Source organism: Staphylococcus sp. HMSC067F07 (assembly GCF_001837405.1).
In the GTDB taxonomy this organism is placed as follows: Bacteria; Bacillota; Bacilli; order Staphylococcales; family Staphylococcaceae; genus Staphylococcus; species Staphylococcus capitis.
Window position 1 is genome coordinate 1 of record NZ_KV832208.1, and the last position, 48,745, is coordinate 48,745.

45 protein-coding genes and 3 pseudogenes are annotated in these 48,745 nt (G+C 31.8%); 33 read left to right on the top strand and 15 right to left on the bottom strand.

Features of this window, described 5'->3' with window-relative positions; translation table 11 throughout:
- Positions 1–26 precede the first annotated feature (26 nt).
- Together HMPREF2706_RS00070 and HMPREF2706_RS00075 are read right to left on the bottom strand one after the other, a co-directional pair.
- Positions 27–1,133, bottom strand: a pseudogene (locus tag HMPREF2706_RS00070) (cation:proton antiporter); the annotation flags it as partial.
- A 248-nt stretch (positions 1,134–1,381) separates the two neighbouring features.
- Complete coding sequence (locus HMPREF2706_RS00075; protein ID WP_070862073.1) at positions 1,382–2,785, bottom strand: amino acid permease; 1,404 nt, start codon at positions 2,783–2,785, stop codon at positions 1,382–1,384.
- 336 nt (positions 2,786–3,121) lie between these two features.
- On the opposite strand from HMPREF2706_RS00075, the gene HMPREF2706_RS00080 reads away from it, so the two are divergent.
- Positions 3,122–3,931: a metallophosphoesterase gene (locus tag HMPREF2706_RS00080; RefSeq protein ID WP_070862075.1), complete on the top strand. Its 810-nt coding sequence runs from the start codon at positions 3,122–3,124 to the stop codon at positions 3,929–3,931.
- Positions 3,932–3,995: 64 nt separating this feature from the next.
- Here HMPREF2706_RS00080 and HMPREF2706_RS00085 read toward each other — a convergent pair whose 3' ends face one another.
- A complete protein-coding gene (locus HMPREF2706_RS00085) occupies positions 3,996–4,607 on the bottom strand; it encodes a C39 family peptidase (protein ID WP_037550332.1) in 612 nt (203 codons plus the stop codon).
- Positions 4,608–4,764: 157 nt separating this feature from the next.
- Here HMPREF2706_RS00085 and HMPREF2706_RS00090 point away from each other — a divergent pair, with 157 nt between their 5' ends.
- Entirely contained in the window at positions 4,765–5,232 is a 468-nt protein-coding gene (locus HMPREF2706_RS00090) for a GyrI-like domain-containing protein (RefSeq protein WP_037579301.1), read from the top strand.
- A 46-nt stretch (positions 5,233–5,278) separates the two neighbouring features.
- Here the strand turns inward: HMPREF2706_RS00090 and HMPREF2706_RS00095 are convergent, their stop codons facing one another.
- The 3 genes from HMPREF2706_RS00095 to HMPREF2706_RS00105 form a co-directional block, all read right to left on the bottom strand.
- Positions 5,279–6,487: a putative multidrug effflux MFS transporter TcaB gene (locus HMPREF2706_RS00095; RefSeq protein WP_049428424.1), complete on the bottom strand. Its 1,209-nt coding sequence runs from the start codon at positions 6,485–6,487 to the stop codon at positions 5,279–5,281.
- Between the two features lie 143 nt (positions 6,488–6,630).
- Positions 6,631–7,329 (bottom strand): hypothetical protein, encoded by a 699-nt coding sequence (locus tag HMPREF2706_RS00100; RefSeq protein ID WP_030063335.1) that lies wholly within the window; start codon positions 7,327–7,329, stop codon positions 6,631–6,633.
- Positions 7,330–7,362: 33 nt separating this feature from the next.
- Positions 7,363–8,520 carry a glycerate kinase gene (locus HMPREF2706_RS00105; protein WP_070862077.1) on the bottom strand — a complete coding sequence of 386 codons (1,158 nt, stop codon included), beginning with the start codon at positions 8,518–8,520 and terminating at the stop codon, positions 7,363–7,365.
- A gap of 179 nt (positions 8,521–8,699) precedes the next feature.
- Between HMPREF2706_RS00105 and HMPREF2706_RS00110 the strand changes: the two genes are divergently transcribed.
- The 3 genes from HMPREF2706_RS00110 to HMPREF2706_RS00120 all read left to right on the top strand — a co-directional run bounded on the left by HMPREF2706_RS00110 (position 8,700) and on the right by HMPREF2706_RS00120 (position 11,710).
- Positions 8,700–10,187 carry a DUF6056 family protein gene (locus tag HMPREF2706_RS00110; protein WP_049428419.1) on the top strand — a complete coding sequence of 496 codons (1,488 nt, stop codon included), beginning with the start codon at positions 8,700–8,702 and terminating at the stop codon, positions 10,185–10,187.
- A 16-nt stretch (positions 10,188–10,203) separates the two neighbouring features.
- Positions 10,204–10,584 carry a GtrA family protein gene (locus HMPREF2706_RS00115; protein ID WP_023351191.1) on the top strand — a complete coding sequence of 127 codons (381 nt, stop codon included), beginning with the start codon at positions 10,204–10,206 and terminating at the stop codon, positions 10,582–10,584.
- Positions 10,585–10,816: 232 nt separating this feature from the next.
- The gene (locus tag HMPREF2706_RS00120; protein WP_070862079.1) at positions 10,817–11,710 is read left to right on the top strand and encodes a cation diffusion facilitator family transporter; all 894 of its coding nucleotides are present in this window, start codon (positions 10,817–10,819) and stop codon (positions 11,708–11,710) included.
- A 201-nt stretch (positions 11,711–11,911) separates the two neighbouring features.
- Here the strand turns inward: HMPREF2706_RS00120 and HMPREF2706_RS00125 are convergent, their stop codons facing one another.
- Entirely contained in the window at positions 11,912–12,322 is a 411-nt protein-coding gene (locus tag HMPREF2706_RS00125) for an aggregation-promoting factor C-terminal-like domain-containing protein (RefSeq protein WP_002432800.1), read from the bottom strand.
- Positions 12,323–12,729: 407 nt separating this feature from the next.
- Between HMPREF2706_RS00125 and HMPREF2706_RS00130 the strand changes: the two genes are divergently transcribed.
- Entirely contained in the window at positions 12,730–13,416 is a 687-nt protein-coding gene (locus HMPREF2706_RS00130; RefSeq protein ID WP_002432310.1) for a 2,3-diphosphoglycerate-dependent phosphoglycerate mutase, read from the top strand.
- Positions 13,417–13,601: 185 nt separating this feature from the next.
- Here the strand turns inward: HMPREF2706_RS00130 and HMPREF2706_RS11970 are convergent, their stop codons facing one another.
- A complete protein-coding gene (locus HMPREF2706_RS11970; RefSeq protein ID WP_000762708.1) occupies positions 13,602–13,706 on the bottom strand; it encodes a putative metal homeostasis protein in 105 nt (34 codons plus the stop codon).
- Positions 13,707–13,900: 194 nt separating this feature from the next.
- Between HMPREF2706_RS11970 and HMPREF2706_RS00135 the strand changes: the two genes are divergently transcribed.
- The 5 genes from HMPREF2706_RS00135 (at position 13,901) to HMPREF2706_RS00155 (ending at position 18,135) form a co-directional block, all read left to right on the top strand.
- Positions 13,901–15,343, top strand: coding sequence for an MDR family MFS transporter (locus HMPREF2706_RS00135; RefSeq protein ID WP_002432632.1), 1,443 nt, complete (start codon positions 13,901–13,903; stop codon positions 15,341–15,343).
- A 129-nt stretch (positions 15,344–15,472) separates the two neighbouring features.
- On the top strand, positions 15,473–16,264 hold the full coding sequence (locus tag HMPREF2706_RS00140; RefSeq protein ID WP_023351194.1) for a transporter substrate-binding domain-containing protein: 792 nt from the start codon (positions 15,473–15,475) through the stop codon (positions 16,262–16,264).
- A complete protein-coding gene (locus HMPREF2706_RS00145) occupies positions 16,245–16,964 on the top strand; it encodes an amino acid ABC transporter permease (RefSeq protein WP_002432695.1) in 720 nt (239 codons plus the stop codon). Before HMPREF2706_RS00140 ends, HMPREF2706_RS00145 begins: the two co-directional genes overlap by 20 nt.
- A complete protein-coding gene (locus tag HMPREF2706_RS00150) occupies positions 16,961–17,686 on the top strand; it encodes an amino acid ABC transporter ATP-binding protein (protein ID WP_023351196.1) in 726 nt (241 codons plus the stop codon). Before HMPREF2706_RS00145 ends, HMPREF2706_RS00150 begins: the two co-directional genes overlap by 4 nt.
- A 104-nt stretch (positions 17,687–17,790) precedes the next feature.
- Positions 17,791–18,135: an ASCH domain-containing protein gene (locus HMPREF2706_RS00155; RefSeq protein ID WP_049428412.1), complete on the top strand. Its 345-nt coding sequence runs from the start codon at positions 17,791–17,793 to the stop codon at positions 18,133–18,135.
- Between the two features lie 49 nt (positions 18,136–18,184).
- On the opposite strand, the gene HMPREF2706_RS00160 is transcribed toward HMPREF2706_RS00155, so the two are convergent.
- Positions 18,185–19,435, bottom strand: a complete 1,251-nt coding sequence (locus HMPREF2706_RS00160) for an aminoacyltransferase (RefSeq protein WP_070597707.1) — start codon at positions 19,433–19,435, stop codon at positions 18,185–18,187.
- A 327-nt stretch (positions 19,436–19,762) separates the two neighbouring features.
- Here HMPREF2706_RS00160 and HMPREF2706_RS00165 point away from each other — a divergent pair, with 327 nt between their 5' ends.
- The 7 genes and pseudogenes from HMPREF2706_RS00165 to HMPREF2706_RS00190 all read left to right on the top strand — a co-directional run bounded on the left by HMPREF2706_RS00165 (position 19,763) and on the right by HMPREF2706_RS00190 (position 24,514).
- Entirely contained in the window at positions 19,763–20,122 is a 360-nt protein-coding gene (locus HMPREF2706_RS00165) for a DUF4467 domain-containing protein (protein WP_002432307.1), read from the top strand.
- 28 nt (positions 20,123–20,150) lie between these two features.
- Positions 20,151–20,738 carry a DsbA family protein gene (locus tag HMPREF2706_RS00170; RefSeq protein ID WP_049428410.1) on the top strand — a complete coding sequence of 196 codons (588 nt, stop codon included), beginning with the start codon at positions 20,151–20,153 and terminating at the stop codon, positions 20,736–20,738.
- 259 nt (positions 20,739–20,997) lie between these two features.
- Positions 20,998–21,948 (top strand): annotated as a pseudogene (locus HMPREF2706_RS00175) (metal ABC transporter solute-binding protein, Zn/Mn family); the annotation flags it as partial.
- A gap of 161 nt (positions 21,949–22,109) precedes the next feature.
- On the top strand, positions 22,110–22,577 hold the full coding sequence (locus tag HMPREF2706_RS00180) for an SRPBCC family protein (RefSeq protein ID WP_047796655.1): 468 nt from the start codon (positions 22,110–22,112) through the stop codon (positions 22,575–22,577).
- Positions 22,578–22,661: 84 nt separating this feature from the next.
- Complete coding sequence (locus tag HMPREF2706_RS12170) at positions 22,662–22,838, top strand: hypothetical protein (protein ID WP_030063344.1); 177 nt, start codon at positions 22,662–22,664, stop codon at positions 22,836–22,838.
- Between the two features lie 146 nt (positions 22,839–22,984).
- Positions 22,985–23,806 carry a formate/nitrite transporter family protein gene (locus HMPREF2706_RS00185; protein ID WP_023351202.1) on the top strand — a complete coding sequence of 274 codons (822 nt, stop codon included), beginning with the start codon at positions 22,985–22,987 and terminating at the stop codon, positions 23,804–23,806.
- Between the two features lie 171 nt (positions 23,807–23,977).
- Positions 23,978–24,514, top strand: coding sequence for a GNAT family N-acetyltransferase (locus tag HMPREF2706_RS00190; protein WP_064212209.1), 537 nt, complete (start codon positions 23,978–23,980; stop codon positions 24,512–24,514).
- A 112-nt stretch (positions 24,515–24,626) separates the two neighbouring features.
- On the opposite strand, the gene nikA is transcribed toward HMPREF2706_RS00190, so the two are convergent.
- Positions 24,627–26,102 (bottom strand): nickel ABC transporter substrate-binding protein, encoded by a 1,476-nt coding sequence (nikA, locus tag HMPREF2706_RS00195; RefSeq protein ID WP_049428403.1) that lies wholly within the window; start codon positions 26,100–26,102, stop codon positions 24,627–24,629.
- A gap of 343 nt (positions 26,103–26,445) precedes the next feature.
- Between nikA and HMPREF2706_RS00200 the strand changes: the two genes are divergently transcribed.
- From HMPREF2706_RS00200 to HMPREF2706_RS00255, 12 genes are all read left to right on the top strand, one after another.
- On the top strand, positions 26,446–27,165 hold the full coding sequence (locus HMPREF2706_RS00200) for a sirohydrochlorin chelatase (protein WP_002432663.1): 720 nt from the start codon (positions 26,446–26,448) through the stop codon (positions 27,163–27,165).
- Between the two features lie 96 nt (positions 27,166–27,261).
- The gene (gene nirB / locus HMPREF2706_RS00205; RefSeq protein WP_049428401.1) at positions 27,262–29,667 is read left to right on the top strand and encodes a nitrite reductase large subunit NirB; all 2,406 of its coding nucleotides are present in this window, start codon (positions 27,262–27,264) and stop codon (positions 29,665–29,667) included.
- A gap of 3 nt (positions 29,668–29,670) precedes the next feature.
- Positions 29,671–29,985 (top strand): nitrite reductase small subunit NirD, encoded by a 315-nt coding sequence (nirD, locus tag HMPREF2706_RS00210; RefSeq protein WP_002432729.1) that lies wholly within the window; start codon positions 29,671–29,673, stop codon positions 29,983–29,985.
- Positions 29,976–30,914: a uroporphyrinogen-III C-methyltransferase gene (gene cobA / locus HMPREF2706_RS00215; protein WP_049428399.1), complete on the top strand. Its 939-nt coding sequence runs from the start codon at positions 29,976–29,978 to the stop codon at positions 30,912–30,914. The genes nirD and cobA overlap by 10 nt, the downstream gene beginning before the upstream one ends.
- Before the next feature lie 215 nt (positions 30,915–31,129).
- Positions 31,130–34,813: a nitrate reductase subunit alpha gene (locus HMPREF2706_RS00220; protein WP_070862086.1), complete on the top strand. Its 3,684-nt coding sequence runs from the start codon at positions 31,130–31,132 to the stop codon at positions 34,811–34,813.
- Positions 34,803–36,356, top strand: coding sequence for a nitrate reductase subunit beta (gene narH, locus HMPREF2706_RS00225; protein WP_002432673.1), 1,554 nt, complete (start codon positions 34,803–34,805; stop codon positions 36,354–36,356). Before HMPREF2706_RS00220 ends, narH begins: the two co-directional genes overlap by 11 nt.
- Positions 36,334–36,924 carry a nitrate reductase molybdenum cofactor assembly chaperone gene (gene narJ, locus HMPREF2706_RS00230; RefSeq protein ID WP_176746155.1) on the top strand — a complete coding sequence of 197 codons (591 nt, stop codon included), beginning with the start codon at positions 36,334–36,336 and terminating at the stop codon, positions 36,922–36,924. The genes narH and narJ overlap by 23 nt, the downstream gene beginning before the upstream one ends.
- Entirely contained in the window at positions 36,917–37,594 is a 678-nt protein-coding gene (gene narI, locus HMPREF2706_RS00235; protein WP_023351211.1) for a respiratory nitrate reductase subunit gamma, read from the top strand. Before narJ ends, narI begins: the two co-directional genes overlap by 8 nt.
- A gap of 19 nt (positions 37,595–37,613) precedes the next feature.
- Complete coding sequence (nreA, locus tag HMPREF2706_RS00240) at positions 37,614–38,066, top strand: nitrate respiration regulation accessory nitrate sensor NreA (RefSeq protein ID WP_002432590.1); 453 nt, start codon at positions 37,614–37,616, stop codon at positions 38,064–38,066.
- 9 nt (positions 38,067–38,075) lie between these two features.
- Positions 38,076–39,110, top strand: a complete 1,035-nt coding sequence (locus HMPREF2706_RS00245) for a sensor histidine kinase (RefSeq protein ID WP_030062322.1) — start codon at positions 38,076–38,078, stop codon at positions 39,108–39,110.
- Between the two features lie 18 nt (positions 39,111–39,128).
- Positions 39,129–39,785, top strand: coding sequence for a nitrate respiration regulation response regulator NreC (nreC, locus tag HMPREF2706_RS00250; protein ID WP_002432902.1), 657 nt, complete (start codon positions 39,129–39,131; stop codon positions 39,783–39,785).
- Between the two features lie 320 nt (positions 39,786–40,105).
- The gene (locus HMPREF2706_RS00255) at positions 40,106–41,278 is read left to right on the top strand and encodes a nitrate/nitrite transporter (RefSeq protein ID WP_023351214.1); all 1,173 of its coding nucleotides are present in this window, start codon (positions 40,106–40,108) and stop codon (positions 41,276–41,278) included.
- Positions 41,279–41,379: 101 nt separating this feature from the next.
- Here HMPREF2706_RS00255 and HMPREF2706_RS00260 read toward each other — a convergent pair whose 3' ends face one another.
- Positions 41,380–41,796, bottom strand: coding sequence for an Hsp20/alpha crystallin family protein (locus tag HMPREF2706_RS00260; RefSeq protein ID WP_049428396.1), 417 nt, complete (start codon positions 41,794–41,796; stop codon positions 41,380–41,382).
- Positions 41,797–42,086: 290 nt separating this feature from the next.
- Positions 42,087–42,533 (bottom strand): annotated as a pseudogene (locus HMPREF2706_RS00265) (MarR family winged helix-turn-helix transcriptional regulator).
- Between the two features lie 165 nt (positions 42,534–42,698).
- On the opposite strand from HMPREF2706_RS00265, the gene HMPREF2706_RS00270 reads away from it, so the two are divergent.
- The 3 genes from HMPREF2706_RS00270 to HMPREF2706_RS00280 all read left to right on the top strand — a co-directional run bounded on the left by HMPREF2706_RS00270 (position 42,699) and on the right by HMPREF2706_RS00280 (position 45,264).
- Complete coding sequence (locus HMPREF2706_RS00270; RefSeq protein ID WP_002453908.1) at positions 42,699–43,328, top strand: nitroreductase family protein; 630 nt, start codon at positions 42,699–42,701, stop codon at positions 43,326–43,328.
- A gap of 109 nt (positions 43,329–43,437) precedes the next feature.
- Entirely contained in the window at positions 43,438–43,803 is a 366-nt protein-coding gene (locus tag HMPREF2706_RS00275; protein ID WP_049428394.1) for a DUF3139 domain-containing protein, read from the top strand.
- A gap of 180 nt (positions 43,804–43,983) precedes the next feature.
- The gene (locus HMPREF2706_RS00280) at positions 43,984–45,264 is read left to right on the top strand and encodes a cation:dicarboxylate symporter family transporter (protein ID WP_002432290.1); all 1,281 of its coding nucleotides are present in this window, start codon (positions 43,984–43,986) and stop codon (positions 45,262–45,264) included.
- A 170-nt stretch (positions 45,265–45,434) separates the two neighbouring features.
- Here HMPREF2706_RS00280 and HMPREF2706_RS00285 read toward each other — a convergent pair whose 3' ends face one another.
- The 3 genes from HMPREF2706_RS00285 to rsp all read right to left on the bottom strand — a co-directional run bounded on the left by HMPREF2706_RS00285 (position 45,435) and on the right by rsp (position 48,725).
- Entirely contained in the window at positions 45,435–45,785 is a 351-nt protein-coding gene (locus HMPREF2706_RS00285; RefSeq protein ID WP_002432288.1) for a DUF4889 domain-containing protein, read from the bottom strand.
- 343 nt (positions 45,786–46,128) lie between these two features.
- Positions 46,129–46,551 (bottom strand): pyridoxamine 5'-phosphate oxidase family protein, encoded by a 423-nt coding sequence (locus tag HMPREF2706_RS00290; protein ID WP_002432565.1) that lies wholly within the window; start codon positions 46,549–46,551, stop codon positions 46,129–46,131.
- Positions 46,552–46,619: 68 nt separating this feature from the next.
- Positions 46,620–48,725, bottom strand: coding sequence for an AraC family transcriptional regulator Rsp (rsp, locus tag HMPREF2706_RS00295; RefSeq protein WP_070862090.1), 2,106 nt, complete (start codon positions 48,723–48,725; stop codon positions 46,620–46,622).
- Positions 48,726–48,745: the final 20 nt, after the last annotated feature.

Genomic DNA, 48,745 nt, shown 5'->3' on the forward strand with positions numbered 1-48,745 from the left:
ATACTATAAATTCAACTTTGCAACAGAACCGTCATTATAAAAGCATAGTGTGCTCGATTGGGAGGTGTTTCTTCTTCATCTGAGTTATCCATGTAATATTGAATATTTTTCGGGAAATAAAAGTCTTTATACCATACAAATACCCAAATAAAACGAAATACATAAATAGCAAGCGCAATGAGTAGGGTAATCATAATTAAGAATTTAATATTTTCAGGTTCATCTTTAACAATTTCCATAACAACCTCAGGTACGATGAATCCAAGTACAACAAAGACAAAGCCATTCAGTGCATAACTAAACGTATTCCAAATTTGTGTAAAGTTCATTTGTAATTCTGTTTGTGCACGGATTAATCTATCACGTTCTAAACCATGAATTAAACCTGCTACTACTACAGCTATAATACCTGATGCATGCAATGTTTCAGCTATATAGTAAATAGCGAAGGGTGTCAATAATTGGATAAATGTTAATGTGTTATTATCTTTTAATCCTTTGTTCGCTGTAAGGTAGATACGTATTCTCACGACAATAATACCGAAGATGGCACCGACTAATATTCCGATGATTGTCGAAATAATAAATTGTTCGATAGCGTTAATTGCTGAAAATGCAACAGTGACAAGCGCAGTGACCGCAATTTTAAATGAGATGATACCTGCTGCGTCATTCAGCAATGATTCCCCTTCTAGAATAGACATTGATCCTTTAGGTAAAACTTTCCCATTTGTAATGGCTGATACGGCCACAGCATCAGTAGGACATAAAATCGCAGCTATCGCGAAAGCAGCTGGCATTGGTAAATCGGTCCAAATCCAATGTATAAAGTAACCGACGCCAATAACCGTTGTAAAAACTAAGGCCATTGCCATTAAAATGACGGGTTTACGGTATTCCAATAATTTAGAACGAGACACATGCGTTCCTTCAACAAATAATAATGGGGCAATAACGGCCATCATAAATACTTCTGAATCAAATTCGAAATGCATTGGAATAGGTAGAGTAAAGATGACAACACCTAAACCAATCTGAATAAATGCAGTTGGAATTTTAGGAAACATATTATGTAAGACAGAACTTACAATGACTGCAAATATAAAAATTAAAAAAGCTTCTAATAATTCCATATGATTCTCCTCTATAAATCAATAACATATATTTTACCATTTAAAAATGTAAATCACATATACACAACTTTTAGCAGAATTTAACTTTAATTTGTATTAATTATTACCCCAAAAAAAGAAAGCGGAACAAAAAGAATTGTTTATAATTCTTTCATAGTTCCGCCACTCAAAGAGTAATAATTGAAGACATCTTATATAAGCGCAAGAATAACAAATTATATTCTTTAAGATGTTTTTAAAGAGAACATTTATATGTTTTTAGTTTGCTTTTGATTGCTTAAATGTTGTTTTTCAGCTAATGCTTTGGCATTTGATTTATATTTTTTATAGTAGAAGAATAAGAATATGAACCAGATTGGCGAAATAAAGATTGCTGCACGTGTATCAGCACTAAAGAATAATAATATAAATACAAAGAAGAAGAAAGCTAATACGACAAACGCGACGCCTTGACCACCGAATAATTTAAATTTACTATTTCTATGTGCTTCAGGGTCCTTTCTAACATAAACTATATATGACACGATAATCATTGCCCAAACTACTAAAAAGAGTACAGTTGATAAAGTCGTAACATATATAAATAGTTTGATTACATCTGGGAAGATAAAATTTAACAACGCTGCTACAAGTAAAGTAATCGATGACACGAACATTGAAAGGTAGGGCACGCCGTTAGAATTTGTTTTAGTTAATACTTTAGGTCCCAAACCTTGTTTAGCTAAACCAAACAAGATACGACTATTTGAGTAAATACCGCTATTTGTAGCTGAAGCGGCTGCAGTTAGGACAACAAAGTTCACTATACCAGCCGCAAAAGGTATGCCAATAATACTAAATAGCTTTACGAAAGGACTACTATCTGGGTCAATGTTATCCCATGGAATGACTGACATGATGACTAATAAACCACCGATGTAGAAGAGTAAAATTCTAATAGGAACGTTATTAATAGCCTTAGGGATGGTCTTTTCAGGATCTTTCGTTTCACCAGCTGTTACACCGATAAGCTCAATACCAATAAAGGAATAGACTGCTATTTGAAATGACATTAAGAATCCGAAAGGACCATGTGGGAACATGCCTCCGTGCTTAACTAAATTGGTGAATGAAGCATGACCATAATGCGTTTTAAATGATAGGAAAATTAAAACCAACCCAACAATTACCATCGCTACAATAGTTACAACTTTAATAATTGAGAACCAAAATTCAAGTTCTCCAAATAAACGGGCGCCTAATAAATTAAATGAAATTAAAATCAGTACAATAAATAACACAGTTAACCAATGAGGGACCTGAGGGTACCAAAATGCGAAATATTGCCCCATGGCTGTTAAATCTGACATACTCGAAACGACCCAACAAATCCAATAAGTCCAACCTATTACGAATCCTCCAAAAGGTCCTAAATATTCATTTGCGATATCTACAAATGAATTAAATTTAGAGTTACTTAATAACAATTCTCCCAAAGCACGCATAAATGCGAATAAAATAATCCCAATAATCATATAAGTAAATAATAGTGACGGTCCAGTTAAAGAAATAGTTTGCCCAGAACCTAGAAATAATCCAGTTCCAATAGCACCACCAATAGCAATTAATTGGATATGCCTATTATTTAACTCCCTATGCAATTGTCTAGCCATAGACTTCCTCCTCAGAAAAACAAATGTTTATGAAAGCGTTTTCTTTCGTCTAATATTATAGAAACAATTTAGATAAAGCAATGATTTACAGAAATATAAGTAAATACATTTATAAGAGTGTTTATGATAATAAATACTTATGATTTTTTAGAATAATCAAAAAATTAGATTGATATTATTTGTATCTATAAAAATTCAGTAAAGCTAAAAAATATACTTAATTATAATCTTATTTTTGTAAATAGCAAGTAATATTACTAAACTGATTAATTAACTTTAATTTCTGGATATGTAATAATAAAAATTATTGTAATCTAATGTAAGAAGGGTCAAATCATGAAAATAGGTACAATTTCAGATTTACATATTGATCGCCACCCAAAACTCAAACCGGAAAGCTATCTCAATATTTTGGCAGAGGTAGTTAATGAGAGGAAATTGGATATATTATTGATTGCCAGAGATATTTCTAATGATTATAAAATGAGTTATCAGTTTATTGTCCATTTAAAAGCCATGATACAAATTCCAACTTATTTTATACCTGGGAATCACGACTTGTGGTCCGATGGCTCGGATAAATCATCAACTGAGATTTTAGAATTTTATAAAACACAAGAAGAATGTTTAATAGGACGTCCATTGATTGTTAATGATGAGTGGGCCATCGTTGGTCATACAGGTTGGTATGATTATAGTTATGCAGATAAGCGATTTTCATTAGACAAAATTAAAAAAGGCAAACATTACGGGGCGACATGGCAAGATAAAGTAAGAATTGACTGGACTACGTCAGACCAACAGTTGTCAAAAGTGGCTGCCCAAATGGTAGATGAAGATATCAAGAACGTTGATGACCGTAATATTATTTTAATGACACATGTGGTTACACATCCACAATTTGTTGTACCTACACCACATCGAATTTTTGATTTTTTTAATGCATTTATTGGGACGCAAGATTTTGATTATATTTATGAGAAATATCCTATTAAATATAGTATTATGGGGCATGTTCATTTTCGAAAAGAACTAAGAGATAGTGATACAGTTTATATGTGCCCGTGTCTAGGTTATCAAAGACAATGGAGAACGTCTGATTTAGCTAAAGAAATCAATCATGCGTTAATAGATTTCCATATTTAAAATTTAATTGTAATTAAAAAATATCTCGAGACAACAACGCTTTGTCTCGAGATTTTACTTTTTATTATGGTTGAACGAATACACACATTTGGCCTGGTGCGTTATAACTACATTCTAATTTTTGTTTTTTAATTCTGATTATCTGTTTTTGATTTGGAATGATTGAAGGTATGACAATTCCTTTAGTTAGTTGTGTCCACAAAGGATCAATATAATAGTAATAAGTATCATCATAACCTATTAATAATGTGACATGAATGTTCGATACAAGTCTAGTAGGTTTATTATCAAGACGGAACACGCGGTGGAAGGGTCTAGCACCTAAACTTGTATGATATATAATGACAGGTTGTCCTTGATCAATTATGCGTTCAAGTTGTTTTAAGCTAGAACCTGAACCATCTTTAACACGATTGTCATATTGCTTGAGGAAAGGAACGAATGCAGCAGGAAAGATGGTTTGGTGGTAACCTAACTTCACTAACAGTGGGTGGCCTACGTAACCTTTATATGGATTGTTAGGATGTTTAGGCCATTTGCTCATAATTTCCGTTGCTTTAATTGAATGATGATTAAATTGTAGTAACATTGCTGCCGATACGCCTTCACATCCCATAACCATAGGGATTGGAAATAATTGACTTATAGGTTTAACTGGTAAAATGGTTTTCTTCATAATTTCTTCCTCAACAAACTGGTATTCATTTAATATTTAATATTATATAACGTGCCATTCATTTAGTATATTAAAATGTTTGTTCTATTTGATGAGGTTATTATTTTGAAAATGGGTTATAAGATAATTGAGTAAAATTAAAATGGGGGAGATGAACATGGACTACAGAATAGAAAATATTGAGAGCACAAAAGTCATAGGCGCTTATAGACATTATAAAAGCGGAGGACACGCTCAAAGTAATATTCCGGATTTCTGGGAAGATGTGCATACTATGAAATTAGATGAACGATTATTGCAAAAAAGCGATAACCAATTGAACGGTTTGTTAGGTGTTTGTCTGCCTAAAGAAGATAGAACAATGGATTACGCTATAGGTGTGACAAGTACAGAAGATCCTCATGATGGTTTAGAGACATTCAACTTAGAAGGTGGAAAGTATTTAGTTGTCGAAGCTAAAGGACCTGTCCCTAAAAGTGTTCAGCAAACAATGAATGATATACATCATGAACTTATTCCTAGAGAAAATATTGAAATAAAACAAGCTCCATTCTTTGAGCTATACGGACCAGGTGATACACAAAGTGAATCTTACGTCACTGAGATATGGATGCCAATTCAATAATTATAATGAAACCTCACTTCTACATTTTGAAGTGAGGCTTTACTTTTTAATGAGATATAGTGTTTTTTGAATAAAGCTTAAAATAAATGAATTGTAGTAAAACTAGTAAGATAGCAGTAACACTAATTATAAGTAAGTAGGGAGTCATATCATGTTCACCATTTAAACCAACTAATGGCGAGATAATCCCTCCTAATATAAACTGGAACAAACCTAGCAAGCTAGAGGCATTACCACTACCTCCTGTTCGCTCTTCCATTGCCATTGAAAAGCCTAATGGCGCAATTGAAGTAACTGGCGAAATATTAATGAAAAATGCGATGAGTAATACATATAAAGGAAGATGTAAAGCTAACGTCGCAATAAGTAATATTACGCCTACAATTTGCACAATCGTTAAATAAATTAATAATTTTTGACGACTAATTTTTTCTACTAGTAGTGCAACAATTTGGCTAACTATGATTAATCCTACACCGTTAATAGCAAGCATCACGCTGAATTGAGGCGCACTCATGTGATAAATTTTTTGAGTAATAAAAGGAGATGCTGATGAATAACTAAATAACATCACATAGGTTAAACCTTGTAGCAACATAGGAATAACGAATGTCGGTTTTTTAAGTAAATACAAGAAATCTTTAAGTATATCTTTAAATTGAAGACGTGTTTGCATTGTTTGAGTATGGGCTGGCATTTTTAAGAAAATACCAATTAAAACTATAAAAGCGATAAGCGTTAAAAATGCAAATATCATTCTCCAGTTAGATATAGATAATACAAAACCGCCTAGCAATGGTGATAATATGGAAATAATACCGTTAACTACCATTAATGAGGCTAAAAATTTAGCTAATTCATTACCATGGTATTTATCTCCAACAGACGCTTTGGCGATGACGATAGCACCGCCACTTGTTAAACCTTGTATCAATCGTAGAATTAAAAATAACGTTAAGTGACCGGTAAATATAGATAAAAAAGTGGCTACTAAATATATCATCATTAATATCGTGGCAATTCGTTTACGACCAAAGACATCTGAAATAGGTCCAAATAAGAATTGCCCAAGTGCGAGTCCAATCATTGCAAAGGATAGTGTCAATTGGATTTCTGAAGTTGTAGTTCCAAAATCATGTTGTACTTTAGGTAAAGAAGGTGTATATGTATCGATCGTAAGTGGACCGAATGCTGTCATGACACCTAAGATAATGATTAATATCATTGAAAAGTGCTTGGCACTTGAATGAGTCATAAATAATCTCCTTTGAACAAATTACAACATCAATTATATACGTTTTACATGTGTTTGTAAGTACTAAACTTAAATACTAATTTGTGTATACATAAAAACCTAGCAAAGTCGTTACCCTAAACGACCTTGCTAGGTTAGTGTGATTAATTACTTTGTCCATCAGAGCTTGAACCGTTTAATATACTTTCTAATTTTGATTTAATGCTATCAAATTTAGTGTTGATATCTTCAAGCATACTATTAATTTTACTTTGATTTTCATTGTTTTGTTGTGCGTTATTAGCATTTTTTAGTTTATCAAGTTGTTTTTGATAAAATTGTGTGAATTTAGAATCAGCATTATTTTCTTCTTTTTGTTTTAATTTATCAATTTCATTTTGTAATTTGCTAATTTGAGATTCACTATTTTTATTATTTTTAATATCACTTTTCGCCGAGTCAACTTGTTTGTTGATATCATCATTTTGACTTTCAACTTGTTTTTTATAATTTTGAGACACATTAGGATCATTATTTACTTTATCATCATTGTGATTCATGATGGCACGGGTAACAAAAATGGCTACTATAATAAGTAAAATAACTATGATAGCAATAAGCCATTTTTTAGTTCGACCTGATTTTTCATTTTCCTCTTCAAGTTGTTGTTCACGACGATAATCACGACCATTATAGTAACGTTCTGGTTCATCATCAAATTCTCGTTGATTAGAACGTTGACCGTTCATTTTATTTGGAGATTGAGCTCGATTTCGAAATTCGTCTTCTTCAGCTCGACGTCGGTGGTTTTGATATTGATTATCGTATTTGTATGAATCTCTATACTTATCTGTTCTTTTCATAATGTCACCTCATTGTAATGGTAAACTTCAATTTTATGGTTTTAATTTCAAATTCAATTTGATGAGACGGGCGATATTTGTTGCAGTTCTTTGCATGAATTGTGGTCCATTTTCAAGGGTGGTCTTTAAATCAGAAGGATACTCAGTAATGCTAAAGACAGTGTCAATGCCGTGGCGGTAAACTTCTTGATACTGATCACCGAGGCTACCACAAATTGCAATAACCGGGATGTCATATGCCTTTGCAACTTTCGCAACGCCTATGGGTGTTTTACCATAAATCGTTTGCTCATCCATTTTACCTTCCCCTGTAATAACAATTTGAGCATCTTTCACTCTCTCTTGAAAACGTGTTTCATCTAGAACTACATCTATACCTGCTTGCAAATTAGCATCAAGAAAAGCTAGTAAAGCAGTACCCATGCCACCAGCTGCGCCTGCACCCGGTATATCTTTGACAGACTTTTGTAATTCTTCTTTAATTTTATCATGATAGTGACTTAATGCGGAATCCAACTTTGGTATCATCTTTTCAGTAGCGCCTTTTTGAGGTCCATATATTACAGTAGCGCCTTGGTTACCCAATAATGGGTTTGTAACGTCACAAGCTACTTTAATTTCAACGTTTTGTAGCAAAGGATTGAGATGAGAGGTGTCAATCTTATCAATTGTGTGTAACGCTGCTCCACCAGGTTTAATTTCATTATGCTCAACATCTTTAAAAGAAACTCCTAATGCTTGCAACATACCCACGCCACCGTCATTGGTCGCGCTTCCTCCTATCCCTAAAATGATTTTCTTTACACCATGTTTAAGTACTTCATTAATGAGTTGTCCAGTTCCATAGGAGGAAGTTTGAAGTGGATTTCTCTCCTCATGGGTTAATAAATGAAGGCCAGATGCCTCAGCCATTTCTATAATAGCTGTTTCATATTGATCACTTCTTGCATAACTTGCATCAATATTTCTAAAGAGAGGGTCTTTAACTTGAACGGTATAGGAAGTCGCCTTTAAAGCTTCTTTCAAAGCTTCAGTTGTTCCTTCGCCACCATCCGCCATAGGTATAAGGTCGTAAGTAACTTGATCATTAAACACTTCTTGAAAGCCATTTTGAATTGCAGTAGCTGCCTCTTTCGCTGTCATACTCTCTTTAAACGAATCTGGGGCAATAACTATTTTAAATTGTGACACGCAATCACTTCCTATTATTATGTTTTATTGCTATTTTTTTTAAAATAAACTTCAACTAAAGTCACACTTATCATTATCTTTTGGAAAGGGATAGTCATTTATATGTTTTTAAGTCTATAATAAAATTAAATAAATTAAGCTTACGATAAAACATCATGAACATGCAGAGAGGACATCTTATGAAACAACTTAAACAACACGAACAATTATGTTGGTATATAGGTATTATATTATTTTATTTCATTATGGCTATTCTAACACCATTATCTTTTGTTGACTGGCATTGGTATTTAAATTCACACATAAGTTCACTTGGGCAAGATTTAATGAAAACGAATGGAAGATATCTCGGGAATTTTTTAGAGATTCTCGCGATGCATAGCGCTATTTTCAAATATTTAAGTTATACTGCTTTATCGTGTTTAATGATTTACTTTTGTTCAATGATAGTGAATGTAAATAAAAAGTTTATATATATTTTGATATGTTTTACATTTTTAATAATGATTCCAAGTGGAGTTTATAGTGAAACTTATGGATGGATAGCAGGATTCTACAATTATATTCCTTCATCAATAATCTCATTATTCATCTTATATACTATCATTTATATTCTTTATGGAGATGAAGAGGCTAGTATTAATCATCTTTGGCTGTTTCTCACAGCTTGTTTGTTTGGGCAGTTATTTATTGAAAATATCACTATATACAATAGTCTTATCATTTTAATTGGTGCTAGTATATATGGCATCCAACATAAAAAGCTAAACTACTATTTAATTGTGGGCTTTATGCTAAGTTGCATTGGCGCAATCATTATGTTTTTAAATCCTATTTACTTTAAAATCATCGATGGTAAAACAATCTACCATTCTATTTCAGATAAAGTAGGCATTTTACATAAAATAGGAACGACTTTATTAATGGACTTTCCTAAGTATATATTTCTTAATCAATATTTAATACTCGTAGTTATTTCGGTTATCATTACAATACTTTTGGTTCGTAATACAATTTTTGTAAACCAACATGTTGTTATTAAATTTGCAATTATGTATGGTTTGTACAGTTTACCGTTTTATAAATTACTCATCTATGATCAATTCCATTTTGAAATATATACAAAATCATTTTCAATAGCTTTATTAAACTTCTTGATTTGTGCAGTTTTCTTTGCGGTCTTGATATATAGTACAGTCATATTAATATCAGAAAAATATTTAAGAGCCATCGCTTTAGGATGTTTAATTTCAATCGTGTTATCGACGCTACCATTATTGGTTGTGGCTCCAATAGGAAATAGAAACTTTTATTTCATATACGTGCTGTGGTTAATATTTTTACTTAGTTTTGTAAAGCAATTTGATGGAAATATCAATAAAGTAACGACTATCGTTAAGGCAATTGCATGTGCTCATAGTTTGATATTAGTTATAGGATTTAGCTTGATTTATCAAAGTAGTGTCAATAGAATTGAAAATGTTGAAGAACAATTAAAAAATGGTAAGCGTCATCAAAGTATTATATTAGAGAGATTACCTTTCGAAAAATATACGCATTTAACAACACCGTCAACGAAGACGGATTTCAATGACTTTAAAGCATATTATGATTTGCCAAAAGATCTAAAGTTTAAAGTAGTACCATTTGGTTATGATGGAGAATAATTAAAGGAGATAGAGAATGAGATTAACCCAGACACATTTTGAAATTATCAAATTTGTAATAGTGGGTGGAATCAATACTTTAAATTACTATATTGTATATTTATTACTTCTAAAGTTATTAGGTGTTAATTACTTGGTCAGTCATATCACGGGATTTATTGTGAGTTTCATCATTTCTTATTACTTAAATTGTTATTTTGTTTATAGGGTAAAACCAACGCTAAAAAAGTTTTTAAGTTTTCCACTTACACAGGTGGTTAATATGGGAATGCAAACATTACTTTTATACATATTTGTGCAGTGGTTTCATTTCCCTTCAGAGATAGCCCCATTTGTAGGATTAATTATTACGATACCGGTAACATTTATTTTGTCTAAGTGGATCTTACGAGATTAATTGAGTTTAGATAAAGCAACCGACTAAGTACGTTGTACTGAGTGGGTTGCTTTTTTTAAAAAGAGATTTGAGATTGTGATTAAATTTGAATAAATATAAATTATAAATTAGGCAAATCTAAAAATTTCATTAGTTTATTTTCATAAAAAATATAGAAATAAAAAAACGTTGTAATACCTCAGTTATTGTTTCATACTAAAGTTATTAAAGCATATTAAGGTGGTAAATAAGCATGTCTCAAAGTGAAAATTTGAAGATTGCTCAACGTGGTGCCTATCTTAGTTTAGTCGTGTATATTATTCTTTCAATAGCCAAATATGTTACTGGATATATATACCAATCTGCAGCGGTTCGAGCAGATGCGTTAAATAATATGACAGATATTATCGTCTCAATTGCAGTTATTGTCGGACTAAAAATTTCTATTAAACCTGCAGATAAAAATCATCCATACGGTCATTTAAAATCTGAGAATATTTCGACATTACTTGTATCTTTTATTATTATGTTCGTCGGGATACAGGTTGTAACGGAAAATGCACCAAGACTTATTACACAAGATAGACATGTACCTAATGTAATTACAATTATTGTCAGTGTAGTCAGTGGTGTGATTATGTTAGGTGTATTATATGTTAATCACAGACTCGCTAAAAAAACTAATAGCAGTTCGTTACGATCTGCAGCAAAAGATAACTTATCCGATAGTTTAGTCAGTATCGGTACAGCTATAGGTCTTATATTCACGCAAATAGGATTTCCAATTGTAGATATTATTTTAGCGACACTTCTAGGTTTATTAATTATTTATACCGGGTTTGGGATTTTTAAAGAGTCAATCTTTACTTTAAGTGACGGATTTAATGAAAGAGATCTAGAAGACTATCGTAATGATATATTAGAAGTAAAAGATGTTATCGACGTTAATAATATTAAAGGGCGTTATCATGGAAATAGTATTTTTCTTGATGTAACTATCGTCGTGAAACCGAATCTGTCATTGTATGAAGCTCATCAAATTTGTGATAGAGTAGAGCATCATTTACATGAAAAAGGTATTTCTTCAGTATATGTTCATCCTGAACCTTATAATCAAGAAGATAATAATAAAACGATTAAAGAGTAAAAACATAATTAGAGTGAGAAAATGATTTAAAATAAACCCCTAAATGAATTGATTTTAAAAAGTTCATTTAGGGGTTTTGGCTATATTAATACGTAGAGAGATGTTGAATTATTAAGATAATAGTTGAAATATAGCTTTAGTTAATAGTAGATCGTATCTTAAACAATCATTATATTTTTATAGGTTTAACCTAATTATAAATTACCAATACCCGTTAGCTTCGCGGAAAGAAATAGCATCATCTATAGAACCATAACGTTCTTTGGCATAATTAATCATACCTTTAGTTTGAGTAGCGACTGAACCATATCCCCATGATTGATTAGTTTGACCTAATCCATGATATTGTCCATTAGATGCATTTGGGTCTCCGCCTGATTCAGGAAGTACGATTTTTTCCCAAAGTGCTTTTGTACCTCCAGCTTTTATGAATTCTTGATATACTTCGCTTGTTGACTCACTACTTGCATTTGAGCTATGGCTAGATGATGTTTGAGTAGCTGTAGAATTATAATTTTGATTAGTATTTTCAGCAGCATGTGCATTACCGGCTTCTAAACCTGTAGCGCCTATTGAAACTGTAGCTAGAATTGCTAGTATTGATTTTTTCATAATTAATAACTTCTTTAACTAGAATCTGTCTGAAAATGCAGTTCATGATGCAAATATCACAGATCTATTTTGATTTGTGTCTTTCTAAAGTTGTAAATACACTATATCATCGCAATTGTTTTCATAGGTTACATCAAAGTAAAAATACAAAGTCAGATATTTTATTCATAAAACAAACATTTCAATATATCAATGTCTTGTGACAATATATTACGAAAATAGCCATACAATTACTTGGGAAAATAAGTTTTAACGGTCTATAATAATAGTAGTGAGAGAGAAAAATGAGGTCAGTTATTCATGTAATCATTAAGTCATGTTAGCAATCTCATTGTTATATTTACGCTCATGTTTTGAGATTGTGTAGTGGTTGATTACGTAATTTTAAATTAGGAAGGTGTTTTTTTATGCCAAAATTAATATTATGTCGTCACGGACAAAGTGAATGGAATGCTAAAAACTTATTTACCGGTTGGGCAGATGTGAAGTTGTCTGAACAAGGAATTGAAGAAGCTAAAACTGCAGGTGAAAAAGTAGCAGATAATAAATTAGAAATTGATGTTGCCTATACATCGTTATTAACTAGAGCTTTAGAAACAACACAATATATTTTAGCAGGTTCTAATCAACAGTGGATTCCAGTGCATAAAAGTTGGCGATTAAATGAACGTCACTATGGTGGATTACAAGGTTTAAATAAAGATGATGCACGTGAAAAATGGGGAGAAGAACAAGTTCATCAATGGAGACGTTCTTATGATGTGCAACCACCAGCAGAAAGTGAAGAACAACGTGAAGAATATTTAAACAATCGTAGATATAGACATTTAGATAAAAGAATGATGCCATATTCTGAAAGTTTAAAGGATACATTAGATCGCGTTGTGCCTATTTGGACTGATCGAATTTCACAACATCTATTAGATGGTGAAACTGTACTTGTGTCTGCACATGGTAACTCCATTAGAGCATTAATTAAATACCTTGAAAATTTATCTAGTGAAGAGATTGTTGGTTATGAAATAAAAACAGGTGCGCCACTTGTTTATGAATTAACTGATGATTTGGAAGTGAAAGATAAATACTATTTATAATAGACCAGAATAGAGTAAGCCATTAAATGATAAGTTTAAATCATTTAATGGCTTTTATTATGTGAAGTTATAAGTTGAAAGAATAATAAGGAAATTGTCTGGGAAATATGTCTTACTCATTTCGGGTAAATGATTAACATATCAAATTTAGATGTTTAAATATAAGTGTTAGAATTTAAAAGATTTTATTTCGCTCTTTTATGTTGTTTTATTATTTTCAGAGCACGTTTTCTTGTTTTTATATTAGGACTATTCAAATTGCGTCTAGCAGTTTGTAAATCTAATTTCATTTTATCTTCCTCCTTGTGTATCTATATTATGGAAGAAAATAATGCTTTTGTAAATAGTAATTATTACGATTTAACAGAATTACATAAGTCGTAGTATTTTTTAGAAACAAAAGTGAGCCAACTAAATGATTAACTTATTCAAAATATGTATAATAGGCAAATATCTGTTTGATGTTATAAAAGGGGGGAAGGTCATGTCTTTAAAAACAAAGTTAGTCATGATTATCACTATGTTACTTGGTGGATTTTTTGGTTTGTTAAATGAGACATTATTAACAACAGCTTTACCAAGTATAATGAAAGATTTTCACATTCAGTATTCTCAAGTTCAATGGTTAACAACAGCGTTTTTACTTACCAATGGAGTGGTTATTCCATTATCAGCATTAGTTATACAACGATTTACTACAAGACAAGTTTTCCTAACAGGAATTTTAATCTTCTTTGTAGGTACAATTGTTGGAGGTTTTAGTCCCAATTTTACTACGTTATTATTTGCAAGAATCGTTCAAGCTTTAGGTTCAGGTATTATGATGCCTTTAATGATGACGTCGATTCTAGATATCTTTGAACCTCATGAACGCGGTAAATATATGGGATTCTTCGGACTTGTGATTGGTTTAGCACCTGCGATTGGTCCGACATTATCTGGTTATTTAGTTGAATATTTTAATTGGAGATCTTTATTCCATGTTGTTGCTCCTATAGCAGCAATCACATTTATTATCGCCTTATTCACTGTTAAGAATGTAGGACAAAATATTAAAGTTCCTATTGATGTAATCTCAATTATATTATCTATATTAGGATTCGGTGGTTTACTTTATGGTACGAGCTCCATTTCACATGATGGTTGGGACGATCCAATAGTCTTGTCTACGATTATCGGCGGTATTATTTTAGTGGTGTTATTCATTTGGAGACAATCACGCTTGGATACGCCTTTACTCAATTTTGGTGTCTTTAAAAATAAACAATTTGCAATTGGTTTACTTATTATGGCAGTAACAATGATTTCTATGATCGGTTCAGAAACAGTATTACCAATGTTTGTTCAAAATTTATTAAATAAGCCCGCATTAGACTCAGGACTCATTTTATTACCTGGCGCAATCGTGATGGCTATCATGTCAATGACTTCAGGAGCAATGTATGAAAAGTTTGGTGCTAAGCCTTTAGCTATCATCGGAATGTTAATTGTAATCATAACAACTTCGTATTTTGTGGTGATGGATGAACATACCTCAACAGTAATGTTAGCTACAGTTTACGCGATTCGTATGATTGGTATAGCATTAGGATTAATGCCAGTAATGACACATACCATGAACCAATTAACTCCTGAAATGAATGCGCATGGCTCGTCTATGACTAACACCGTACAACAAGTGGCAGGTTCAATTGGAACAGCTGGATTAATTACTATTTTAAGTCAAGCGAGTCAACATTTTTCACCTAAAATGAGTGATTATAAAGGTATGAATAAACAAGAAATGGTCAGTCAAATTAAAATAGATACGATGTTGCATGGCTATCATGCAGGATTTTTATTTGCAGTGATAATTACGGTGATCAGTTTCTTATGCACATTTATGCTTAAAAAACGTACTAAAAAAGAAAAAGAACAAACATCATGAACGGTATAAAAAATATATTAGAACTTTCTGAACACTTGATATAAGGGAACTTCTTATTGACTATTACACTCTAAAGGGATAAAATATTTTTATTCCGATTAGAATAATAAGATTAAGGAGTTTAACTAAATGAAGAGACTTTTATTTTGCATTATCGCTTTAGTATTTGTATTGGCAGCATGTGGTAATAACGATTCATCAAGTGATAAAGATAGCAAATCAAGTAGTAAAGATGATAATACATTACGAGTAGGTACTGAAGGTACTTACGCACCATTCACTTTCCACAATAAACAAGATAAATTAACTGGTTACGATATTGATGTTATTAAAGCTGTAGCGAAAGCAGAAAACCTCAAATTAAAATTCAATGAAACATCATGGGATTCTATGTTTGCAGGTTTAGATGCAGGGCGCTTTGATGTCATTGCAAACCAAGTTGGTATCAATAAAGATAGAGAGAAGAAATATAAATTCTCTAATCCTTACACTTATTCAAGCGCAGTATTAGTTGTACGTGATAATGAGAAAAATATTAAATCATTTAATGATGTTAAAGGTAAAAAATTAGCACAAACATTCACTTCTAACTACGGTAAATTAGCAAAAGATAAAGGTGCCGAAATCACTAAAGTTGATGGTTTCAACCAATCAATGGATTTATTACTTTCTAAACGTGTGGATGCTACGTTTAATGATAGTTTATCTTATTTAGATTATAAGAAACAAAAACCTAATGCTAAGATCAAAGCTATTAAAGGTAACGCTGAACAAAATAAATCAGCTTTCGCATTTTCTAAGAAAGTAGATGATAAAACAATTAAAAAATTCAATGATGGTCTTAAGAAAATCAGAGATAATGGTGAATTAGCTAAAATAGGTAAGAAATGGTTTGGTCAAGATGTTTCTAAGTCTAAATAATGAACAGCAACACGCTTTAGATGCGGCTAAGCAAGCATTTGGTCCAATGTTAGAGGGATTGGTGAAATATTCAATCCCTATTACTATAGTTACATTTATTCTAGGCCTTGTTATTGCTTTGTTTACTGCATTAATGCGTATTTCAACAAGTAAAATTTTAAGAGGCATTGCACGCGTATATGTATCAATTATTCGTGGAACACCGATGATTGTTCAATTATTTATTATATTTTATGGTATTCCAGAATTAGGAAGACTCATTACGAATGATGCGGATAATCAATGGACTTTAGCACCGGTTGTAGCTGCTATAATAGGTTTATCATTCAACGTGGGAGCGTATGCATCTGAAATTATTCGTGGTGGTATTATTTCAATTCCTAAAGGGCAAACTGAAGCGGCGTATTCAATCGGAATGAATTATCGCCAAACAGTTCAACGAATTATATTACCTCAAGCAATACGTGTTTCTATACCAGCATTAGGTAATACATTTTTAGGATTAATTAAAGATACTTCACTATTAGGTTTCATTCTTGTGGCTGAAATGTTCAGAAAAGCACAAGAAGTTGCGTCTACTTCATACGAATATTTAACTATTTATATTTTAGTAGCAATTATGTACTGGGTTGTATGCTTTATCATCTCAATTATTCAAGGATGGTATGAATCACGCATTGAAAGAGGGTATCGCTCATGATTGAATTAAAAAATATCCATAAGTCTTTTAATGAGACCGAAGTGATTAAAGGCATTGATTTAACTGTAGATAAAGGTGAAGTTGTAACTTTAATAGGGCGTTCAGGTTCTGGTAAGACAACGTTACTTCGTATGATGAATGCTTTAGAGATTCCAACAGATGGTACAGTCTATGTTAATGGTAAAACTTATACTGAAAAGGATAAAAAATCTCAAATCGAAGTGCGCAAACAGTCTGGAATGGTCTTCCAAAATTATAATTTATTCCCACATAAATCTGCTTTAGAAAATGTGATGGAAGGACTTGTTACGGTTAAGAAAATGAAAAAGTCTGAAGCCGAACGTAAATCAATGGAATTATTAGAAAAAGTTGGACTTGATCACGTGAAAGACCAACGTCCTCATGCTTTATCAGGTGGACAACAACAACGTGTTGCCATTGCTCGAGCATTAGCAATGAATCCTAAGGTCATGCTATTTGATGAACCTACATCAGCACTTGATCCAGAATTAGTTAATGATGTTTTGAAGGTGATTAAAGAACTCGCTGATGAAGGTATGACGATGGTCATTGTGACGCATGAAATGCGATTTGCTAGGGAAGTCTCAAATCATACAGTTTTTATTCATGAAGGTAAAATTGCTGAGCAAGGCTCGCCAGACGAAATGTTTAATCAACCTCAAACTGAGGAATTAAAACGCTTTTTAAATGTAATTAAATAAGTTTGATATATGCTATGCTGACGGTTATTTGACGTTTGCATAGCTTTTTTATGTTAAAATAATTATAAATTAATTTTCACAAAGAAGATTTGAGGAGTGAAATAATGGAACACTCGATGAAGTTAAATGTGGAGCCATTCGAAGCCATTCGTAATCATAGGAAAACGGTAGAAATTAGACTGAATGATGAGAAAAGACAAAAAGTTAAAATTGGTGACACGATTGTCTTTACAAATATAGACGACTCGGAGAAAAAAATGAGAGTCAAAGTAACTGAAAAGCGAGTTTTTGATACATTTCAAAAGTTATTTAACTACTATGATAATGCTGAAATAGGTTATGAGACAGACGCGACCTTGGCGCAAAAAGTAGCAAGTATTTATTCCATCTATAACCAAACTGATGAATTAAATTATGGTGTAGTTGCTTTAAAAATAGAGCTTGTATAATATAAAAGGATCACATCTAAAGGGGAGTTTAGATGTGATCCTTTTTAATTTATGATTTGCGATTTTCTAAGATTTCTTTTAGTTTGTAGAATATAGGTTTTATTGGTTTAACAAAATCACCAATATATTCATAAACGTCAGCATTGAAACCTTCTTTGAATTTTTGTACACCTGCGTCTTCAGCATCTTCACTAAAGTCTCCAGTGATACCATAGAAATTATAACGATTAATATCATGCTCTTTAGCAAATTTAATCATTTCCCACTGTAAACGGTAAGCACCCATATAAGCATTATATTTAGGGTTTGAACCACTAGAGAGATAATATACTTCATGGTCATTATAAATATATAACGCAGCGGCTAGATTAAGTACTTGTCCTTCTTTAGCAATCTTATCTTTAGTTTGATTAATTTTACGTTCATTACTATCATATTGCTGTTTTACTTGCGTGTGTTTAGTTTTATTTTTCTTAGAATTTGGATTTTCTTCTAATGTTTTTTCAACTTCTTTTAGTTGTTTTTCTAAGTTATCATGTTTTTCTTGTAATGTATTTAGGTAGTCTTGTAAGTCTATATAAGCAAGTTTCAGCATTGCATGATCTTCATACGTTTTTTGCATATCTTCGAAGTAAGGTTTTTCACGGAATTTGAAACCATGTTTTTCCTCAGCCATTTGGAACAATTCAAAGAATGTGTCTGTTTCTTCTATAGGAAGTGTTTTAACTTGAACACCCATCTCATAAGTTTTCTTAATATTACGACGTGTTTGGTAATCCATTTCTTTTAATAGTTGATCTTCAGTCTTGTCTTTAAGATCTAATACTGATAGCCAACGAATTTGGCTCATTGTATCATAGCCGACTGTATAACCTTGATGTTTATAACCTAAATCTTCCATTGTTTTGATGAATGGTCGATTGTCGAATGATTCGATAATCTCACCATCAGCGTTTCTCAAGTTTTCTAGTAGGTAAGGATCAACAAGAACGTATAAGCAGTTACGTTTTTTTAAGTAATCTGTAAGAGATTTAAAGAAGAAACGAACTAATGATTGATTATTATAATCCATTACTGGACCTCTATGTGTGTAGAAATATTTAAAGAATTTAAGCGAGCGTGCCTCTGTTAAAAGGCAACCAGCAATGACTTTGTCATCTTCATCTTTAACTCCTACAAGATGAACATCGCCTTTCATTTTATTACGGTTATCAAAATGTATACTTGATTGTGTATAATGTGAAAAATTTTCTGAAGTAAATTGATCGAATTCTTCAGAAGATAAGTTAACAAATTTCATCATTAATCTTCCCCTCTAAATCTATTTAGTTATCTAAATTGTCATGATTTATCTATTTTACCAAACCCAAGTCATCATTACACATAATAACACAAAACATTGCATCATACTTTTGTATGAGATAAATTTACCCCAACTTAAATTTAATTAATAGAAAAATCACAAAAAATAAAAACAACTAGCTTCGTTGTAACACTCATTATGTGATAATATTTATAATGAAAGAATGGAATCTAACATGGGACAATAAATGAAGAATGTATAGATTTTCAAGGTAATTTATTTTTTCTATAGATAAAATAGGTTGAAAAGGTAGGAGTGAGTAGTTTGAAGAAATTAGCAGTTGCTTTATCAGTAGTAGCACTTATATTGGCGGGATGTAGTAGTGGTAAATATACTGATAAAATTGATAAAGCTGTAAAAATGCAAGACAAAAAACAAGAAAAAATAGCTAAGCACGATACAGGAGATGAAGTAAAACACTTTGATAAGAAAGATGCGAATATTTATGTATTTAAAAAAGGTAAATACGTTATTCTTGCATATAAACCTTTGAGTGATGATGCTGAAGTGCATTATTACACATATGAGTTTAAAGGCAAAAAAGCGCATTACAAAGAAAACTTTAACTCCAAAGGTTATTATGAAGAACATGAACCTGATTACAAGGAAGAAAACATGAATTAATCGTTGTATAGCTACAAAGGGAGTACTAATGAAAAAATTAATTGGAATTATAGCCATTTTAACCATCATTTTTATATATGGGTGTTCAAAACAACCAAGTTCTATTAAAGCTAAACAAGATGGCAAGCCATTAATAGTTATGTATGGAGATTTTAAATGTCCATATTGTAAAAAAGTAGAAGATAAAGTGATGCCAAAGTTGAGAAATAAATATATTGATAAAAATAAAGTTAAGTTTCAATATGTGAACCTTGCCTTTATAGGAAAGGACTCAATTATTGGTTCAAGAGCACAACAAGCAGTAAATCATTATGCACCAAAGTATTCACTCCAATTTCAAAAGTTAATGTTTGAACATCAAAAAGACGAAGATAAGAAATGGATTACACATACATTAATAGATAAACAAATTGATAAATTAAACATTAGTAATAAAACTAAAGATAAGATTAAAACAAATTATAAAACTAAAAATTCAACATCATGGAAAGCTGCTGAAAAAGATAAAAAACTAGGTAAGGAACATCATATAAAACAAACTCCTACAGTATTCATTGAAGGTAAAAAAGTTAAAGATCCATATGATTTTAGTAGTTATCAAAAACTTTTAGAATAGTAATTTTCTTTAATGAAGAGTAGGGCATAAATAATTTTAAAGAATATAATATGTCAATCTTCTTTGCAAATGTCGACAAGGCTTAAGCTTTTGTCGGCATTTTTTATTTTTAAAAGTTACTTGCAGATGATGCACAATAAAACTACCAATAGTTCTATTTTCCAAATGATTGTGAGAAATATTTTTAAAAGCCCTTGTCAATTCAGAAATAAAAGTATATACTTTTAAATCGTAATAATTACTATTTAGGAGGTTGTTTATGAAAAGACTATTGAGTTTATTAGTCATTCTCCCTTTATTTGCCCTCATTTTAACGGCGTGTGGAAATGATAATAATAAAAAAGAAGATGGTAAGATTACTATCAATACTACAGTTTATCCACTTAAATCTTTTGCAGAACAAATTGGTGGTAAACATGTAAACGTTAAATCAATTTATCCAGCAGGTACTGATTTACATACCTATGAGCCAACACAAAAGGATATCTTAAATGCGAGTAAGGCAGATTTATTTATCTATACAGGTGATGATTTAGATCCAGTTGCTAAAAAAGTAGCAGGAACAATCAAAGATAAAGATAAGAAATTATCTTTACAAGATAAATTAAGTAAAAGTAGTTTACTTCCTGATCATCACCATCATGGAGAAGAGCATGAGGAACACGAACATCATCATGGTGAATATGACCCGCACATTTGGCTAGACCCAAAAATGGATCAAACATTCGCTAAAGAAATCAAAGATGCTTTAATTAAGAAAGATCCAAAACATAAGAAAGAATATGAAAAGAATTACAAAAAACTTAACAAAGAACTTGCTAATTTAGATAAAGAAATGAAGAAAGTAACTAAAGACAAGAAAGATAATGTTGTATTTATCTCACATGAGTCAATCGGTTATCTAGCTCATAGATACGGATTTAAGCAAGAAGGTGTTCAAAATATGAATGCAGAGGATCCATCGCAAAAAGAATTAACTCAAATTGTTAAAGAGATAAGAGCTAGTAAAGCGAAATATATTCTTTATGAGGATAATGTAGCAAATAAAGTTACAGATACAATTCGTAAAGAAACAGATGCTAAACCGCTTAAGTTTTACAACATGGAATCTTTAAATAAAGATCAACAAGAAGAAAAAGACTTGTCTTATCAAAAATTAATGAGAGAAAATATTAAAAACTTAGAAAAGTCATTATCAAGTAATGTGAAAGAACAATAATTAATTCTTAACCACCGAAGCATGGTTTTTTATTACGTTGGTTAAATTGAGAGCCTCCATTCATATGAGTGGGGGCATTTTATTATTTGTTATTTGACGAATTTTGTTACTATATAATCATTAAAATAAAAGATAAAGTGTGAGGGTTCGTTATGCCAATTAAAAAAGAAAAAAATAGAATTATTTTTTCTAGAACATTTCAAGCATCTATTGAAAAAGTATTTGATGCTTATACTAAGAAAGAATTATTTGAACAGTGGTTTCATCCTAAAGGCGCTTCAATAGAGGTTTATCATTTTAACGCTGTTGAGGGTGGAGAGGCGTTTTTCGCGATTCAAGCGCCTAACATGACAAGTTATACTGTTACTGAATATCAAAAAGTAGACAAACCTAATCATATTGAATATCTAGATTACTTTGCTAATTCTAAAGGTGAGAAAGATACTTCAATGCCTGGTATGCAAATTTTCATGAATTTTGAAGAGCAAAATGGCCAAACAACAGTTACCTCAACATCAGTATTTCCAACTCAAGAAGCAGCTCAACAAGCATTAGATATGGGCGTTGAGCAAGGGATGGACTCAACTTTAGATCAATTAGATAAGTTACTTAAATCTTAGTTGTCAAAAATCTGTCAGAGTCAGTCGCTTTTTTTTCAATTATAATTGGTATAGAAATCAATTATTTGTTAAAGAGGTATTATTATGAAAAAAAGATATTTAAAAGTATTGGGATTGTACACATTTACTACAGGCATCTCGTCTATCGTAATTAACTCAAATTGTGTATCTAATAAAATGCTGAGATTTATTTTAAGAACTGCATTGGGTTATGGCATTTTCGCGTATAGTTTACATTTTTTAGCACAACGTAAACATTAACTATAACTAAAGGTGAATAGCTTTATATCGCCCTAGGTACAGGGCGATATTTTTATTAGAAATTTTATTATAGAGATACACAATACATAGATGAATTAATATAATGTATTATTATAAATGTTGAGTTTAATTAAGGAGAGGATCGCATGATACATAATAATAAAAATGTTCAAGATACACATGCAACAAAGACAATTGTTCAAAATATTGCCGGGCAAGTACAAATGAAAGAGGTTATGGCTGATAAAACTCCGAGTCGATATGCTTTAAAATCAATGATGGCCGGTTTTTTACTTTCAATTGTTACAGTGTTTATGTTAGCAATCAAAACCCAATTTGCTTCAACACATATTGACGGCTTAATCAATTTGATGGGTGCAATTTCATTTAGTTTAGGGCTAGTGCTTGTTGTATTAACTCATTCTGAATTACTTACAAGTAATTTCATGTATTTAACCGTCGGCTGGTATTATAAAGTTATAAGTATGAAGAAAGTGACGTGGATATTCATCTTTTGTTTCATAGGAAATATTGTCGGTGGATTTATACTATTCTTCTTACTTAAATTTTCTCATGTAATGACACCAGAGATGACCAATAGTTTAACGACACTGGTACATAAGAAAACAGTTGAATCTACATGGTTGAGTATATTAATTAAAGGTATATTTTGTAATTTCTTTATCAATATTGGCATCTTCATTTCTCTACAATTTAAAGAGGGCTTAGCAAAAGCGTTTTTCATCGCTTGTGGTGTGATTGTCTTTGTATTTATGGGTTATGAACACGTAGTATTTAACGCAGGTCTTTATGCAGGAATGATATTCTTTAATATCGAGGCATTGTCTTGGTTAGACGTGTTAAAGAATATTGTTTTTGCATTTATTGGTAACTATATCGGTGGCGGTATATGTGTTGGTTTAGTTTACGCGTATCTTAATGGGAAACGTGATAGTTTAACTGAATAATTGGTTAAGCAGGTTCATATAGATGGATCTGCTTATTTTTTTAAAAAGATGGTTAAAATTGAAAACAACTTTAAATATAGTCTGAGCTTCTTAAGCTTAATCAATGGACGTTCGTTTGATTAAAAGTTAGCCTATTATTCAAGTAGAATGTTAGATTTTGGGAGTGAAATTATGTCAGAGACAAATATAAGAATTGCCAACATGGGAGATGCAGAGGAGCTACATCAATTAATGTATGATGCTTTCACACCATTAAGAGAGCTAGGAATTGATTGGCCTTCAGTCAATGCAGATTTAGAAATGGTTAAAAATAATTTAGAAAACAATACGACCTTTGTTATGGTAAAGGGCAATGAAATTATTTCTACAATTACTGTACGTTATCCTTGGGGCAGTGTGAGAAGTATTTCTGGATATCCTTTTATATGGTGGTTTGCGACTAAACCATCTTATGATGGTCAGGGCTATGGTAGTCAATTGCTACGTTATGTTGAAGAGGATTTTTTAAGAGATACATTAAAAGCGGCAGCTGTAACTTTAGGTACCTCTGCAAGACTCCATCCTTGGTTACTTAAAATTTATGAAAAAAGAGGCTATGAAGTATATGCTGAACATGAAAATGATGATGGTGATTTAGGAGTCATAATGCGTAAAATTTTAATCCCTGAACGTTTTGAAGAACAAATATTAGGGCAACCACCATTTTAAGACAACTATGAGTATCATTGTCTAAGTATTAAAAGTCTTTATTAGTAAAATAAAAAACTCCTTATAAAGTAGACATTTCAAATTGAATACTTTATAGGGAGTTTTTATATAATTATTCTTTTTTACTTACTTTGTAATCAATAAGGTAAATTGATTCAGGAGTGACATTGAAATTTTTAACTTTACTACTTACGCCATCAATTTGATCATTGTACGTAATATAACTATTTGGAATGTCTCCTTTAGACTTTTCTAAAATTTCATTGGTAACTGATGCACGTTGTTTTTCACCAAAAGAGGTGTTTAATTTTTTAATAAGTTGAGTGACTTCTTTATTATTATAATGTCCTTTATTGAGTGCACCGTTAGGCAAATATGCAGTATTGAAGAAATAGCCAGTATCTCCTCGAGGTATAGTTAAATAACTATACATAGACACATCCCAAGCTTTTGGATCTTTAAGGTAACCATCTATATCATCTACATTACGTAACTGAATATCAATATTAGCTTTTTTAGCTTCTGATTGGATCACTTGGCCAATTTTAGGTAATTCTGGACGACCATCGTATGTGACCATGTTAATTTTAAGTGGATGTGACTTACTAAATCCTTCTTGTGCTAATAATTTTTTAGCCTTTTCAATATCTTGGGGTTGAACTTTATCGTTTTCCACATTTTTTAATCGATCATTAAATGGAGTTGAGGCAGGCTTAGCATAATTTTTAGAAATGTTTTTAGCGATTTCTTTACGATTAATAACCATGTCTAATGCTTCTCGAACATTTTTATTAATCTTTTTACTTTGATGATTGTATAACAGTAGATGTGTTCGGAAACCTGATGTATTTTGGATATTAGCTTTCTTAGAATTTTTTACATCACTTATACGATCGATAGGAACATCTGTGGTTAAATCCGATTTACCAGATAATAAGTTATCAACGCGTGTATTACCATCTTCATGATAAGTGACATTTACTTTATTGAGTTTTGGTTTTCCTTGCCAATAATCTTTGAACTTTGTGAGTTCAAGCTTCTGTGCGCGTTTATAGTTATCTATTTGGTATGGACCTGTTCCGACTGGTTTGTCGGTAACTTTACTTTTGGCTTTAGTATCATAAATTGCCGCAAACGGACTGGCTAGTTCTGATTTTAATTCTGGATAAGGTTCTTCTGTAGTAATCGTCACTTTTTGACCTTTAGCAGAAATTGATTTAATAGGTAATGACCCCTTTAATAAATCACTTTTTTTCATTCCCTCTTCTAAACTTGATTTCACAGCATTCCCAGTCAATTTATGACCATTTTGGAATTTAATATTATCTTTTAATGTCAATTCGAGGGTGTTATCAGATTTTTGATGTGTGCTTTTAACTAGTAATGGTTTAACTTTACCGTCTTTTGACATTTTGAAAAGTGATTCCAAAGCACCTACTTTAACAGGAATATCGGTTTCATAGGGGGCGATTGATTTTGTTTTCAAGGGAATTTCAACATTTAATGTATTTTTATCAGAGTTTGATTTCCCTCCACAACTTGCTAAAATAAAAGATACTAATATGGTAAGGATTAAAATTTTCTTCATTAAACAAGTCCTTTCTTAACATGAACATTGAATTTATTGAAGCAACTTATGTCTAACATTAAAAGTAACATTTATTTAGTATTTATGTTTGAAGTGATTGCGTTATGATGTTAAACCTTATTATTTTTAATTTTAGACATATTTGTTAACTACCAATATATTGATTATATAACTTATAAAGAAAAATTTAAAATTTTCGTCAGATTTAATGACATGACATTTATTATGAGGAATTCCCCTCATGTTTGAGATAAGGGTATTCCCTACTTTTCAAAAATAATGTGAATAAAATCACAATTAATCAAAAAATTATTATACAATGCAGATGAAAGGATTGGTAATAGTGATAGGTAATATCTTAGTGGCACACGGTATGAGGAAAGGTCAACAAAATGAGGCACTAGAGGAGTTTATTACTACACTTTTAAAAGATGAAGATTATCATTATGAGCTTGCATTTTTAGAAAGTGATACACAAAATCTTGAATTGACTATGGAAAAAATGATTAAGCAAGGTGTGACACGATTTAGAATTGTACCCTTACTTATATTCAGAGCGATGCATTATATAGGCGACATACCTGAGATTTTAAAAAGCATGAAAGAGAAATATCCTCATATTAATAGTGAAATGAGTGAGCCACTTGGTACGCATCCTTATATGAAGGATTTAGTTGAAAGAAGAATGGCAGATGTAGACTTACCAGCTAATGCGAATGTAGCAACAGTCATCATTGCACATGGTAACGGTAGTGGTCGTTTCACAAAAGCCCATGAAGAATTAAAAGAATTTGTGAAAAGTATTGATTCAAATAAACCAGTATACGCGAGAGCACTATATGGTGTAATGACATTTAAAAATGATTTGGATGAAATATCTAAAAAATACGATGATTTAATCATCGTACCGCTATTTTTATTTGATGGCCGTTTAGTTAATAAAGTTAAGCGTTTAATATCAGAAATGGATATTCATTGTAATCTTCATATTACACCATCTATTAATTTTGACCACATTTTAAAATTAATTATTCGCGCACGTATAGAACAATTAGCTGTATAAATAATCACTAAATACTTAGCTTCCTTAGTTTAGACTCTTTTACCAATCCTTTAGTAATAAATTATAGATTAATTTTTACATTAGAGGAGCATATATATGTCTAAACAAAAATTAGTAATGATTGGTAACGGTATGGCAGGTATACGAACTATAGAAGAACTGATTAGTCGAGATGCGAATCGCTATGATATCACAGTAGTCGGTAAAGAACCTTATCCAAACTATAATCGAATTATGTTATCCAATATTTTACAAAATAAAATGACTGTCGAAGAGACGATTATGAACAGTTATGAATGGTATGAAGAAAATCATATTACACTTATCAATAATGACCCAGTTGAAAAGGTAAATCGACAATCTAAAAAAATTATTACACAAAAAGGTATAGAACTAGAATATGATATTTGTATTTTCGCAACAGGTTCTAAAGCTTTTGTGTTACCCATTGAGGGGTCTAACTTACCGAGTGTTATCGGGTGGAGAACGATACAAGATACAGAACAAATCATCGATATCGCTAGTAAAAAGAAAAAAGCTATTGTCATCGGTGGTGGGCTACTTGGATTAGAGTGCGCACGTGGTTTATTAGACCAAGGTATGGATGTCACAGTACTTCATCTTGCTGAATGGTTAATGGAGATGCAACTGGATAGAAAAGCTGGCGATATGTTGAGGGCGGATCTTGAAAAGCAAGGCATGAAATTTGAATTGCAAGCCAACTCAAAACGCATTATAGGTGATGAGGATGTTGAAGCTGTTGAATTAGCGGACGGACGTGTGATTGAGACAGATTTAGTCGTTATGGCTGTAGGAATTAGACCTTATACAGAGGTGGCTAAAGATGCTGGATTAGATGTTCAAAGAGGTATTGTAGTCAATGATTTTCTACAAACGTCCGATTCAAATATCTATGCAATTGGAGAATGTGCTGAACACAATGGTAAAGTTTATGGTTTAGTTGCACCACTTTATGAACAGGGTAAAGTTCTTGCTGACTATTTAACTGGAAATGAAACAGAAGGTTACAAAGGGTCAACAACTTTCACTTCTTTAAAGGTTTCTGGTTGTGATTTATACAGTGCTGGTCAGATTGTTGAAAATGATGACATACACGGTATCGAGATTTTTAATAGCATTGACAATATTTATAAAAAGGTATATTTAAATCAAGGACAAGTTGTAGGAGCAGTACTTTATGGAGATACAGATGATGGATCTCGATTTTATAATATGATGAAGAAACATGAATCCCTCGAAGATTATACGCTTGTCTCATTATTACACAAAGGTGATGATACATGTTCAGTTTCAATTGCTGATATGGCAGATGATGAAACAATTTGTGGTTGTAATGGTGTCAATAAAGGTACGATAGTGAACGCTATTACTAAAGAAGGTCTTACATCTGTCAATGAAGTAACCCAATCTACTAAAGCAGGTAATTCATGTGGTAAATGTAAAAAACAAATAGGAGAAATACTTCAATATACACTCGGGGATGACTTTGTAGCTGCAAAACCTTCAGGAATATGCAGTTGTACAGAACTTACTAGAGATCAAATTGTGACTCAAATCAGAGCTAAAGGTCTTAAAACATCCAAGGAAGTAAGACATGTGTTGAATTTTAAAGATAAAAATGGATGCCCTAAATGTCGTCCTGCAATTAATTATTATCTAAATATGGTATATCCATTTGAGCATCAAGATGAACAAGACTCTCGATTTGCAAATGAGCGTTATCATGCCAATATACAAAATGATGGTACATTTTCTGTCATACCTCAAATGAGAGGGGGCGTAACAGATCCAGACCAGCTTATTAAACTTGGAGAAGTTGCTAAGAAATACAATGTGCCACTCGTAAAAGTAACAGGATCACAACGTATTGGATTATATGGCTTAAACAAAGAAGAATTACCTAATGTATGGAAGGATTTAGGGATGCGTTCAGCTTCCGCTTATGGTAAAAAAACGCGTTCTGTAAAAAGTTGTGTCGGAAAAGAATTTTGCCGTTTTGGTACACAATACACAACTCGTCTAGGTATTCGTCTCGAAAAAACTTTCGAATATATTGATACACCTCATAAGTTTAAAATGGGCGTCTCCGGTTGCCCTAGAAGTTGTGTAGAATCTGGTGTGAAAGACTTCGGTGTCATCTCAGTTGAAAATGGATACCAAATATATATTGGTGGCAATGGAGGTACTGATGTTACAGTCGGACAATTACTAACAACAGTAGAAACTGAAGATGAAGTCATTCAATTATGCGGTGCTTTAATGCAATATTATAGAGAAACTGGTATTTATGCCGAGAGAACTGCACCGTGGATTCGTCGATTAGGTTTTGAAAATGTGAAAGAAGTTTTATTAGATAAAGAAAGACAAGAAGAATTATTTAATAGAATTATGGAAGCGAAAAAAGCTATAGAAAATGAACCATGGCAAGCCATTGTAGAAAATAAAAATGCACAAAAAATCTTTGAAGTTGAGAAGGTGTAAGAGATGAAAGCAATGGAAAAGGTGAAAGTTACAACATTAGATGCGTTAACACCACTTATAGGTAAAAAAGTCATTGTAGATAATAAAGAAATTGGAATATTTCTTACTGAAAAGGGAGATGTTTACGCTGTAAGTAATATCTGTCCGCATAAAAAAGGTCCATTGTCTGAAGGGACTGTAAGTGGAAATTATGTTTACTGTCCTTTACATGACCAAAAAATAGATTTGTTATCTGGAAAAGTACAAGAGCCAGATTCAGGTTGTGTCCAAACCTATACTGTTGAGGTTATCGATAATGAGGTTTATATATGTCTTTAAAATCAATGGGAAAGGTATATTTAATTGGGGCAGGACCTGGTAACCCTAATTTATTAACTAAAAAAGCAGAACGTATCATTAGAAATGCAGATGTCATTCTCTATGATCGTTTAGTCAATCCTCTTATTCTACAGTATTCAAGTTTTCAAACTGAACTGATTGATGTAGGGAAAAAACCTTACTGCAAACACATTCAACAAGAGGATATCAATCAAAAAATAGTTCAAATGGCTGAAAAATACCAATGTGTTGTACGCTTAAAAGGTGGAGATCCTGCTATATTTGGCAGGGTTACTGAAGAAATTAATACTTTAAAATCATATGGCATTGAACATGAAATTATACCAGGCGTGACATCAGCAAGTGCTGCAGTGGCCTCTCTCAATATAGGATTAACTATGAGAGGAATAGCGCCGAGTGTAACTTTTTCAACTGGACATTTTAAAGAGTCTACTAATAAAGATATTGATATAAGAAATTTAATGAATGGTGGAACTTTGGCCATTTACATGGGAATTAAACGACTAGGTGCAATCATCGAACAAATTAAAAATTATACTAGTGAAGATTATCCAATAGCTATCGTTTTTAATGCTACTTGCTATAATCAAAAAGTGATTACCGGGAATCTAAGTACGATTGAACAACTATTAAATGAAGATAATTCAGAGGGACAACCGGGAATTTGTATATTAGGTCCATTGGTGAATGAAATAGATAAAATGGTATTGGATAGCACCATGGAAGATATCAATCATATTTTGTACGTGATTAATGGAGATAAAGAAACTGCTATGTTAAAAGCTGAAGCATTGTATGAAGAAGGGAAGAATTGTTTACTTAATTTTGATAATAGTTACCATCATACTCAACAAGTATTATACAAAAATATAATGGACCAACACGATATTAGTTATATTCAAGTATAAATAGAATTAATTTTGATACTCCTCGGAAGCGTGGGGCGACAAATTGGATTCACTCGAATTCAATATTGTCGTCCCTTTTTTAGGGATTAAAACTATTCAATTAGGTATTTCCCTAATATTAAAACTTTGTGAAAAAATGTACAATCATTGTGAACACGAATACTACGATATAAATGCGAAATGATAAAAGCATTCAAAGTGGAAGGATGTCATTAATGGGAAAATTTGGATTAAATTTCTTTAAGCCTACTGAAAAGTTTAATGGAAATTGGTCAGTTTTAGAGCAAAAGAGTAGAGAATGGGAGAAAATGTATCGTGAAAGATGGAGCCATGATAAGGTAGTTAGAACGACTCACGGCGTCAATTGTACTGGTTCATGCTCGTGGAAAGTATTTGTTAAAAACGGAGTGATTACTTGGGAAAATCAACAAACTGACTACCCAAGTTGCGGACCTGATATGCCGGAATTTGAACCTCGTGGATGTCCAAGAGGCGCTTCATTTTCATGGTATGAGTACAGTCCTCTAAGAGTAAAATATCCATACATTAGAGGGAAATTATTAGATTTATGGACTCAAGCATTAGAGGAAAATAACGGCAATCGAATCGCAGCATGGGCCTCTATAGTAGAAGATGAAAATAAAGCTAAAGCATATAAAGAAGCTCGAGGAAAAGGTGGTCATGTTAGAGCAAACTGGAGAGACGTAACAGATATTATTGCAGCACAAATTTTATATACGATTAAAAAAGATGGTCCTGACCGAATTGCAGGATTCACTCCTATACCTGCAATGTCTATGATTAGTTATGCCTCAGGAGCAAGATTTATTAATCTATTGGGCGGAGAAATGCTTAGCTTCTATGACTGGTACGCTGACTTACCTCCTGCTTCACCTCAAATATGGGGAGAACAAACAGACGTACCTGAATCGAGTGATTGGTATAACGCTGCTTACATTATCATGTGGGGATCCAATGTACCATTAACACGAACACCAGACGCACATTTTATGACTGAAGTAAGATATAAAGGGACTAAAGTCATTTCAGTTGCACCAGATTATGCAGAAAACGTGAAATTTGCTGACAATTGGTTTGCGGCTCATCCAGGTACAGATGCTGCAGTAGCGCAAGCTATGACGCACGTTATTTTACAGGAATTTTATGAAAATGAACCTAACGATATGTTTATCAATTATGCGAAGCAATATACTGATATGCCGTTCGTGATTATGTTAGATCAAGATGAAAATGGTTATAAAGCAGGTCGATTTTTACGAGCAAGTGATTTAGGTATTGATAGTGAGAATAGTGAATGGAAGCCAGTTATTTTTGATTGTGAAAGTCAACAATTAGTAGTACCAAATGGAACGATGGGCCAGCGTTGGGAAGAAGGTAAGAAATGGAATTTAAAATTAGAGAATGAAGATGGAACAAAAATTAATCCGGCTTTATCTATGGTTGAAGAAGATTATGAATTACAAACTATCCAGTTCCCATACTTTGATAGTAAGGGTGACGGCGTGTTTAAGAGACCTATTCCATCTCGCAAGATTAGATTGTCTAATGATCAAGAAGTATATATATCAACTGTTTATGACCTTATGGCGAGTCAATATGGTATTCAACGTTTTAACCATGAACTTGAAGCTCAATCCTATGATGACGTTAAATCCAAATATACACCAGCATGGCAAGAATCTATTACTGGTATCAATAGAGGATTAGTCATTCAAGTTGCTAAAGAATTCGCTCAAAATGCAATTGATACAGATGGACGGTCTATGATTATTATGGGCGCAGGCATTAATCACTGGTTTAATTCAGATACGATTTACCGTTCGATTTTAAATTTAGTAATGCTTTGTGGATGTCAAGGAGTCAATGGAGGCGGTTGGGCACATTATGTAGGTCAAGAAAAGTGTCGACCTATTGAAGGATGGAATACTGTTGCCTTTGCTAAGGATTGGCAAGGACCGCCACGTTTACAAAATGGTACAAGTTGGTTCTATTTTGCAACAGATCAATGGAAATATGAGGAATCAAATGTTGATCAATTTAAATCACCATTAGCTGAGAATATTAAACATCAACATCCAGCAGATTACAATGTGACAGCTGCCCGATTAGGTTGGCTACCTTCATATCCTCAATTTAATAAAAATAGTCTGTTGTTCGGAGAAGAAGCCAAAGAGGAAGGGAACGACTCTAATGAGGCTATTCTTAAAAAAGCAATTGACTCAATAAAAAATAAAGAGACTCAATTTGCAATTGAAGATCCAGATTTAAGAAAGAACCATCCTAAAACACTATTTGTTTGGAGATCAAACTTAATATCCAGTTCCGCTAAAGGACAAGAATATTTCATGAAACATTTATTAGGCACACGGTCAGGTTTAATGGCTGAACCTAATGAAGATGATAAACCTTCAGAAATTAAATGGAGAGAAGATACTGTTGGTAAATTAGACTTATTAGTGTCATTAGATTTTAGAATGACTGCGACGCCTTTATATTCCGATATCGTTCTACCAGCTGCAACTTGGTATGAAAAACACGATTTATCTTCAACAGATATGCATCCATTTATACATCCTTTTAATCCTGCGATAGATCCTTTATGGGAATCACGCTCAGATTGGGATATTTATAAAACTTTAAGTAAAGCAATTTCAGAAATGGCAAAGGATTATTTACCAGGAACATTCAAAGATGTTGTAACAACACCTCTAGGTCATGATTCTAAACAAGAATTAGGTTCTGAATTTGGAATTGTTAAAGATTGGTCGAAAGGTGAAATTGAAGGTATTCCAGGAAAAACAATGCCCAACTTTGCCATTGTAGAACGTGATTACACTAAAATTTACGATAAATTTGTCACGCTTGGTCCTTTACTTGAAAAAGCCAACGTAGGTGCTCATGGAGTAAGTTTCAGCGTAAAAGATGAGTATGAAGAACTGAAAAGCATGCTCGGTACATGGAATGATAATGATAAAAATTCGGTAAGAAATCATCGACCTCGAATTGACACTGCACGTAAAGTCGCAGATGCAATATTAAATATTTCCTCTGCGACTAATGGGAAATTATCACAACTATCTTATGAAGATTTAGAACATCAAACTGGAATGCCATTGAAGGATATCTCTCAAGCTCGTGCTTCAGAGAAGATTTCATTTTTGAATATAACATCACAACCACGAGAAGTAATTCCAACGGCGGTATTTCCAGGTTCAAATAAAAATGGTCGAAGATACTCTCCTTTCACAACTAATATTGAGAGACTCGTACCATTTAGAACATTAACAGGTAGACAAAGCTATTATATCGATCATGAAATATTTCAACAGTTTGGAGAAAGCTTACCCGTTTATAAACCAACATTACCACCAATGGTATTTGGAACACGAGATAAGAAGGTTAAAGGTGGGCAAGATGCTTTAGTACTTAGATATTTAACCCCACATGGTAAATGGAATATTCATTCAACTTATCAGGACAATGAACGTATGCTAACGCTATTTAGAGGTGGGCCTGTAGTATGGCTATCAAACGAAGATGCAGAAGAACATGACATTAAAGACAATGATTGGTTAGAAGTGTACAACCGAAATGGTGTTGTAACTGCGAGAGCTGTAACATCACATCGTATGCCTAAAGGAACAATGTTTATGTATCATGCACAAGATAAACATATTGAAACACCTGGTTCAGAAATTACAGATACTCGTGGAGGCTCTCATAATGCACCTACTAGAATTCACCTAAAGCCTACACAATTAGTTGGAGGTTACGCTCAAATTAGTTATCACTTTAATTACTATGGTCCGATTGGAAACCAAAGAGATGTATATGTTGCGGTAAGAAAAATGAAAGAGGTGAATTGGCTTGAAGATTAAAGCGCAGATAGCAATGGTGCTGAACTTAGACAAATGTATTGGTTGTCATACATGTAGTGTGACATGCAAAAACACTTGGACTAACAGACCTGGTGCTGAATATATGTGGTTTAATAATGTAGAAACAAAGCCTGGTGTTGGCTATCCTAAGCGTTGGGAGGATCAAAGCCATTATAAAGGTGGTTGGGTGTTAAATAAGAAAGGTCAACTTGAATTAAAATCTGGAAATAGATGGTCAAAAATTGCTTTAGGTAAAATCTTTTACAATCCAGATATGCCTTTGATTAAAGATTATTATGAACCTTGGACATATAATTACGAGCATTTAACTACTGCTAAGGAGGGGAAACATTCTCCTGTTGCTAAGGCACACTCTCTCATTTCTGGTGACAAGCTTGACTTAGAGTGGGGGCCTAACTGGGAAGATGATTTAGCCGGTGGCCACGTTACAGGTCCTAAAGATCCTAACATTCAACAAATTGAAGAAGATATCAAATTTCAATTTGATGAAACGTTTATGATGTATTTACCACGTTTGTGTGAACATTGTCTTAATCCAAGTTGTGTTGCTTCTTGTCCCTCAGGCGCAATGTATAAAAGAGATGAAGATGGGATTGTATTAGTTGACCAAGACGCTTGTCGAGGTTGGCGTTATTGTATGACAGGATGTCCTTATAAAAAAGTATATTTTAATTGGAAAACGAATAAAGCAGAAAAATGTACGTTTTGTTTTCCTAGAATCGAAGCGGGCATGCCAACAGTGTGTTCTGAAACATGTACAGGTAGAATGAGATACCTAGGTGTGATGTTATATGATGCAGATCGAGTGCAAGAAGCGGCTTCTGCAACTAATGAAGAGGATTTATATGAAAAACAACTAGACTTATTTTTAGACCCATTTGATGAAGAGGTGATTGCCGAAGCCGAAAGAGAAGGTATCAGTCATGAATGGATTACTGCAGCTCAAAATTCTCCAGTGTATAAATTAGCAGTGGAATATAAGATGGCTTTTCCATTACATCCAGAATTTAGAACGATGCCGATGGTATGGTACTGTCCACCGTTAAGTCCAATTATGAGCTATTTTGAAGGGCAAAATGCTGGAAATAACTCAGATATGATATTCCCAGCAATAGAAGAGATGCGATTACCTATTGAATATTTAGCTAATTTATTAACTGCTGGTGATGTAGCACCAATAAAATTAGGGTTACAAAAAATGGCGATGATGCGAAGCTATATGAGAGCGAAAGTGACTCAACAACCATTCGATGTGTCTAAGCTTGAACGATTGAATTTAACAGAAAGTCAATTAAATGACATGTATCGTTTATTAGGAATTGCCAAATATGAAGATCGTTTTGTTGTTCCAACTTCGCACAAAGAAACATATTTAGATACCTATAGAGCACAAGGTAGTCAAGGTTATGGTGGAGAATACTTTGGTGCAAATTGTGAAGGTTGTGGTGTAGCAGTTGGCTCAGGTAAATCAGGACAAGAGATATACAATGATAACTTCTATGGAGGGATTTTCCGTGATTAATCTTCAGAAATTAGCTCAATATCAAGAAAGTTTAGGTTACTTGGGCCAACAAATTAACTTTCCAGAAAAGTTAACCTTTCACCCTAATGTGTTTCAAGAAACAATTGAAGCATCTCACCCAGCATACGAAGATTTATGTGCATTTAGAGAAATTATAATGAATTATTCTTTGTCAGAAATTAAAGCAATTTATACAGATACATTTGATTTCAGTAAAAACTATCCTCTTTACATGACATATAATCGATTTGATACTCAAAAAGAACGTGGGCAAATGTTAGCTAAACTTAAAGTGTTATATGAAATGTTTGGTCTTAAAATGATAGACAATGAATTATCGGATTACTTACCATTAATGCTTCAATTTTTGCAAGTAGCTCGCTGGGAAAATGATGTTCGTGCAGAAGACAATTTAAAATTAATCATCATGATTATTGAGGATGGAACTTATGAGATGGCTAATCATCTTACTAAAAATAACAATCCTTATGCGTATGTCATCAAAGCGTTAAGACAAACTTTAAAAGCATGTATTGTTTCTAATAAAGAGGTGGGAAATCATGCTTAATCAATTTACATGGGTCATTTATCCTTATTTATGTTTAAGTATTTTTGTTATTGGACATATTGCTCGTTATAAATATGATCAATTTTCTTGGACGGCTAAATCAAGTGAATTAATTGAAAAGAAACAGTTAAAATGGGGAAGTTTGATGTTTCATCTTGGCGTGATTCCAGTATTCTTTGGTCATGTTGTAGGTTTGTTGATTCCAGCAAATTGGCTTGAATCTATAGGTGTCAATGATCACATCTATCACATAGGAGCAGTATATATTGGTAGTATTTTTGGTATAATGACATTGTTAGGAATGATACTTCTTACTTCAAGAAGATTAACTATTAAAAATGTTAGGAAACTTAGTTCAACTTCTGATATTTTCGTTAATATTTTATTAGTGATTATATTAATTATGGGTTGTTATTCAACAATTTTTACCAACGCGGTTCAACCTGATTTTGATTATCGTCAAACTATAGCGATATGGTTTAGACATCTGTTTATGTTTACACCTAATGCTGATTTTATGATTCACGTCCCTTGGTCTTTTAAATTGCACATTTTACTAGGATTTACAATATTTGCTTGTTGGCCATTTACAAGATTAGTCCACGTATGGAGTGTACCGATTTCATATATGAACAGAAGATATATTATTTACCGCAAGAATAAAGTTTGATGACGAGAGGATGGGAAAATTGAGACCAGAATCCTTATTAAACAATCAAAGTTTACAGAATAATTTAGACCGATTGAGAATAGATGGTGGTTATGATTTTGGGGGGATTGCGATGTATGAACGATCGCTTAGATCATCGCCAATCAAATGGAAATATGTTTCAGGTAATACGAATGAACGATATAAATTAATTATATTAAGAAAAGGAAGAGGTTTAGCTGGGACTGTAATGAAAACTGGAAAACGCATGGTAATTGCTGATGTAGATACAGCACTAACTCAAGCAGAGAAAATTGCCTTTCCAATTATTTTGAATGAATCGTTAACAGCTGTTGTAGCAGTTCCACTATGGCTTGAACATCAAATGTATGGAGTATTATTGTTAGGTCAAAGAAATCATCATCCTCTGCCACAGTCTTTAGAACAACTTGATATTCAAAGTCAAATAGGGTTTTTTACAGAAACGAATTAGGTGAATATGATGCTAAATAAATTTGAATTAAATGTAGAAGACTTGTTGCATAAATATTATGATACTACGACTGAAAAGATTGTCTTTGTCGATCGTCTTGGCAAAATTATTGCAATGAACGGAGCTGCTAGAGATATATTATCTGAAGAAGATAATTATAAAGCAATGACGCATGCCATTTGCAATCGCTGTGAAGGATATTCCAATGAATATGATTTACAGTCATGTGAAGAATGCTTTTTAGAAGCGAATCATTTGCAGAAATCAAACTTCCAAGTATTTATGAAGACAAAGGACAATAAAATAGAACCTTATACAGCTACTTATCAAACTATTGATGATGAAAGAGGAATTAGTGCTTTTACTTTGCAAAATGTTTCTCCACAAATTGAAAGACAGGAGAAAATGTATCAACAGAAAATGCTTCACAAATCTATACAAGCCCAAGAGAATGAAAGAAAGCGCATTTCTCGTGAATTACATGATAGCGTGATTCAAGAAATGTTAAATATTGATGTTGAACTACGACTATTAAAATACAAGTTTCAAGATGAAACAGTTGTTGAAAGTACGCAACAAATAGAAGGTTTAGTGTCGCAACTCATTGATGACATTCGTAATCTATCAGTGGAACTACGTCCTTCGTCATTAGATGATTTAGGCATAGAAGCCGCTTTTAATTCCTACTTTAAGCAATTTGAAGAAAATTATGGTATTCAAATTAATTACCATTCCAATATTAAAGGATTACGGTTTGATAATGAAGTTGAAACTGTTGTCTATCGTGTGATTCAAGAAGCGGTTCTAAATGCGTTAAAATACGCAGAAGTAAATGAAATAGAGGTTCATATTAGTAAAAGTGAACATCGCTTGTTAGCGGAAGTAGTAGATAGAGGTAAAGGTTTTAATTTGGATGACAAGCCCAGAGGATCAGGACTAGGCTTTTACGGTATGAGAGAGCGTGCGGAATTAGTAAATGGAAATATTAATATTGAATCACACCTCAATAAAGGAACCATAGTCACACTAGACATACCTATTTAAAATAGTGGGGGAATGAATGTGAAGATCGTTATAGCAGATGACCACGCTGTAGTAAGAACAGGATTTTCGATGATATTAAACTACCAAGAAGATATGGAAGTTGTCGCAACAGCAGCTGATGGTGTTGAAGCATATCAAAAGGTTTTAGAGTATAAACCAGATGTTTTAATTTTAGATTTGAGCATGCCACCTGGTGAATCAGGGTTAGTCGCTACAAGTAAAATTTCAGAAAGTTTTCCAGAAACTAAGATTCTTATTTTAACGATGTATGATGATGAGGAATACCTATTTCACGTTTTAAAAAGTGGAGCGAAAGGATATATTTTAAAAAATGCACCTGATGAGCAATTAATTTTAGCTGTAAGAACAGTATATAAAGGAGAAACATATGTAGATATGAAGATGACCACTTCTTTAGTAAATGAGTTTATTAATCAATCTCATCAGGAAGAAGTGAGTTATTCTTCAGATCCCTTTAAGATATTATCAAAAAGAGAACTTGAAATTCTACCGCTTATTGCAAAAGGTTATGGTAATAAAGATATAGCTGAAAAGTTATTTGTTTCAGTGAAAACAGTTGAAGCACATAAAACGCACATTATGAATAAACTCAACCTTAAGAGCAAACCTGAGCTTGTAGAATATGCATTAAAAAAGAAATTACTCGAGTTTTAAAAACATACTGTTGATTAATCAAGTCCTAAAAGATGATAAGCTCATCATTTTTTAGGATTTTTTGTGCTTTAAAATTAGCAGGTATCATACGATGTTTATTTTTTAGAGTTAACTTTTAATACTTTTTATAGGGAAAAAGCTGAGTATATTAAGGGTAAATCCTTATGTTCATTTTTTCACAATAAAACTAAAATAAAGTTGTAATTAGTACTATGTCTATTCCCGTATGTATTATTTATAGATTTCATTATTTTGACCTCTCTTAAAAATAGACATGGTACTAATCATTATTCTATCAACTTAATGAAGGTGAAAAAGAAATGAAAAAAGGAGTTTACCAGCTTACATTACAAACGTTTAGTTTGATAGTAGGTTTTATGGCGTGGAGTATTATATCTCCGTTAATGCCATTTATCACTCAAGATATTAAAATTTCTGCTAGTCAAATTTCTATTATTTTAGCTATACCTGTTATTTTAGGATCAGTTTTAAGAGTTCCTTTTGGGTATCTTACAAATATTATAGGTGCCAAATGGGTATTCTTTAGTAGTTTTATAGTATTGCTATTCCCAATATTTTTCTTAGGACAAGCCCAAAGTACGACGATGCTTATAATTTGTGGCTTCTTTCTTGGAGTCGGTGGGGCGATATTCTCAGTAGGAGTAACTGCGCTACCTAAATATTTTACAAAAGATAAAGTTGGTTTAGCTAACGGGATTTATGGAATGGGCAATATAGGAACAGCAATTTCATCTTTTTGTGCACCTGTTTTGGCAGGATTAATAGGGTGGCAAAATACCGTAAGAAGTTATTTAATCATTATCAGCTTGTTTGCAGTATTAATGTTCTTATTGGGAGATAATAAAGAACCTAAAGTCAAAGTACCGTTAATATCTCAAGTCAAAGTATTGGCTAAAAATTATAAATTATACTATTTGAGTTTTTGGTACTTCATAACATTTGGTGCGTTTGTGGCATTTGGATTATTCTTACCAAATTATTTAGTGCATCATTTTACTATCGATAAGGTAGATGCAGGGATTCGATCCGGTATTTTTATAGCTCTTGCAACATTTTTACGTCCACTTGGTGGCGTTTTAGGGGATAAATTTAATGCTGTGAAAGTACTCATTATAGATTTTGTAATAATGATTATTGGAGGTTTAATTTTAACTTTATTCGATGGAATCATCTATTTTACTATTGGTTGTTTAACTATAAGCGTTTGTGCAGGTATAGGTAATGGCCTCGTGTTTAAGTTAGTACCTTCTTATTTCTCGAAAGAAGCAGGCTCTGCAAATGGAATTGTTTCTATGATGGGAGGTTTGGGTGGTTTCTTCCCACCTTTAGTGATTACATTTGTCACAGGACTAACAGGTTCAAGTCATCTTGCATTTGGTTTATTAGTACTATTTGCACTTATCGCTTTAATCACAATGGTTCATTTATATAAAAAAGAAACTGAAATAGGTACAACACTCTATAGTGACTAATGTTAGTTAATATGTAGATAAATAATTGTATTTAACATATTTATGCATATTATACAGTAAAAACCCTCAACTTTTTTTCAGAGTTGAGGGTTCTTTTATTATTATTGAATTGAAATTGTAGTAGCTTTGTCATCTTCATTGATTTGTTTAGGTAATGTGACATATAATACGCCATCAGTGTAATTAGCTACTATACCTTCTTTATCAATTTCATCGAATTCAAAGCGTCTTTCTAATTCACCATTAGAACGTTCATTAAGTTGTGATTTATAATTTTCATTATTGATTTTTTTGTATGCTTTAATAGTTAAAATATGTTGTTCAAATTTAAGTGAAATATCTTCTTTGCTTAAACCAGGAAGTTCAGCTTCTAATACATAAGCACCATTTTTATCATAAATATTAGTAGGAAATGCTCTTGATGAAAATTGATTGTATACTTGTTTCCCTAAGTCTTTAAATAATTCACTAGGATCATTTTTGAAGAAATTATTATTGAAAAAATCATTATTATTCATTAGAATTCACTCCTTAAAGTGTTAAATGAGTAGTTAGAATATATTAGAATAATTTTTCAACTACATTATATTAAGAGAGCGAAAAGAGGTAAAGTGATAACACTTAATAATAAATAGGTATTCTATAAGTTTAGTAGGAATTAGGGGATAAAAAAAGTCAAAAATTGTACGAGAGAATAAGACAAAAGCTTACTATACATACTGATGTTATTAAATTGTGTCGTTAATGCTGAAGTTGAATTTGCCTAAGATTTTCAAAAAGTCTACTTTTGTCTTTTTCTCTACAAGTATCACTTTTCTATACTATTGTCAAAATTTTTAGATACAAAATTTTGCAAGTTTTCAATTAATTCTTTAGCTTCATCTTGATTAATATCGAATTCACTATAGACTTTCATTGATATTTCAGATAACGGTTTTTTAATTTCTTTACCTCGTTCTGTTAGTGAAATTTGAAGATTTCGTTCATCTTTCTCTTCACGACTTCGAACAACGTAATCTTTCTTTTCTAATTTCTTGAGCAGTGGTGTCAGTGTGCCTGAATCTAAAAAGACTCGCTCACCTAGTTTTTTAATATTAAGTTTCTCATCATTTTCGATCGCCATTAGTACAATATACCCTGTGTATGTTAATTAATACTCTTTGAGGTAATTTGTGTACTTCTTTATGATTTCTTTTGAAGAAACATAAAATAAAAAACATAATTGTTTACTTAAATAACTATTCTCTACATACATTTAATCACTCCTTGTTAAAGTAACAATATTATGAAGTGTATGACTTGTCAAGTGCCGATTTCATCACTATAATCAAATTGTTTTAAATTAAATTTAGACGACATTTGAATATATTTTGTTTGATTTTGAAACTCAAATAAATACAGAATAAAGGAGTATTATCTCATGACAAGATTAAATGATTTCAATGAAGTACTTAACGGAAGAAAATCAGTAAAGGTATTCGATAGTGAATATAAAATTCCTCATGAAGAAATGGATGAAATGATTACTAAAGCTACAAAGGCGCCTTCATCAGTTAATATGCAACCATGGAGAATTGCTGTTGTAGAGAGTGACGAAGGAAAAGAAAAAATCAAAGAAGCTTTTGGTTTTAATTCAAGACAACTTACTACTTCTTCGGCTATGGTGATTATTTTCGGAGATTTACAAAATTACGAAAAAGCTGAACAAATTTATAATGATGCAGTAGACCAAGCCCATATGACAGAGGAAATTAAAACTCAAATGTTAGAATGGATTCTTCCTTATTATAAAAGTTTGTCAAGAGAAGGTATGAAGGACATTGTAAATATTGATAGTAGTTTAATGGCTATGCAATTTATGCTAACTGCTAAAGCTTATGGATATGACACAAATCCTATTGGTGGCTTTGATAAAGAAAATATCGCTAAGATTATTGGTTATGATTCAGATAGATATGTCCCAGTATTAGCAATTGCTATTGGTAAAAAAGCTCAAGAAGCTCATGGTTCTGTAAGATTACCTGTTCATGAAGTGAGAGAATATTTATAAAGTAATATTCATGAGATGAGAACATTTTGTTACAATGTTGAATAATCTCTTTTATATAACCAACTTTTAGTTCATACTTAATAAGATAAGTATAAAAGGAGTTTCTATCATGAGTAGAAAACAAGTCATTTTAAGAATAATTATTATATTAATCATTTCACTTATTTTAGCTATAGTATTTTTCTTTGGTCTAAAAAGTTATCAAGGTCATAAAAATATCGAACTTATGGATAGTTATATCAAAGAACATCATTTACAAGATAAAATTAAAAAGCAAGATAACTTATATAGTGCTAAAAAAGGGATGTATTACAAAGAAATCGTTTTCAAAGGCGAATCTAATGTCACTTATGTTATGCAACCAATTAGTACGAATAAAGGTATATTTGTAGAAGGCTTTGATAGTGAAACGAAGAAAAGCATAAAGAAAGCGAAACATAGTGATTTTGATAAAAATTATAAACCATCAAAATAAATAATTTAGAGTACACACGACTTCATGATTCACTTTGAAGTCGTGTGTTTTTTCACTATTAAGAACATATTTGACTTCAAGTCATAAATATTTTATTTATTAATAGCTTTAAAATTTAAGTAGCTATTTTAATATTATATGATATAATTAAGTGATGTCAGATGAAGGGGAGTTTGCATTATGGCTCTATTCAAGAGAAAAATAAGTTTACCAACGCAAGTTATTATTGCTTTGGTACTAGGTGTCATCGTAGGACTTTTATTATTTGGACAAGATAATTTAGCAAATTATATAAAGCCTTTTGGTGACATATTCTTAAATTTAATAAAAATGATCATTATTCCGATTGTATTCTGTGCACTTGCTTTGTCTATATCGAATTTAGGGGATTCGAAAAAGGTAGGCAGTTATGGATGGAAAGCAATCCTTTACTTTGAAATTATAACGACAGTTGCTATTGGGTTAGGTATTATAATTGGTAACCTGTTCAAACCAGGTGCCGGATTAGATTATAATAAACTACCTAAAGGTGACATTTCTAAATATCAATCTTCTGCACATTCAGCTGAACAAGCTTCTACATACGGTAATCATTTAATTGATACTATTGTAAATATTGTGCCAACCAATCTATTTGAATCATTAGCTAAAGGTGATTTATTACCAATTATATTCTTTGCAGTATTTTTTGGTTTAGGTCTCGCAGCAATAGGAGAAAAAGCTGAACCAGTTAAAGGTTTTCTAAGTGGCACATTAGAAGCAGTGTTTTGGATGATTAATAAAATCTTAAAACTTGCTCCAATAGGAGTATTTGCATTTATATGTACAACTGTTATGACATTTGGAGTATCAGCTTTAGTTCCATTATTAAAACTTCTATTAGTAGTAGTTGGAGCAATGATTTTCTTTGTTGTAGTTGTATTAGGAATTGTTGCTCGAATGGTTGGAGTTAGTATCTTCTCAATCATGAAAATTTTAAAAAGCGAGTTGTTACTAGCATTTTCAACTTCAAGTTCAGAAGCAGTATTACCAGTTATTATGAAGAAAATGGAAAATTTTGGTGCGCCAAAAGATGTAACGTCATTCGTTATTCCAATAGGTTATTCATTCAACTTAGACGGATCCGCATTATATCAATCAATTGCAGCATTATTTGTAGCTCAAATGTATGATGTACATTTATCGTTAACAGAACAAATAGTGTTAATGGCTACGTTAATGATTGCTTCTAAAGGTATGGCTGGGGTTCCAGGTGTTTCTATTGTAGTTTTATTAACAACATTAGGCTCTATGCACTTGCCAGCACAAGGTCTTGCATTAATTATCGGAATTGACCGATTACTAGACATGGTTCGCACATGCGTTAACGTAATGGGTAACGCTTTATCAACGATTGTTGTTGCGAAATGGGAGAAGGTATACGATAAAGAAAAAGGCCAAAAGTATCTTAATTCACTATAAAAATCTATATCTGACATTTTTTTTAGCGAATCTTAAAACTTAAGTTTTTAGATTCGCTTATGCATTTGTCGCAAGACAAATGAAAACAATATACATAAATAAATTAAAAAGACCTTGAGGTGGGGAACATTATTCCACTTCAAGGTCTTTTTAATTCTTTCAATATTCGTTTACATGCCGTGGTTCATGCCTTTCATATCATGAATTTTAGACATTAAACCATGAGGTACATCATCGTGTTTTACTTTTTTAACTTTTGTGATTTTTCCTGACTTTTCATCTTTAAAGATCATTACAAAGTCTTCTTTTTTTACAGAAACATTAGCGTTCGAAGGTAATTTAACATTCTTTTCAATTTTTTCATCTTTTTCGCTAATCATTTTATCTATAGTAGTACTATTTTTCATAATACCGTAGTATGTATCTTTTTTACCACCTACCATCATCATAATGACAAGTACGATACACAGCACAAGCATAATTGCGATAAGTCCAAAACCTAAAGCTTTTTTATTTTTCATAGTTGAATAAAACTCCTTTATTTTTGTTACTTCATTTATACAGAACTTGAGATTACATTGCAATCATATTTTCAAAAATCACGAAATAAAACACTTTCAAAATTCATAAAATTATAATATTTAAAACGTAAAACTTGGCTAATATATAAACTATTTTAGTATTTTAAAACATTCGGAATAGATAACTAAATTGAAAATACGTCTTTATTATTCTTCTTACAAATATATTAAACCTTACTGGTAAGGCCACCAATATACAGAGTTTCTTATAAAAGAAATTTTAAAAACAAATAGGGAGAGGAACAAATCAATGTCATTGTCCTCTCCGGTATCTTTTAAAATATTAAATTTCAATTGTGATAGGAGTATCTAACTCATCATCATTCATTAATTTAATTGATTTAGGAATTACTTTTAAGACGCACAATTCTGGATCTTGTTTAGAATCGAAGAATGTCTTATCTTGTGTTTCCCATAACCAATCAATGACTTTCTGATCTTTAACTACTTCAATTTGAGCATCAATTTCAACAAAGCTATTATTAGTTGTCTCATTGTAGCCTAAAAGAATGTAAGCGTGTGGATTATCTTCAATTTCATCAACTTTTACTGAATTGATACTAGTTTTAGTATATAAAGTTAAATCATCATTATAGAAAACCATATATCTACTATTAGGTTTGTTATTATAAGCAGTTGATAATACGCCAACTTTAGAAGTTTCTAATACTTTTTCAATTGCTTGAGTTGCTTTTTGTTTATCCAAAATCATCATCTCCTTAATAGTTACTATATCCATTCATTGATGATGATAAACTCAGACACTTGTAACACTTAAATGGGTTTAAAACATATATATTTAACTTCATCATGCTTCAAAGTCATTTGGAATGGTTTGTTGTTTTCTTCTTGAATAGCTAATTCTGTTTTAGGGCGATTACATTTATCTAATTCTTCAAGTATATTACGTTCTATATATAATAATTCTTTGCTTTTAGGAAGTAGATTTTGGATTGAACCGTGCTCATTATTTAACGTTTTTATAATAATGAGTGAATTCTGTTTTAAATTATTTTTGAAAATGAACTTCTGTTTACTATCAGATAAATAACGATCATTGATTTTATTAAATAATAAGATATGATAATTTCCATCTTTACGGTTTATTAGATAGTTATTCCCAAGTTCTAAAGGTTCGTCGACAAATGAATCACCCATTTTATAAATGTGCATTAAAGGTAAAGGGCTACCATAATTGTTAAATAAAGCTATATATTGTGAGTGATCGTCGATAAGTTGATAACTTATGCCACCACCGTATCTCATAAGGGCGATAAGGTGACATACTAAATCTGATAACTGTAATGGATTAGTGCCATTATTAGTATACTTAAAACACTTAAGTGATAAATTATTGTATACAAAATTTGTAGTTGGAATTCCTGAATCTAGCATAAATTGCTTGTAATTTTCAAAATGAGTAGATGAATGATGATATGTCTTACGTTTGGTTAATAACAAATTTTTAGTTTCAAGATTCTCAATGTCAATGAAATAGTAATCAAAGTTAAGACGTTTCATTATATCGTAAGTTTGATCAATGGAAGGCGAATCACGAAGTAAACCTTCAACGGTGATACCATACCTAATTTCACGATTTTTATTTTTAATTTTTAAATGGCATAAATGGATTTCGTTTACAGTCATATATTCTGAATTAAAAACAAGCATGAGTTTAACTAGCTTTTTATTATTCTTATAATCTTGATTGCTTTGTAAAAATGATAATATGATTTGATTAATTGCTTCAAATTGTTGCGTAGAATTAATTTGCATTGCTAGACCGATATCCATTTCGAATAACTTTTCAAAACAACGATTTAACAAATTAAGGTTAATATGACTAATTGCGATATCGTTAATATCTTGGATAAATACTACGGGTTGTGGCAAATAAGAGAAATCGATATCGTAGTACTCGTTAAAAACGAACTGGAATAATTTGTTAAAGTTTTCAAATCGGATAAATGCTTTAGAGCTTTTGGTATGATCTTTAGGATTAAATTGATTAAGATCTATCTCAGTAATTTCAGTTGCTAATTGATCATTAAATTCAAATTGATTGATTAAATCTTTGTAATCTAAAAAATGAGTTTGGCTAAAATCCATTACTGGATTTAATGAAATTTTAGAGATCATAGAACGGAATTGTTTGGGACTAAAGCCTAGATGATTTTTGAATTGATTAGTGAAGTTCGTATGACTACTAAAACCAGAGCGTTCAGAAATCGCATTGATTGAATCATCTGTAGATAATAGCAATTTTATGGCATAAATGACTTTTAAACTTGTAAAGTAATCTTTAAAGTTCATATTTAAGTAGCGAACAAATAAATTTGAACAATATGATTCAGAAATATTACAATAATTTGCAACTTCGCGTAATGATAACGTATCTGAAACTTTGGAATGAATGTAGCTAAGTCCTTGGATAAATATTGGATGATTGATAGCAACTTGAGGGATATATTTTTCCTTGTATCTTATCACTGTTTCCTTAAATAAAGTCTGAATAATTTTTGAAATAGCTTGAGTATCTTGCTCTTCTTCGTTCATATAATGATGAATTGATTGTAAAATAATATTTTTTACAAAACCGCTAGATTGAAGTAAATGTCGATCAAAATAACATTTGAAGAAATTTTCATCCTCACTATAGAAATAAAATACAGGAATAGAGAGCATAACCAAGTTCGAGGATTGATTTACATAAAAAATATCAGCTTGATTAATAATAGCAATATGATTATCTAAATCTTTAGTTTCACCATTAATCGTAATTTCTAGATGATTTGTAAGTGAGAACATTAAAATGATTCGATTGATATTTCGAGTTGGGGGTGAATGATACTGTTGATAAATATTTAGGTTCTGTTGCAAAGTTGAATTTATAGTATAAT

Coding starts and splice junctions, on each gene's coding strand:
- HMPREF2706_RS00075 (WP_070862073.1), bottom strand. CDS start 2,785: ATGGCTAGACAATTGCATAGGGAGTTAAATAATAGGCATATCCAATTA.
- HMPREF2706_RS00080 (WP_070862075.1), top strand. CDS start 3,122: ATGAAAATAGGTACAATTTCAGATTTACATATTGATCGCCACCCAAAA.
- HMPREF2706_RS00085 (WP_037550332.1), bottom strand. CDS start 4,607: ATGAAGAAAACCATTTTACCAGTTAAACCTATAAGTCAATTATTTCCA.
- HMPREF2706_RS00090 (WP_037579301.1), top strand. CDS start 4,765: ATGGACTACAGAATAGAAAATATTGAGAGCACAAAAGTCATAGGCGCT.
- HMPREF2706_RS00095 (WP_049428424.1), bottom strand. CDS start 6,487: ATGACTCATTCAAGTGCCAAGCACTTTTCAATGATATTAATCATTATC.
- HMPREF2706_RS00100 (WP_030063335.1), bottom strand. CDS start 7,329: ATGAAAAGAACAGATAAGTATAGAGATTCATACAAATACGATAATCAA.
- HMPREF2706_RS00110 (WP_049428419.1), top strand. CDS start 8,700: ATGAAACAACTTAAACAACACGAACAATTATGTTGGTATATAGGTATT.
- HMPREF2706_RS00115 (WP_023351191.1), top strand. CDS start 10,204: ATGAGATTAACCCAGACACATTTTGAAATTATCAAATTTGTAATAGTG.
- HMPREF2706_RS00120 (WP_070862079.1), top strand. CDS start 10,817: ATGTCTCAAAGTGAAAATTTGAAGATTGCTCAACGTGGTGCCTATCTT.
- HMPREF2706_RS00125 (WP_002432800.1), bottom strand. CDS start 12,322: ATGAAAAAATCAATACTAGCAATTCTAGCTACAGTTTCAATAGGCGCT.
- HMPREF2706_RS00130 (WP_002432310.1), top strand. CDS start 12,730: ATGCCAAAATTAATATTATGTCGTCACGGACAAAGTGAATGGAATGCT.
- HMPREF2706_RS11970 (WP_000762708.1), bottom strand. CDS start 13,706: ATGAAATTAGATTTACAAACTGCTAGACGCAATTTGAATAGTCCTAAT.
- HMPREF2706_RS00135 (WP_002432632.1), top strand. CDS start 13,901: ATGTCTTTAAAAACAAAGTTAGTCATGATTATCACTATGTTACTTGGT.
- HMPREF2706_RS00140 (WP_023351194.1), top strand. CDS start 15,473: ATGAAGAGACTTTTATTTTGCATTATCGCTTTAGTATTTGTATTGGCA.
- HMPREF2706_RS00145 (WP_002432695.1), top strand. CDS start 16,245: ATGTTTCTAAGTCTAAATAATGAACAGCAACACGCTTTAGATGCGGCT.
- HMPREF2706_RS00150 (WP_023351196.1), top strand. CDS start 16,961: ATGATTGAATTAAAAAATATCCATAAGTCTTTTAATGAGACCGAAGTG.
- HMPREF2706_RS00155 (WP_049428412.1), top strand. CDS start 17,791: ATGGAACACTCGATGAAGTTAAATGTGGAGCCATTCGAAGCCATTCGT.
- HMPREF2706_RS00160 (WP_070597707.1), bottom strand. CDS start 19,435: ATGAAATTTGTTAACTTATCTTCTGAAGAATTCGATCAATTTACTTCA.
- HMPREF2706_RS00170 (WP_049428410.1), top strand. CDS start 20,151: ATGAAAAAATTAATTGGAATTATAGCCATTTTAACCATCATTTTTATA.
- HMPREF2706_RS00180 (WP_047796655.1), top strand. CDS start 22,110: ATGCCAATTAAAAAAGAAAAAAATAGAATTATTTTTTCTAGAACATTT.
- HMPREF2706_RS12170 (WP_030063344.1), top strand. CDS start 22,662: ATGAAAAAAAGATATTTAAAAGTATTGGGATTGTACACATTTACTACA.
- HMPREF2706_RS00185 (WP_023351202.1), top strand. CDS start 22,985: ATGATACATAATAATAAAAATGTTCAAGATACACATGCAACAAAGACA.
- HMPREF2706_RS00190 (WP_064212209.1), top strand. CDS start 23,978: ATGTCAGAGACAAATATAAGAATTGCCAACATGGGAGATGCAGAGGAG.
- nikA (WP_049428403.1), bottom strand. CDS start 26,102: ATGAAGAAAATTTTAATCCTTACCATATTAGTATCTTTTATTTTAGCA.
- nirB (WP_049428401.1), top strand. CDS start 27,262: ATGTCTAAACAAAAATTAGTAATGATTGGTAACGGTATGGCAGGTATA.
- nirD (WP_002432729.1), top strand. CDS start 29,671: ATGAAAGCAATGGAAAAGGTGAAAGTTACAACATTAGATGCGTTAACA.
- cobA (WP_049428399.1), top strand. CDS start 29,976: ATGTCTTTAAAATCAATGGGAAAGGTATATTTAATTGGGGCAGGACCT.
- HMPREF2706_RS00220 (WP_070862086.1), top strand. CDS start 31,130: ATGGGAAAATTTGGATTAAATTTCTTTAAGCCTACTGAAAAGTTTAAT.
- narJ (WP_176746155.1), top strand. CDS start 36,334: ATGGAGGGATTTTCCGTGATTAATCTTCAGAAATTAGCTCAATATCAA.
- narI (WP_023351211.1), top strand. CDS start 36,917: ATGCTTAATCAATTTACATGGGTCATTTATCCTTATTTATGTTTAAGT.
- HMPREF2706_RS00245 (WP_030062322.1), top strand. CDS start 38,076: ATGCTAAATAAATTTGAATTAAATGTAGAAGACTTGTTGCATAAATAT.
- HMPREF2706_RS00255 (WP_023351214.1), top strand. CDS start 40,106: ATGAAAAAAGGAGTTTACCAGCTTACATTACAAACGTTTAGTTTGATA.
- HMPREF2706_RS00260 (WP_049428396.1), bottom strand. CDS start 41,796: ATGAATAATAATGATTTTTTCAATAATAATTTCTTCAAAAATGATCCT.
- HMPREF2706_RS00270 (WP_002453908.1), top strand. CDS start 42,699: ATGACAAGATTAAATGATTTCAATGAAGTACTTAACGGAAGAAAATCA.
- HMPREF2706_RS00275 (WP_049428394.1), top strand. CDS start 43,438: ATGAGTAGAAAACAAGTCATTTTAAGAATAATTATTATATTAATCATT.
- HMPREF2706_RS00280 (WP_002432290.1), top strand. CDS start 43,984: ATGGCTCTATTCAAGAGAAAAATAAGTTTACCAACGCAAGTTATTATT.
- HMPREF2706_RS00285 (WP_002432288.1), bottom strand. CDS start 45,785: ATGAAAAATAAAAAAGCTTTAGGTTTTGGACTTATCGCAATTATGCTT.